At 42.5% G+C, this 57,671-nt stretch carries 53 protein-coding genes (2 of these 53 cut by a window edge); 22 read left to right on the top strand and 31 right to left on the bottom strand.

What is annotated here, in order from left to right; translation table 11 throughout:
* Positions 1-599 carry the 3' end of an RNA polymerase sigma factor gene (locus IEX80_RS24885; protein ID WP_188834495.1) on the top strand. Its footprint begins 628 nt before the window's first position, so only the last 599 of its 1,227 coding nucleotides appear in the window; its start codon lies beyond the left edge, outside the window; its stop codon occupies positions 597-599.
* A gap of 171 nt (positions 600-770) precedes the next feature.
* On the opposite strand, the gene IEX80_RS24890 is transcribed toward IEX80_RS24885, so the two are convergent.
* Positions 771-2,003, bottom strand: coding sequence for a serpin family protein (locus tag IEX80_RS24890; protein WP_188834496.1), 1,233 nt, complete (start codon positions 2,001-2,003; stop codon positions 771-773).
* Between the two features lie 151 nt (positions 2,004-2,154).
* Here IEX80_RS24890 and IEX80_RS24895 point away from each other — a divergent pair, with 151 nt between their 5' ends.
* Complete coding sequence (locus IEX80_RS24895; protein WP_188834497.1) at positions 2,155-3,399, top strand: alkaline phosphatase family protein; 1,245 nt, start codon at positions 2,155-2,157, stop codon at positions 3,397-3,399.
* Positions 3,400-3,457: 58 nt separating this feature from the next.
* Here IEX80_RS24895 and IEX80_RS24900 read toward each other — a convergent pair whose 3' ends face one another.
* The gene (locus IEX80_RS24900) at positions 3,458-3,646 is read right to left on the bottom strand and encodes a hypothetical protein (RefSeq protein ID WP_188834498.1); all 189 of its coding nucleotides are present in this window, start codon (positions 3,644-3,646) and stop codon (positions 3,458-3,460) included.
* A 175-nt stretch (positions 3,647-3,821) separates the two neighbouring features.
* On the opposite strand from IEX80_RS24900, the gene IEX80_RS24905 reads away from it, so the two are divergent.
* Positions 3,822-4,691, top strand: coding sequence for a hypothetical protein (locus IEX80_RS24905; protein ID WP_188834499.1), 870 nt, complete (start codon positions 3,822-3,824; stop codon positions 4,689-4,691).
* Between the two features lie 497 nt (positions 4,692-5,188).
* A complete protein-coding gene (locus IEX80_RS24910; protein ID WP_188834500.1) occupies positions 5,189-6,019 on the top strand; it encodes a DUF6263 family protein in 831 nt (276 codons plus the stop codon).
* Positions 6,020-6,185: 166 nt separating this feature from the next.
* Here the strand turns inward: IEX80_RS24910 and IEX80_RS24915 are convergent, their stop codons facing one another.
* Entirely contained in the window at positions 6,186-7,067 is an 882-nt protein-coding gene (locus IEX80_RS24915; protein WP_188834501.1) for an alpha/beta hydrolase, read from the bottom strand.
* A 198-nt stretch (positions 7,068-7,265) separates the two neighbouring features.
* On the opposite strand from IEX80_RS24915, the gene trxA reads away from it, so the two are divergent.
* From trxA to IEX80_RS24950, 7 genes are all read left to right on the top strand, one after another.
* On the top strand, positions 7,266-7,562 hold the full coding sequence (gene trxA, locus IEX80_RS24920; RefSeq protein WP_090530271.1) for a thioredoxin: 297 nt from the start codon (positions 7,266-7,268) through the stop codon (positions 7,560-7,562).
* Between the two features lie 127 nt (positions 7,563-7,689).
* Positions 7,690-8,343: a TetR family transcriptional regulator C-terminal domain-containing protein gene (locus IEX80_RS24925; protein WP_188834502.1), complete on the top strand. Its 654-nt coding sequence runs from the start codon at positions 7,690-7,692 to the stop codon at positions 8,341-8,343.
* A 6-nt stretch (positions 8,344-8,349) separates the two neighbouring features.
* Positions 8,350-9,708, top strand: a complete 1,359-nt coding sequence (locus IEX80_RS24930) for an ABC1 kinase family protein (protein WP_188834503.1) — start codon at positions 8,350-8,352, stop codon at positions 9,706-9,708.
* A gap of 66 nt (positions 9,709-9,774) precedes the next feature.
* Complete coding sequence (locus IEX80_RS24935; RefSeq protein ID WP_188834504.1) at positions 9,775-10,089, top strand: Dabb family protein; 315 nt, start codon at positions 9,775-9,777, stop codon at positions 10,087-10,089.
* A 79-nt stretch (positions 10,090-10,168) separates the two neighbouring features.
* Positions 10,169-11,635, top strand: a complete 1,467-nt coding sequence (locus tag IEX80_RS24940; protein WP_188834505.1) for an SDR family oxidoreductase — start codon at positions 10,169-10,171, stop codon at positions 11,633-11,635.
* A 44-nt stretch (positions 11,636-11,679) separates the two neighbouring features.
* A complete protein-coding gene (locus tag IEX80_RS24945) occupies positions 11,680-12,588 on the top strand; it encodes a TIGR01777 family oxidoreductase (protein WP_188834506.1) in 909 nt (302 codons plus the stop codon).
* Positions 12,578-13,891 (top strand): cryptochrome/photolyase family protein, encoded by a 1,314-nt coding sequence (locus IEX80_RS24950; RefSeq protein ID WP_188834507.1) that lies wholly within the window; start codon positions 12,578-12,580, stop codon positions 13,889-13,891. Before IEX80_RS24945 ends, IEX80_RS24950 begins: the two co-directional genes overlap by 11 nt.
* A 5-nt stretch (positions 13,892-13,896) precedes the next feature.
* Here the strand turns inward: IEX80_RS24950 and IEX80_RS24955 are convergent, their stop codons facing one another.
* From IEX80_RS24955 to ggt, 4 genes are all read right to left on the bottom strand, one after another.
* Positions 13,897-14,823: an FKBP-type peptidyl-prolyl cis-trans isomerase gene (locus IEX80_RS24955; RefSeq protein WP_188834508.1), complete on the bottom strand. Its 927-nt coding sequence runs from the start codon at positions 14,821-14,823 to the stop codon at positions 13,897-13,899.
* Positions 14,824-14,896: 73 nt separating this feature from the next.
* A complete protein-coding gene (locus IEX80_RS24960) occupies positions 14,897-15,397 on the bottom strand; it encodes an FKBP-type peptidyl-prolyl cis-trans isomerase (RefSeq protein ID WP_176625283.1) in 501 nt (166 codons plus the stop codon).
* Positions 15,398-15,715: 318 nt separating this feature from the next.
* A complete protein-coding gene (locus IEX80_RS24965; protein ID WP_090530294.1) occupies positions 15,716-16,159 on the bottom strand; it encodes a MarR family winged helix-turn-helix transcriptional regulator in 444 nt (147 codons plus the stop codon).
* A gap of 216 nt (positions 16,160-16,375) precedes the next feature.
* Positions 16,376-18,097 carry a gamma-glutamyltransferase gene (gene ggt, locus IEX80_RS24970; protein ID WP_176625285.1) on the bottom strand — a complete coding sequence of 574 codons (1,722 nt, stop codon included), beginning with the start codon at positions 18,095-18,097 and terminating at the stop codon, positions 16,376-16,378.
* A 244-nt stretch (positions 18,098-18,341) separates the two neighbouring features.
* Between ggt and IEX80_RS24975 the strand changes: the two genes are divergently transcribed.
* Entirely contained in the window at positions 18,342-18,836 is a 495-nt protein-coding gene (locus IEX80_RS24975; protein ID WP_112653225.1) for a hypothetical protein, read from the top strand.
* A 27-nt stretch (positions 18,837-18,863) separates the two neighbouring features.
* Here IEX80_RS24975 and IEX80_RS24980 read toward each other — a convergent pair whose 3' ends face one another.
* Both IEX80_RS24980 and IEX80_RS24985 read right to left on the bottom strand, forming a co-directional pair.
* Complete coding sequence (locus tag IEX80_RS24980) at positions 18,864-22,604, bottom strand: S8 family serine peptidase (RefSeq protein WP_188834509.1); 3,741 nt, start codon at positions 22,602-22,604, stop codon at positions 18,864-18,866.
* A 109-nt stretch (positions 22,605-22,713) separates the two neighbouring features.
* Positions 22,714-24,363 carry an NAD+ synthase gene (locus IEX80_RS24985; protein ID WP_188834510.1) on the bottom strand — a complete coding sequence of 550 codons (1,650 nt, stop codon included), beginning with the start codon at positions 24,361-24,363 and terminating at the stop codon, positions 22,714-22,716.
* 145 nt (positions 24,364-24,508) lie between these two features.
* Here IEX80_RS24985 and gldB point away from each other — a divergent pair, with 145 nt between their 5' ends.
* Positions 24,509-25,546, top strand: coding sequence for a gliding motility lipoprotein GldB (gene gldB, locus IEX80_RS24990; RefSeq protein WP_188834511.1), 1,038 nt, complete (start codon positions 24,509-24,511; stop codon positions 25,544-25,546).
* 67 nt (positions 25,547-25,613) lie between these two features.
* Here the strand turns inward: gldB and IEX80_RS24995 are convergent, their stop codons facing one another.
* The 12 genes from IEX80_RS24995 to IEX80_RS25050 all read right to left on the bottom strand — a co-directional run bounded on the left by IEX80_RS24995 (position 25,614) and on the right by IEX80_RS25050 (position 33,312).
* A complete protein-coding gene (locus IEX80_RS24995; protein ID WP_090530314.1) occupies positions 25,614-25,811 on the bottom strand; it encodes a hypothetical protein in 198 nt (65 codons plus the stop codon).
* A 61-nt stretch (positions 25,812-25,872) separates the two neighbouring features.
* The gene (locus tag IEX80_RS25000) at positions 25,873-26,085 is read right to left on the bottom strand and encodes a hypothetical protein (protein ID WP_188834512.1); all 213 of its coding nucleotides are present in this window, start codon (positions 26,083-26,085) and stop codon (positions 25,873-25,875) included.
* 89 nt (positions 26,086-26,174) lie between these two features.
* Positions 26,175-26,726, bottom strand: a complete 552-nt coding sequence (locus IEX80_RS25005) for an REP-associated tyrosine transposase (protein WP_188834513.1) — start codon at positions 26,724-26,726, stop codon at positions 26,175-26,177.
* 109 nt (positions 26,727-26,835) lie between these two features.
* On the bottom strand, positions 26,836-27,312 hold the full coding sequence (locus tag IEX80_RS25010; RefSeq protein ID WP_188834514.1) for an SMI1/KNR4 family protein: 477 nt from the start codon (positions 27,310-27,312) through the stop codon (positions 26,836-26,838).
* A 119-nt stretch (positions 27,313-27,431) separates the two neighbouring features.
* Positions 27,432-28,319 carry an ATP synthase F1 subunit gamma gene (gene atpG / locus IEX80_RS25015; protein ID WP_188834515.1) on the bottom strand — a complete coding sequence of 296 codons (888 nt, stop codon included), beginning with the start codon at positions 28,317-28,319 and terminating at the stop codon, positions 27,432-27,434.
* A 146-nt stretch (positions 28,320-28,465) separates the two neighbouring features.
* Complete coding sequence (atpA, locus tag IEX80_RS25020; protein WP_090530323.1) at positions 28,466-30,040, bottom strand: F0F1 ATP synthase subunit alpha; 1,575 nt, start codon at positions 30,038-30,040, stop codon at positions 28,466-28,468.
* Positions 30,041-30,082: 42 nt separating this feature from the next.
* Complete coding sequence (gene atpH / locus IEX80_RS25025) at positions 30,083-30,625, bottom strand: ATP synthase F1 subunit delta (protein ID WP_090530328.1); 543 nt, start codon at positions 30,623-30,625, stop codon at positions 30,083-30,085.
* 118 nt (positions 30,626-30,743) lie between these two features.
* Positions 30,744-31,235 carry a F0F1 ATP synthase subunit B gene (atpF, locus tag IEX80_RS25030; protein ID WP_090530331.1) on the bottom strand — a complete coding sequence of 164 codons (492 nt, stop codon included), beginning with the start codon at positions 31,233-31,235 and terminating at the stop codon, positions 30,744-30,746.
* 112 nt (positions 31,236-31,347) lie between these two features.
* Complete coding sequence (gene atpE, locus IEX80_RS25035; RefSeq protein ID WP_090530334.1) at positions 31,348-31,557, bottom strand: ATP synthase F0 subunit C; 210 nt, start codon at positions 31,555-31,557, stop codon at positions 31,348-31,350.
* 47 nt (positions 31,558-31,604) lie between these two features.
* Positions 31,605-32,684 carry a F0F1 ATP synthase subunit A gene (gene atpB / locus IEX80_RS25040; protein ID WP_188834516.1) on the bottom strand — a complete coding sequence of 360 codons (1,080 nt, stop codon included), beginning with the start codon at positions 32,682-32,684 and terminating at the stop codon, positions 31,605-31,607.
* Between the two features lie 14 nt (positions 32,685-32,698).
* Entirely contained in the window at positions 32,699-33,085 is a 387-nt protein-coding gene (locus IEX80_RS25045) for a hypothetical protein (RefSeq protein ID WP_188834517.1), read from the bottom strand.
* Positions 33,082-33,312 carry an AtpZ/AtpI family protein gene (locus IEX80_RS25050; RefSeq protein WP_188834518.1) on the bottom strand — a complete coding sequence of 77 codons (231 nt, stop codon included), beginning with the start codon at positions 33,310-33,312 and terminating at the stop codon, positions 33,082-33,084. The genes IEX80_RS25045 and IEX80_RS25050 overlap by 4 nt, the downstream gene beginning before the upstream one ends.
* A gap of 70 nt (positions 33,313-33,382) precedes the next feature.
* Between IEX80_RS25050 and porW the strand changes: the two genes are divergently transcribed.
* From porW to uvrC, 3 genes are all read left to right on the top strand, one after another.
* Positions 33,383-36,349: a type IX secretion system periplasmic lipoprotein PorW/SprE gene (gene porW, locus IEX80_RS25055; protein ID WP_188834519.1), complete on the top strand. Its 2,967-nt coding sequence runs from the start codon at positions 33,383-33,385 to the stop codon at positions 36,347-36,349.
* Between the two features lie 3 nt (positions 36,350-36,352).
* On the top strand, positions 36,353-38,617 hold the full coding sequence (locus IEX80_RS25060) for a transglycosylase domain-containing protein (protein ID WP_188834520.1): 2,265 nt from the start codon (positions 36,353-36,355) through the stop codon (positions 38,615-38,617).
* 182 nt (positions 38,618-38,799) lie between these two features.
* Complete coding sequence (gene uvrC, locus IEX80_RS25065; RefSeq protein ID WP_112653236.1) at positions 38,800-40,623, top strand: excinuclease ABC subunit UvrC; 1,824 nt, start codon at positions 38,800-38,802, stop codon at positions 40,621-40,623.
* A gap of 83 nt (positions 40,624-40,706) precedes the next feature.
* On the opposite strand, the gene IEX80_RS25070 is transcribed toward uvrC, so the two are convergent.
* The 7 genes from IEX80_RS25070 to IEX80_RS25100 form a co-directional block, all read right to left on the bottom strand.
* Positions 40,707-41,102 carry a hypothetical protein gene (locus IEX80_RS25070; RefSeq protein WP_112653237.1) on the bottom strand — a complete coding sequence of 132 codons (396 nt, stop codon included), beginning with the start codon at positions 41,100-41,102 and terminating at the stop codon, positions 40,707-40,709.
* Between the two features lie 411 nt (positions 41,103-41,513).
* A complete protein-coding gene (gene porN / locus IEX80_RS25075; protein ID WP_091171862.1) occupies positions 41,514-42,491 on the bottom strand; it encodes a type IX secretion system ring subunit PorN/GldN in 978 nt (325 codons plus the stop codon).
* Positions 42,492-42,497: 6 nt separating this feature from the next.
* Positions 42,498-44,018, bottom strand: coding sequence for a type IX secretion system motor protein PorM/GldM (porM, locus tag IEX80_RS25080; protein WP_188834521.1), 1,521 nt, complete (start codon positions 44,016-44,018; stop codon positions 42,498-42,500).
* A 44-nt stretch (positions 44,019-44,062) separates the two neighbouring features.
* Positions 44,063-44,863, bottom strand: coding sequence for a type IX secretion system motor protein PorL/GldL (gene porL / locus IEX80_RS25085; protein WP_090530363.1), 801 nt, complete (start codon positions 44,861-44,863; stop codon positions 44,063-44,065).
* 62 nt (positions 44,864-44,925) lie between these two features.
* Positions 44,926-46,242 (bottom strand): T9SS ring complex lipoprotein PorK/GldK, encoded by a 1,317-nt coding sequence (porK, locus tag IEX80_RS25090; protein WP_090530366.1) that lies wholly within the window; start codon positions 46,240-46,242, stop codon positions 44,926-44,928.
* A 252-nt stretch (positions 46,243-46,494) separates the two neighbouring features.
* Positions 46,495-47,253, bottom strand: a complete 759-nt coding sequence (locus tag IEX80_RS25095) for a uroporphyrinogen-III synthase (RefSeq protein ID WP_090530369.1) — start codon at positions 47,251-47,253, stop codon at positions 46,495-46,497.
* 18 nt (positions 47,254-47,271) lie between these two features.
* On the bottom strand, positions 47,272-48,177 hold the full coding sequence (locus IEX80_RS25100; protein WP_188834522.1) for a DUF4271 domain-containing protein: 906 nt from the start codon (positions 48,175-48,177) through the stop codon (positions 47,272-47,274).
* 455 nt (positions 48,178-48,632) lie between these two features.
* Between IEX80_RS25100 and IEX80_RS25105 the strand changes: the two genes are divergently transcribed.
* A complete protein-coding gene (locus IEX80_RS25105; protein WP_188834523.1) occupies positions 48,633-50,510 on the top strand; it encodes a glycoside hydrolase family 97 protein in 1,878 nt (625 codons plus the stop codon).
* A 129-nt stretch (positions 50,511-50,639) separates the two neighbouring features.
* Here the strand turns inward: IEX80_RS25105 and IEX80_RS25110 are convergent, their stop codons facing one another.
* Positions 50,640-51,347, bottom strand: coding sequence for a hypothetical protein (locus IEX80_RS25110; protein WP_188834524.1), 708 nt, complete (start codon positions 51,345-51,347; stop codon positions 50,640-50,642).
* Between the two features lie 107 nt (positions 51,348-51,454).
* On the opposite strand from IEX80_RS25110, the gene hemW reads away from it, so the two are divergent.
* From hemW to IEX80_RS25130, 4 genes are all read left to right on the top strand, one after another.
* On the top strand, positions 51,455-52,576 hold the full coding sequence (gene hemW / locus IEX80_RS25115; RefSeq protein ID WP_188834525.1) for a radical SAM family heme chaperone HemW: 1,122 nt from the start codon (positions 51,455-51,457) through the stop codon (positions 52,574-52,576).
* A gap of 100 nt (positions 52,577-52,676) precedes the next feature.
* Complete coding sequence (locus IEX80_RS25120) at positions 52,677-53,219, top strand: fasciclin domain-containing protein (RefSeq protein WP_188834526.1); 543 nt, start codon at positions 52,677-52,679, stop codon at positions 53,217-53,219.
* Between the two features lie 268 nt (positions 53,220-53,487).
* Entirely contained in the window at positions 53,488-54,366 is an 879-nt protein-coding gene (locus IEX80_RS25125) for a cupin-like domain-containing protein (protein WP_176625303.1), read from the top strand.
* Positions 54,367-54,491: 125 nt separating this feature from the next.
* On the top strand, positions 54,492-55,373 hold the full coding sequence (locus IEX80_RS25130; protein ID WP_091215547.1) for a cupin-like domain-containing protein: 882 nt from the start codon (positions 54,492-54,494) through the stop codon (positions 55,371-55,373).
* A gap of 148 nt (positions 55,374-55,521) precedes the next feature.
* Here IEX80_RS25130 and IEX80_RS25135 read toward each other — a convergent pair whose 3' ends face one another.
* Positions 55,522-56,499, bottom strand: coding sequence for a phytanoyl-CoA dioxygenase family protein (locus IEX80_RS25135; RefSeq protein ID WP_223266092.1), 978 nt, complete (start codon positions 56,497-56,499; stop codon positions 55,522-55,524).
* Positions 56,500-56,623: 124 nt separating this feature from the next.
* On the opposite strand from IEX80_RS25135, the gene IEX80_RS25140 reads away from it, so the two are divergent.
* A complete protein-coding gene (locus IEX80_RS25140; RefSeq protein ID WP_090530392.1) occupies positions 56,624-57,475 on the top strand; it encodes a helix-turn-helix domain-containing protein in 852 nt (283 codons plus the stop codon).
* Positions 57,476-57,514: 39 nt separating this feature from the next.
* Here the strand turns inward: IEX80_RS25140 and IEX80_RS25145 are convergent, their stop codons facing one another.
* On the bottom strand, positions 57,515-57,671 hold the final stretch of the coding sequence (locus tag IEX80_RS25145) for an adenylyltransferase/cytidyltransferase family protein (protein ID WP_090530395.1). The gene runs 326 nt beyond the window's last position; the window shows 157 of its 483 coding nt (coding positions 327-483); the start codon falls outside the window, past its right edge; it ends in the stop codon at positions 57,515-57,517.

The following is a 57,671-nucleotide window of genomic DNA, read 5'->3' on the forward strand; positions in this document are numbered from 1 at the left end:
ATCTTTGCTTTGAGGCCATGCGCCTTTGCCATATGCTTATTGAAAACGAAGGCACCAACAAACCGCCGGTTAACGCATTGCTTTCGCTCATGTATTTTCATGCCTCGAGGTTTGAAGCCCGCACAGATCAAAACGGCCGACTAATTTTATATGAAGATCAGGACACCAACCTCTGGAACTATGACCTGGTAGCCAAAGGTGCCTCTTATTTAAACCTTGCCACTACCGGTACTCAATTATCAAAATATCACATTGAAGCCAGTATAGCCTACTGGCATACTCAAAAAAACGATTCCAAACAAAAATGGGAAAACATATTGCAGCTTTATAATCGCCTGCTGCAAATAGCATACTCCCCTATAGCGGCGCTCAACCGCACCTTTGCGCTTGCCAAAGCCAACAGCCCCGAAGAAGCCATTATTGAGGCTGAAAAATTGAAACTCACCGGAAACCAGTTTTACTATACCTTGCTTGGCGAATTATACACCGGCATTGACAATGAACAGGCAAAACTAAACTTTGAGAAAGCACTAACGCTGATAAAAACACCTGCTGATAACGCCATTATTCAAGGCAAAATAGATAAACTTCAAAATTAACATTAGCCCAGGTCAGCAAAAAACGCCCGATAAACAACAACAAAAAAGCATTAATTACATGACTTATAAGCAAGGCATTACTATGCTTAAAAATAACACCGGATATTTAAAACTGGTATCATGAGTATGTTGAAGCGATTAAAACTATTTTGGGTAAACCCTGCGAGCATTTTACTCACTCAACGCCGGGTTCCTCACTATTCCGGCAAATAGTATCAGCCCGGTTTTCATTTCCCGTATTGCAAAAATGAAAGGTTTATTAAAAACATGAGTTGGTGGGGCTGCCGTGGTCACTATGCCAACAGATGTTACTGCCGCGGCTTCGGTACCGTCTTCATTCACATCAATATAAACTTTGTGTTTCACCTCGGATATACTAAGGCCACCAACCCCGTTAATTCGACTAAAATCAGCCATATCGCTAAAGGCAATGCTCATCCCTAATGATTTTAAAATATCATTCAGCGTAATATCATAGCTAAATTTAAACCTGGGCATGGTAATGTCCGATTTGCCGGCGGTGAGTTTACCCATCAGTAAATTCCATTTACTTGAATCGAGGCCCTGTGCAAAGCTTTTTATATCTCCATCAGGCATCATCAATATCATGCTGTATTTACTGTTGCTATAAGGCAGTTCAACCACATTTGTACCGTTATAATACGCGCTTTTAAGTTCGGCATGGCTATTGGTCATAAAATCAGCTTGTACAGTGCCGCCATTTAACAAATTAAATGGCGCCTTGAAGGTTGCCTTTGTATCAAAACGGGTTTTCCATATGCTTTTAAAATAAATGGCATTGATGAGGTACATACGGGCCCCATCCGAAATTTTATCGATGATCTTTGGAATCTTGCTGTTAGTTTGCTGGCTTACCCAACCATTAATAGTAGTCAGAGATGCTGATTCATTGCTAAAATCGAGGGCTTTCACTTCGGCATTATAAAAATCGGTATTGGTTTTCAGGAATGCCGGCAGCACCGTAAAATTATTAGCGTACCAAATGGAATTGGCTATTTTAAGCGTAGTATTTGGATCGAGATCGGGAAGGTTTGTGATGAGGTTATGATAGTAATTGTTAACCTGTTCTTCGGTAAAACTGCTAAACTCCATGGTTTTGCGGATAGCTGTAAGGGTTTGCCCGCTGGCGCCATTACTGGTCATACCTATAGCAAAGCTTACGCTTAATGGCGAAATGATGAGGTTTTTATCAGCGTCAAGGCTATTAACATTAGCGCTGAAAAGCTTTAAGGTAAAAGCATTACCAGGCCCAATTTGTTGCTGTTCGGTTGCGGAAAGCACCAGGTCTTTACCCGGATCCTTATTAACTGGGCTGATACCTCCCTTTTTACAGGCTGCTATAGCTAAAATCCCAAAACAAAGTAAGGTTAGTTTGCGCGTCATGGCTGATAGGTTTATAATTATATTACGCCTTGTAAATCATTTACGCTACAGCATGTTAAAAATATAACAGCTCAAAAAGCATAACAATTTTTTAACGCCTGCACTTTTAAAACACCGTAATTTAGCCCTTTAAAAACACTTACTTATATCGATGCGAAATCTACTTAAAACCGCAGCTTTTTTCCTCCTGATATCGGCCGGGCTAAATACCACCGCCCAAACCCGCAAAGCAGTCTTTATTATTGCTGACGGCATCCCAGCAGATGTTATTGAAAAATTGAATACCCCTAACCTGAAACTGATAGCTAAGCAGGGCACCTACCTTCGTGCGCATGTTGGCGGCGAAAAAGGTGGTTATTCGCAAACGCCAACCATATCGGCAAATGGCTACAACAGCTTACTTACCGCCACCTGGGTTAACAAACACAACGTTTGGGGCAACGACATCAAAGCACCAAACTATAATTACTGGAATATATTCCGGATGTTTAAAAACGCTTATCCCAACAAAAAGACAGCTGTATTTAGCAGCTGGACAGATAACCGCACCAAGCTAATTGGAGATCGGCTATCCGCAGCTGGTAACATCCACCCTGATTATGCCTATGACGGTTATGAGCTGGACACAGTAAAGTTTCCGCATGATAAAGCCGGGAACTATATGCACCTGATAGATGAGCAGGTAGCAGCAGCGGCAGCGGATTGTATTAAAGATAAAGCTCCTGACCTTTCATGGATATACCTGGAATATACCGACGATATGGGGCATAAATACGGCGATAGCCCGCAATATTATGATGCTATTGAAAAAATGGATGCACAGGTAGGCAAGATCTGGACTGCAATACAATACAGGAAGCAACATTTTAAAGAAGACTGGCTGATTTTTATCACAACAGATCATGGCCGCGACGAAGCAACCGGTAAAAATCACGGTGGTCAAAGCACCCGCCAGCGCTCAACCTGGATGGTTACCAGCTACCGCCCGCTTAATAACTATGCTAAATTCTATACCCCGGGTATTGTTGATATAACACCCTCTATCAATAGTTTTTTAAATGTAAAAGTACCCGAAGCACAACAACGTGAGATGGATGGGACCTCGCTTATCGGTCCGCTATCAGTGGCAGAGCCTGCCGCTAATTATGTGCAGGGCTCATTGGATATCACCTGGAAAGCACTTGACCCCAAAGGCAGTGTTAAGGTGTGGGTAGCAGCCGATAATACCTTTAAAGAAGGTAAGGCCGATGATTATAAGCTGTTAGCTACTGTACCGGTTACTAATGAGCATGTGCTGGTTGATGTTAAAAATATGCCCTCTAAATTTTATAAGGTTGTTATTGAAGGATTGAATAATACAGCGAACAGATGGGTTGTACTTGATGAAAAGAAGTAACCTGGCTCATTATTTAGAAATTTTCATAACGCCTCCCTGCACTAACTGCAAGGAGGCGTTATTGCTTTGTATCTCTTGTAAAAACATCGCGGTTAAGCTTTCCCATCCCAATCAGCTCAAAATACAAACTACTTTGTATTGTGTACCCTCCCAGGGCTCCGTAAACTTGTGATATAAAAACAATCCAAATCACAATGAAAAAGCCACAATCATGTACCTCTGGTGTAACGCCTGCTGCCAGCAGCATGTTAAATTTTATTATGACAAGCCCCGCAGCTCCGTTAATAAACCAGCCGTTCTATCCCAAAAACAAAAAATTACCAGTTGTTTTTTTGCAGGTAAATTGCATACATTAGATCATTGCCTGTTGGCGTTGATCTGTTCATCACAATCATCAAAACACACCTAATCCGTTTACTAAAATGATCTGTAAAACCAAAATATGGGCAATTATTTGCTGTGTTACCGGTGCATTTTGTTTGAGTACACAAGCTGCTTATAGCCAAAACCAGTTTGAAAAAGAACTCACGCAAAAAATAGACAACTTTCTGGCACCTGTCCCTCAAACCAACCAGCAAACAATGTCAACACAAAATGAGCTTTACCCAAGCGATGCCCCCGGCGGCATATTAATTCCATCGGGCTTTGGGGGATATGGCACCTATCTGTTTGGAGGCCTTGGCGCTACCTACCCTGAAGTGTACAGGGACAACAAAGCCGATCTGATTGCCTCGGTGGGTGCATGTGTTGGCAACCCTGTAAAAGCAATAAACTTTGCCGCCAGTTTAAATATAACTGATGTGCACCGGTTCAGGGATTTCTCAGGCAACTTCATTGTAAGCCGCAAATTATTTACCGGAACAAGTATATCGGCCGGCGCATTGCAAATGTTTGCCGATGTAAGACAATCAGACGCATCAGGTTCGACCTTTTATGTGGCTGTAAGCCACGCTGTACAAACTATTAAATCATTAACGCCAGGCTGCTCAAGGCTCAGTTATACAATTGGTATTGGCAGCGGCAGGTTTTATGAAAAAAGCCCGAAAGATATAGCTGCAGGAAGAGGGAAACACGGCACCGCTGTATTTGGCAGTATATCCTATGAGCTTATCCAGCATGTAAACGTAAATGCCGAATGGACCGGCATGAACTTTGGTATTTCGGCAGGCATCAGGCCATTCCCCGTGCCTTTGAGTTTAGCTGTGGGGGTTGCAAACCTTACCCGGTATACCAATGATAAGGCCAATATGGTGTTCTCTATTGGTTATCCGCTCTCCCTAAGCCGACGATAATTCTTTCTCAGCAAAAAATTAATTATTTCATTAAAACATATAAAATCTATGAAAAAGATAATCATAGCAGCATTAGTCGTGTCCGCAACTTTAATTATAAGCACTAAGCGGACTTCTGCCCAAAGCAGAAACAATCAATCGGATTGGAATGTACCACCACCGATACCTCCTTATACGCCACCGCCACCGGTAATTCCGCCACCCACAGTGCCGCCACTGCCTCCACCGCCGTATAAACCGGTAATACCAGTGCCACCGATTAAACCACCTAACATTCCGCCCACTCCGCCGCCACCGGGACCGGGGCCACATATGCCACCGCCAACCCATATGCCACCACCAACTCATATGCCGCCGCCTACTCATATGCCACCCCCAACGCATATGCCACCGCCTACGCACATGCCGCCACCGACCCATATGCCAAACCATTAATAAACAGTGATTTAGATTTAGTTTTTCAAAGCGACAGGGGATAATACAAATCGATTAAAAAAATGAAAACACACCTCTTCAATATAAAAATGGCATTAATGGCTTTATTGCTGTTCACAGCCTGCGTCAGCAAAGCCCAACGCCGCGAACTTACGTTTAAGCAAGGCGATGAGTACAATAAAACAACCTATATAAGTGCGGCAAGTATATTGCAGCGGGGGAAGCAAACATTCAATATCAATACAACATCATCAATATCAAAAACCTATAAGGTTACCGGTATTACCCGTAGCGGGTTTGTTTTAACCGTTACCACAAGTCACATCAACGATACAATGGATGCCTTTGGTAAAAAAATGGAATACAGCTCAGACAGGCCTGCCGATACCAGCTCATACATCCAGATGGCATTGCAAAGTCTTATAGGCAAATCGGTAACGCTCAGCATTGATAAAAATGGGATCATAACCGATGTAAATGATCCTGATGAGCGATACGCCACCGATACGCTGTTATTATTCGCAGGTTTTAAACAGGATCAGTTTATAACCGGCACACGCTTAAACCTGGTTGCCGATAACTCGGAAGCATTAAAAACGGGTGCAAGCTGGGTGAGCGATATATCTTCGGGTAATGAGAGGATAAATACTACTTATACAGTAAGCCAATCAACACAGCCTGACAAGTATACTAACCTGATGCTTACCAGTACATCATCAGCACCTGAACAAAACAGTAATACAAATGGTGTACTTGTGGTTGATAACGCTTCAGACGTGATATTGGTTTCTTCAGTAAAAACAGCTACGCTGAGTTACAAATTTGTTAATGACGTCACTTATTCATTTGTCCGGCGTACCGAAGTAGTGGAAAATTGTATAAAAATGAATTAATACGAACCGGGGAGATTCATTACAAAACGCACAGCTTTACCTAAAGCTGTTACAAGATACATTAGTCCCGAACGTAGGGGTACAATAGGGCTATTGTTAAAAGAAGAGGCTATGCTGTTCAGTCATGCATATGCCTCTCTTTTATAATCCTATTTTTTTACCGTACTTAATGAAGTTTCATCCTTTTGGCTGTTGCCGGGTGCAGGTAATTATTATCACTCAGCCAGTCGGCCATGCGTTGGGGCCAGGTGCTGATGCTTTGCAGCTTTGACCGGTACCCCATATTAAAGCCATGATCGCCCTGGGTATAAATATGTACTTCAACCGGTATTTTCGCTTCCCGGTAACGTTGCAGTAATTTTACTACCGATGGAGAGCAGCAAACATCATCATTGGCGGCTAACAAAAACGCCGGCGGAGCGTCATAAGGTAGTTTATCGGGAATATAAAGGGGTCCCGGATAGATCTGGATCAAAAACGAGGGACGGGCATTTAACCTGTCGACCGGATCAGCAGCTCCAGGGTCACCTTTACTCTCGCCATAAGCAACCATATCAACTACCTCGCCTCCTGCCGAAAAACCCATCATCCCGATGCGGTTTGTATCCAAACCATATTCAGCTGCTTTGCTGCGTACCAGCCGCATCGCCCGGTAGCCGTCCTGTTTGGCATGTACATCAATTTTGTATGGCGATAGTGTATCCCTGCCCAAACGATATTTCAGTACAAAAACGGTAACACCCAAAGTACTAAGGTATTTTGCAGGATCAACGCCTTCGGCAGTGTATACCAGCAAACGATGGCCACCGCCCGGGCATATCACCACCGCGGCGCCATTAGCTTTATCCTTCGGCGGCACAAAAACAGTAAGTGATGGATTGTGAATATTTTTAACCCAATAGTCCTTAGCCTGCTCTGACTCGTTGCGGCGGTTTTCAAAGCCCGGCGCTCCATTTGGCCAAAGCGGTATAACAGTGCCCTGGGCCACACCCGAAAAAGGCAATACAAGGATCGCCAGGAATAGGTAAGTGCTTAGTTTTGTTTGCATAAAGTAAATATACTTCATAGCCGATGCTTTGATATTAAAACACTAAACTTTTACGCGGGTTAATGGTTAAATTTGAATAGTTCATGGTTCATAGATAATAGTTCATGGATTGACAGGTAATAATTTGATATCCTGTCATCTATAAAGCGATTCGTTCTATGATCTATGAACCATGACCCATGAACTAATAAAATACTTATGGCAAATTTCCAGGAAATAATAGCATCAGAAACACCGGTACTGGTCGATTTTTCGGCCGAGTGGTGCGGGCCTTGTAAAATGATGCCACCTATACTGCACGATGTTAAAACAGCGTTAGGTGATAAGGTAAAGATCATCAAAATAGATATCGACAAAAATCCTGCGGCAGCCAGCGCGTACCGTATTCAAAGTGTGCCTACCCTTATGATCTTTCAAAAAGGGCAAAGCAAATGGCGCCAAAGCGGTGTGGTGCAGGCCAGGCAGCTGCAACAGGTGGTGGAGCAGTTTTTATAACTTCACCCCAGCCCTCTTCAAATGGAGAGGGAGTTATATAATTTATGAGGTTTTACAATTTTAACATATCAGCTCAAAAGTCCCCTCCTGTGGAGAGGATTTAGGTGAGGCTTAAATCCCAATCAACATGGCAACTATCGAAAGCATCCAGGCCGCGTATATCGATTATGCATTAACCGAAGGTGAGCAACCTAAGTCGGTTTATATCTTCGCTAAACAAAATGAAATGAGCGAAGCCGAATTTTACCAGTTCTACGGTTCGTTTGAAGCGGTTGAGCAGGGCATTTGGGCTGGTTTTGCCACCAAAACACTGGCCGAGATCCGTGCACAGGAAGTTTGGGAAGGCTATACAGCACGTGAAAAAGCTTTATCATTTTTTTACGGCTTTTTTGAATTGTTGAAAAGCAGCCGCAGCTTCGCGGTTTACAGCATAAAAAAGCAGCCTAAAGGTTTTACAACACCCAGGATATTCAGCCCGCTGAAAGACCTTTTTGAGAGCTTTGCAGATGAGATTTTGAAGGAAGGAATTGAAAGCACCGAACTAAGCGATCGTAAATACTTCTCCAAAAAGTATAAAGACGCGTTATGGATCCAGTTTGTCTTCGTACTTAACTTCTGGATCAACGATAACTCGGCCGGCTTTGAGAAAACCGATGAGGCCATTGAAAAAGGCATTAATGTAACGTTTGATCTTTTTCAACGCTCGCCTATCGACAACCTTTTTGAATATGGTAAGTTTTTGGTGCAAAATGGTGGGATAAAGGATAAGATGGGATTTTAAAATAATATGGAAGATAAAGAGAAAGTCTCCCCTTCAGGGGAAGATTTAGAGGGGGCTCCCGAACAAAATAGCATACCCACTACCAAAGTACAGCGGTCGGCCAAATTTGTAAAAACAGGCATTAAAATTGGCGGCAATTATATTAAGCATTACTCCAAAAAGCTATTCAACCCTGACCTGGATAAATCGGAGTTGAACGAGGATAATGCCGCTGATATCTATCAATCATTAAGTGAGCTTAAAGGCAGCGCGCTCAAGGTAGCGCAAATGCTCAGCATGGATAAAAACCTGCTGCCGCAGGCGTATGTTGATAAGTTTACTCAATCGCAATACAATGCGCCGCCGCTTTCGGGGCCGCTTATTGTGCAAACATTCAGGAAATATTTCGGTAAAAACCCCGATCAGATTTTTGATAAGTTCAATATCCGATCAACCAATGCGGCATCAATAGGCCAGGTTCACCAGGCAGAGCTAAATGGCAAAAAGCTTGCAGTTAAGATCCAGTACCCTGGTGTAGGCGATTCTATCTCGTCTGACCTGAAACTTGTTAAGCCTTTTGCCTTCAGGATGCTGGGCATGAGCGAAAAGGAACTGGATGTTTACATGAAAGAGGTTGAAGAACGCCTGCTGGAAGAAACCGATTACGAGCTTGAAGTTCGCCGGTCTGTTGAGTTTTCCAATGCCTGTGCCAATCTTAATAATGTTGTTTTCCCTAAATATTACCCGGAGCTAAGCAGCAAGCGTATCATTACTATGGACTGGCTGGAAGGCAAACACCTGAAAGAGTTTTTGGCCACCAATCCATCGCAGGATCTTCGCAACCAGATAGGTCAGGCTTTGTGGGATTTTTATAACTTCCAGCAACATGAGCTCCGCGCCGTACATGCCGACCCGCATCCCGGTAATTTTATGATCACGCCAGAAGGCAAACTTGGGGTCATTGACTTTGGCTGCATTAAGGAAATGCCCGAGGATTTTTATTATCCCTTCTTTTCCCTTACATCAGCCAATTTACTGGATAACAAGGAAGAAACCATCAAGGCATTCCGCCAGCTGGATATGATCCATAAAGGAGATACCCCGGCACAGATCGAGTTTTATTATACCCAGTATAAGGAGATGATAAGCCTGTTTGCCCAACCATATATTACCGATACATTTGATTTTGGCCAGACCGAATTTTTTGATCAGTTATACGGTTTTGGCGAGCGCATATCAAAAATGTCGGAATTTAAACAAGCCCGGGGCGTTAAACATTTTATCTACGTAAACCGCACCAATTTTGGGTTGTATAATATTTTACATGAGCTAAAGGCAAAAGTTAAAACGGATACTTTTAAACCGCATGTTGTATTGGAATATTAAAACAGTTTACAGTGAACATTACAAGCAAATTATTCATCTATATTTGATTAAATCCATAATATCCTCATGCCTCTACTCCAAAACACATTCGTCCACCACGTACATTTTTGGCTTAACAACAAAGCCGATAAAGATAAACTGATTGAAGGGCTTAACATCCTCCTTCCTATTCCGCACATCCGCGATATACATATTGGCGTACCGGCCAATACCAACCGCGATGTGATCGACCGTTCATATGATTTATCACTATTGATCTTATTTGATTCGCCCGAAGCCCAGGAAGCTTACCAGGTTGACCCTACCCATATCATCTTTGCCGAAGAATATGCAAAACCGCTATGCAGCAAAGTAGTGGTTGTCGACAGCGTAAACATATAGGCTCTAACTAATTGGTAACATATTATAAGGCAGGCACTGTTGTTTAAAACCGCCTGCCTTTTTTGTTGTTTCACTATGCATGAAGGTTTTACTCGCTGGTGCTAATGGCTATATAGGTACACGGCTTATCCCGGTTTTACTGGAGAACGGTCATGACGTAGTTTGCCTGGTACGTGATAAACGTCGTTTTCATGAGCACAGCGATTTCAGCGGGCAGGTTACCCTCATTTCCGGTGATCTGCTTAAAGAACCAAATATCGAAGCATTTCCTGAAGATCTCGACGCAGCTTATTACCTGGTGCATTCCATGGCGCAAACACAGGATTTTGCAGCGCTCGAGGCCCTCTCGGCGCATAACTTCGTACAGGCACTCGATAAAACCAATTGTAAGCAGGTTATTTTTTTAAGCGGGATTACCAACGACGAAAATCTTTCGCTCCATCTTGAATCCCGGCGGCACGTAGAGGATGTGCTGAAAGAAGGCAAAGCTGCATTAACTGTTTTGCGAGCTGCAATTATCATCGGTTCGGGCAGCGCCTCATTCGAGATCATTCGTGATCTTACCGAAAAGCTTCCTGTTATGACCGTTCCGCGCTGGGTGAACACCAAATGCCAGCCGATTGGCATCCGCGATGTACTGGGTTACCTGGAAGGGGTAATGCTGAACGAAAAATCGCTTAACCGCACTTTCGATATTGGCGGGCCTGATATTCTTTCTTTTAAACAAATGATGCTTACCTATGCCAAAGTACGTAAGTTGAAAAGGTACATGATCACCATACCTTTCCTGTCGCCCAAACTATCATCATACTGGCTTTATTTTGTTACTTCAACAAGCTATACCCTTGCCCAAAACCTGGTGAACAGCATGAAGAACGAAACGATAATGCACGATCATAGCATTGATGATATAGTGCCACGAAAATGCCTGACTTATGAAGAATGCCTGGAGCTCGCTTTTGTGAAGATAGAGCAAAACTCTATTGTTTCCAGCTGGAAAGATGCTTTTAACCAGGGCTACCTTAATCCGGGATTTATGGACCAGATCAAAGTACCCCAAAACGGCACGCAGGAGTATAAAGTAAAAATGCCTTTTGAACGCCCGGCTGCTGAAGTATTTGCCAACGTGCTCTCCATAGGGGGTAACCGTGGCTGGTATTATTGGGACTGGATCTGGGACATCCGCGGGTTCCTGGATAAGATTTTCGGTGGTGTTGGCTTACGCAGGGGGCGCACCAGCAATATTGATATAAGCCCCGGTGATGTCATTGATTTTTGGCGGGTTTTATTAGCAGATCGCGAAAATAAGCGTCTGCTGTTATACGCCGAAATGAAACTACCAGGCGAAGCCTGGCTTGAATTTAAAATAATTGAACGCCACGGTAAGCAAAGTTTAAGCCAGGTAGCTACCTTTAGGCCCAGCGGCTTGTGGGGCCGCTTGTACTGGTATGCCATGTGGCCTTTTCACCTGTTTATATTTAACGGTATGGCAAGGGAGATTGTTAATTATAAAGAAAAAGCCGGGACCATAGTCGATAGACCATAGTCCATAGCAATAGCGTATCAGGTAAAAACACTATAGGCAAGATTATGGACAAAAGTATACTACTAACCGGCGGATCGGGATTACTGGGAACACATCTCACCAAAGCATTATTGACTAAGGGGTATACCGTAAGTCATTTAAGCAGAAACGCCGATAACAATCCGCAGGTAAAGACATTTGTATGGGATATCAACAAAGGTATCATTGATGAGCATTGTATCGACGGGATCGATACCATCGTGCATCTGGCCGGCTCGGGCATTGCTGAAAAGCACTGGACCGATGCCCGTAAAAAAGACCTGATCGATAGTCGCGTAAAATCAATTGAGCTGGTGTATGATCTGCTAAAACGCAAACAGCATCAGGTTACTTCAGTTATCTCCGCATCAGGCATTGGTTATTACAGTGACCGTGGGGATGAACTGATGTATGAAACAAGCGCTCCGGCCAGGGATTTTATATCCCAATGTTGTGTACTATGGGAAGCTGCCGTTGATGAGGGCCAAAAGTTTGGGGTTCGAATTTTGAAATTCCGTACCGGTGTAGTACTGGATAAAGATGGCGGTGCACTACCAACCCTTGCAAAACCTATAAAACTATATATTGGCTCGCCAATTGGCAGCGGTAAACAATGGGTGCCCTGGATCCATTGGCAGGATGTTGTGAATATGTACCTTTTAGGGATCGAAAATAAGAACCTTAGCGGCGTTTACAATATGGTTGCACCAAATCCTGTCACCAATAAGCAATTAACCCAGGCCGTTGCCAAACAATTACATAAACCATTGTGGGCGCCAAATGTGCCGGGCTTTGTGCTCAAACTTTTATTGGGCGAGATGAGCAGTATTGTATTAGGAAGCACCAAAGTATCGGCACAAAAAATTGAGGACGCCGGGTTCAAATTTAAATTTGCTAACCTGGAGGCTGCTTTAAGCGCGATATATGGGTCATAAAATACCGGTAACTTTATTTTGGTTCCGCCGCGATTTGCGGCTTGATGATAATGCGGGATTTTATCATGCCCTCAAAAGCGGGAACCCGGTTTTGCCCGTTTTTATTTTCGATAAAGAAATATTAGAAAAACTTGAAGACAAAGACGACGCACGTGTTACGTTCATTCATCAAACCATAGCAAGCTTAAGTGCCGAACTGCATAAACACGGCAGCAGCCTGATGGTATTGCACCATAAAGCCGCAGATGCCTGGGACAAGCTCATCAAAACATATAATATTGCCGGGGTTTATACCAACCATGACTACGAGCCTTACGCCACTAAACGCGATGATGAGGTACACGCAAAACTTAAAGAACGTGGCATCCCCCTTAAAACCTATAAAGACCAGGTAATTTTTGAAAAGGATGAAGTTATAAAAGACGATGGCAAGCCTTACACCGTTTACACTCCATATCAGCGTAAATGGTACAGTATTCTAAAGCCATTTTATTTAAAGGCCTATCCAACAAAAAAATATCTTAAAAATCTTTATCAAACCGAAGCATTTCCTATCCCATCGTTAAAAGAAATGGGCTTTGAAAAAAGCGGTATGCCCCTGCCTGACAAAAGTTATGAAGATGTAATTAAAGATTATAAAGACCAGCGCAATTTCCCGGCCATTAAAGGCACCTCACATATTGGCATGCATTTACGCTTTGGTACCGTAAGCATCCGTGAACTGGCAGGTACGGCCTACAGTCATGATGATAAAACCTGGCTTAATGAGCTTATCTGGCGCGAATTTTATATGATGATATTACATCATTTTCCTGATACGATGGATCATGCTTTCAGGCCGGAATATGATCGCATCCATTGGCTAAACGATGAAAAACAGTTTGATGCCTGGTGCAAAGGCGAAACCGGTTTCCCAATCATTGATGCAGGGATGCGCGAACTGAATACAACCGGCTTTATACATAACCGCGTACGCATGATAGTGGCCAGCTTTTTAAGCAAAGACCTGCTGATTGACTGGCGCTGGGGTGAACGCTATTTTGCCCGTAAGCTGCTGGATTACGAAATGGCCAGCAATGTAGGCGGCTGGCAATGGGCTGCTGGCTCAGGTACCGACGCGGCGCCGTACTTCAGGATCTTTAACCCCGATGCCCAGACCAAAAAGTTTGACCCGGAACTTAAATACATAAAAAAATGGGTTCCGGAATATGCCGACTTCAGCAAATATCCAAAACCCATTGTTGATCACGGCAAAGCCCGTGACCGTTGTTTAGCAGCGTTTAAAAAGGCGCTGGCTAAATAATTACATCAATTAGTAACCGTGGCTACCGTAAAGTCAAAATACAACACCACATTTGCAGCTATTGATGAACCACTGCCAGTGTTGCCGTAACCAAATCTCGAAGGTATTATAATAGATACTGCAGACCCGGCTGTTTGCCCGGTTAAACCCTCCTGGGCACCTTTAACCAAACCGCTAACTGTAAAAGATGAAGAGGTTGTCCCTTGCAGGGAGGTACTGTCAAACACTGTATCATTTAAATATTTGCCCGAATAGGTGCAAGTTATGTATGAATCGAGGTCTATTAAATCAGAACCGGTACCAGGTGTAGCTACTTTTATATATACTCCGTCAGCCGTTTTGGTAAACCCGGTAAGCCCTTTAGTTTTGATATAATTTTTAATGATAGCATCATCATACAGCTCCTGGTTTGAAACCACATTAATATAATAATCCAAACTTTGGTTACCACCGATATGAGTATTTGCATTACTTGAGCTGCCCGATCCGTAACCATTAACGCCATAAGCCAAATGCGATGGGATGATCACCCTTGCAGCCGTACCTTTATATTTTATCAGGTTGTGGATAGCTGTCTGTAAACCTTTGGGCAGTGAGTTGCTAACATGTCCCAGGTAACCATAAAAATGGTTTGTATTAAGCGAGTCAACGGATACAAACTTACCATCGAGCGTGCGGACGGTGAATACAAATGAGATCTGATCTGAATAATCCATCGGTGCACCGCGGCCTTGTGAAAGGATCTTGTAGTAAATACCGGTTGTATCGCCGTCGGTGGTATCACGTAACATGCCTGTGATGCTGTTTGCCGCTATATAATTCTTGATCTGGGTTTCGTCATATTGCTTAATGTCCGGATCGTTCCTGTCTTTCCGGCATGATATAAGGCCTATAGAGATAAGTACTAAGAGCGTAAAAATAGTTTGTTTCATTTATTATAATTTGTCTTTTTTAACCGCCTAAGCTTTTGCTCGCCGGCCTATATTGTCCTTTTATCTGGCTTTATTAATTGGTTACATTATACAGCTGAATTTGAAAATCAAGCACTGAATTAGCCGGCAAATGTATCGAATCCTGCGCATATGGCCCATAGGCATAACGCGATGGGATCAGCAACCGAACTTTACCTCCCGGTTTGATCTGCGGGATGCCTAATTGCCAGCCTTTTATTACACTCCCCAATACATAGGTGGGATGAAACTTATCCGTTTGGGCAAATACAACGCCCGATGTTAGTATTTTGCCGGTATAACCAACTGTAACCTGTGTCGAACTGGTATAAAGCACATTACCTGTTCCCCCTTCTCCATCGTTTACTATGTAATAAACGCCTGTTGTATCCACCCGCTTCGCATTTAACGATGTATTGGCAGCCAGGTAGTCGCTTATGATCTTATCGTCAATTTCCTTTTGCTTGTTGTATTGAACTAAGGGACTGACGGATGATTTTACGCAACCACCTGCAATAACGCCTAAAAGCAATAAAACTATCAGTATCCTGTTCATCAATTCAAAAGGCAAATTTATTCTTTTAAAAGAGAAAAACGGCAGCTTAACACTTTTTAACAATTAATAAAAAGCAGGCGCCGTTTAAAACACCCCATAAAGGATATTTCGAAGGTAAAACGTTCAATTTTAAGTAAAAGTGTATTAATGTCATTTTGCTGCACAGTCATTTATTTAATGTCATTAAGTCATTGTTGCTCGCCCCATAACATAAGGCAAATCCCCCAATAACGCGAAGTAAATGACTTAATGACTACACAGTGCAATGACACGGAGTAAATGACAGCGCAGCGCAATGACACGGAGCAAAATTACCAATCAGGGTTTATAGTTAACAGTAAGCTTGTTCAGCTTTTTAAGCGTTTCGATGAGGTGTTGTTTATCGGCTTCGCTGATGTTAGCATCAAGATAATTATTGAACTGGCGTACTATTACACGGGCCTGATGTCGTTTTTCTTTACCTAATGCAGTAAGGTAAATTTTAACCGAACGCTTATCGCCCTCGTTGCTTTCTCGATATATCAGCCCGGTGGTTTCCAGCTGACTAAGCATGCGCGACAAGCTGGTTGATTTAAGCCCCAGCAAGGCAGCAGCCTGCGATACGGTAGTACCTTCCTTTTCGTCGATATTAATGAGCAGGTAACCTATTGATTGTGTAAAGCCAAACTCCGTAACCAACTGGTTATAACGGTTAGCCATGGTTTGCCACACTATCTTTATAAAATAGTCAATAGTTTCCTGGTGTTTTACATTATTATGCATGCATACCAAACGTAAGAAATGCTTATTGATTACGCAAATTTAGTTGCAGTAGCACTGGCAGTAGCAGCGATAGTTGCAGCGTCACTAATAGTTGCAGTGACAGTAATAGTTGAGACTTCTTACTATAGGCTTCGATTATGCTTTTGGATATTTATCCTTCAACTAAAAATTGCTGCTGCCGCCTATTATACCTGCCACTAAAAACTGCTATTGCTACTAAAAACCCATCTTGGTATCATCCCCTCTCGGGTCGGCCCCGCCTTCGTAGTAGCCCCATTTGGTTTTGAGGATAGCATCAACACGGCCAATGGATTTGGCGGTTACAATCTTATATCCTTTGCTTTGTAGCTTACCAACTGTAGTACTGTCAACACCGTCCTTTTCAATAGTTACTTCGTCGGGCAGCCACTGGCTGTGGAAACGTTTTGAAGCAACGGCCTGCTGCATGCTCTGATTAAATTCAATTACATTGAGTATGGTTTGGAAAACAGAAGTAATAATAGTTGAACCGCCGGGGGTTCCTACTACCATAAACAGTTTACCGCCCTTTTCAACAATGGTGGGTGTCATGGATGATAACATCCGCTTGCCAGGCTGGATGCTGTTAGCCTTGCCGCCAACCAACCCGTACATGTTTGGCACACCGGGCTTGGAACTAAAATCATCCATTTCATTATTCAGCAAAAAGCCTGCCCCTCCAACAAAGATCTTTGAGCCAAAACTATCATTCAATGTGGTGGTAACAGATACCGCGTTGCCCTCTCTGTCCACAATGGAATAATGCGTGGTTTGGTCGCTTTCATAACCAACAAATGAGCCTGGTTGAATACTGGCACTTGGCGTAGCAGCGCCCCAGTTAAAGCTTTTCATGCGCGATGTAATATAAGCCGCCTGGAGCAGGCTATCAACCGGTACTTTATAAAAGTCCGGGTCGCCAAGATATTTGGAACGGTCTGCGTATACCCGGCGCTCGGCTTCCACAATAAGCCTGATGGTAGAATCCTGATTGTAGCCCCATCTTTTCAGCGGATAAGGCTCAACCGATTTCAGCAATTGCAACAAAGCAATCCCCCCGCTTGAAGGCGGCGGCATGGTAATAATCTTGTAATCCTTGTATTTACCAACAAGTGCATCACGCCAAACAGCATGATAGTTTTTGAGATCGGCTTTTGTGATTAGGCCATTACCAAGTTTCATTTCATCAACAATCAAATCCGCAACAGGCCCGTCATAAAAACCGTCACGGCCTTTATCCCGGATCTGTTCAAATGTTTTGGCCAGATCTTCCTGTATCAATAAATCGCCTTCCTTCCATTCCCCTTCCTTTACCAAATAATTTTTACCTGGATTTAATTTTTTAAATTGTTGGGCGGTACGGTTAAGGTCGCTGGCCAAATGTTTGGTTATTTTAAAACCATTGCGGGCAAGTTTAATGGCCGGTTCAATCAAATCGGCCCATTTCAGTTTGCCGTACTTATGATGAGCCTCAATCATTCCATCAACTGATCCCGGCACGCCCGATGCTTTGTGAGTGTACAAACTCATATTGGGGATTACATTACCGGCCGAATCAAGATACATATTAACATTAGCTGCACCCGGGCCCTTTTCCCTAAAATCGAGTGTGCTTGTTTTACCGTTACCTGCACGGTAAACCATGAAACCGCCACCACCTATGTTCCCGGCTTCGGGCAAAGTGACTGCCAAAGCAAATTGCACCGCTACCGCGGCATCAACTGCATTACCTCCTCGCTTCAATATATCAAGCCCCACCTGTGCGGCATCGGGATATGCGCAAACTACCATTCCGTTACGGTACTGACCGCTGTTATTGAGCCCGAGCTGCCCCGGTGCACATCCCGACAAAACAAAAAATATTACAGATAAAAACAGGATCTGGCATTTCGGATTATTTATTTTAAGGCGATTTATAGTCATTACAGCAATTTAATTTTCACTAAAATAACTCATTTGGATACTTAATTTAACAATTCGGAGCCATTCTTTTCTATTGAAAACCAATTCAATACCAATCAAAGCACGATGTTTTTTAAGCACCAATAGCATAAAAAAGCAATTCTGACGTTTATTTGCATGAAATAAAAAAGCTCAAAATTGAGCTAAACAAGCTGGTCACTTTTTTGTTACAGCTACATTATTGTCAATCATTAAATTCATCTGCATGAAAAAACTAACGTACCTTTTATTATTTTCCGTATCCTTTTTATTGATCAGCAAAAACTCACAGGCCCAAGACTATAAAACAGCAGTAGGTTTAAAATTTGGCGCATACGAGGTTGGCCCCTCTGTTAAATACTTTATGGATAAAGGCACCGCGCTTGAAGGCATCCTGGGTATCCGCGATCACGGCGTGGTATTAACCGGCTTGTATGAATTAAACCAGCAAGCTTTTAATGTTGATAAACTGAGCTTTTATTATGGCTTCGGCGGCCACCTTGGTTCGGTAGGCAATGGCTACTACAAACGTTTTGGCGGCGACGACGAATACTACAACGGCAAACACATCCTGATAGGTGCCGATGCTGTTATCGGTTTGGAATATGTTATCCCTAATGCGCCAATTGCGATCAGCCTTGACCTTAATCCGCGACTTGAACTGGCAAGAGGACCATTTTTTGATATCGCACCCGGACTGGGATTGAAGTATACCTTCTAAAAAATAAAAGAGATTATCATCACCTGCCTAACGGGTGATGATAACTTTTTGCGAATAGACCTTCTGTCCAAGCAATACCCTAAGCACATATACCCCCGGCGTTTGCCTGCTCACATTCAAAATAGTGCTGTAATTACCCTGATCAATGTTTTGCTGCCCACCCTGGTAAACCGCTTCACCTAAAGCATTAATGAGGGATAATTTCATGGTGGTGGCTTCTTTGGCCGCAAATACCACGTTTAAATCAGTACTTACCGGTACCGGGAACACGCTCAACCCAATTTCATTTTTATTTCCGGCCTTGCCTTCGTGTGCGTAAACATAATTATCTGATTGAGCCAGGCAGCCATTGGCCAGTGTAACCTGCACCTGGTATTTTCCACTTTGTACAGGGTTGTAAGTTGCAGCGGTGGCCCCGCTTATTACATTGCCATTTAACAGCCACTGGTTACCATCGGTAAAGTTTGAGTTAAGCGTGTTATTGGTTTGGCTAATAAGCGGCTTGCTCAACGTTACCGCCTTACGTGCGGCCGATGCGCAGCCCAGGCTTTGCACCTTCATATCGTAAAAATAATAGTAGTACCCTTTGTAGGCGGTAGTATCGCCATTGGTTGCAGTGGCGCTGTTACCGGTAATGCTAAATATATTACCAATCTTAAACGGATAACCTGTTACCCCTCCGTTATTACGATATATGGTAGCTTGATCAGCAAAATCAACCGAAATCTGGTAATTGCCGGCACCTGGTAACGACAGGTTTAAATCATATACCTGTCCCTGATCGTTAGGGTCATCGGGCTGTGCGCCTGCCAGGGGGGTGGTACGGGTTGCAACAGCATTTATGGTAACCGACGATACAATTTGCCCGTTAGCATTAGATACATTAAATGTTATTTTACCCGAATTACCGATGTAAAGACGCGCGCTCTTAATTAATACCGGCACCTTAGTGTTTACGGTTATATAAGGGGTAAACTGATTATAACCACCAGCCGTAAACACACTTTTAGTAGCCGGACCGATTGTTCCGCTAAAATCATTAACGCCTGCATAGTAAGTATTATTAACCGGTGCCTGAGTTGTTAACGCTTCGCTTCCGGCGGCTATGGGCAATTCATCAGTTGCATTCTGATACCATAGTACAGTACCGTCACCGGTGCCAAATAACTCGTATTGATTGGTAGTGGTACAATAATAAGCACTCAGATCGCCAATAGTTGCCGGCGAATTAATGGTGATATTGGCTGTAACCGAATTATTGCTACTAACCGGATCGCCGGTGAGTTTACTGGTAGCGGTAATAGTATAGGATGCCCCTGCAACCGCATTAAACTCCTGGCTAAAGGTAAAGTTATCCTCGGCCAATGCGGGCAATGATGCCTTGTAGATCTCGTTGTAAGTAGTTGTAACATTATTGGCATTGGTAATGGTAACTGTTACCGGGATATTGTTTATGGCCGCGTTGCCAAAATTTTTAAGCCTCACCGTAACAGGTGTACTCGCCGAGCACGAACCACTGCTACCAGGGCTAACAATGGAAATAACGCCCGCGTCAATACTGGTTTGCAGAAATTGCACCCGGTAATCCTGGGTTTCGCCTTTGGTATAGCTGCCGCAAGCTTTAATGCTTGATGCATCGCCGGTTTCAGTAAGCACAACCCGCATCAGGCTATAAGCCCCGGCAGTTACTGTTCCCGGCACGGTAATGTTGGTATTATAGGTACCGGTTCCATTAATGATCCCGGTTGTTGCTGCCAGTTCATTATCTTCAAACACACCGTTAGCATTCCAGTCTATAAACACTTTTGCAGCTTTATTAAAATTGTTGCCGCAAGTACCAAGGGTGATGCTCAAAGGATACGTTTTAGCCTGCTCAAGCTGTACGGTAAGGTTGGTATAGTCCGAATAGCCTGTGCAGCCTGCAGCCGCGGTATTATCAATATTAGCGAGTTTTAAATTATCAACCTTTGAGTCGGCATTTGAGAGCGGAGCCGAAGCGCAGTAAGCAGTTCCCCCAACCCCGGTAACAATAAGCGAGTATGCCTGCGACCCGGATGACAAGCTTCCTTTATGCGATACCGTAATAGTATAAGCCCTGCCGGGAACCGAGTTAGGGATATATACCTGTTCAATATTATCCCTGATATTGTCCCCTTTAGTTGCAGCAAATCCAGGCTTATTAGGGTCAAGCACCCAGGGGGTAAAAGTTGTTGTACCGTCGCTCACCCTGATATCGAGGTCATTCACCAATTTAGGAGTTCGGCTGTTGATTACGCCTTCGGTGGTTGGCGTACCTTGCAGATCGGTCCATGATATGGTTGCGGCCAGTAAGCGGTTACCGGATGCTATTACGTTATAGGTTTGTGTTTGTCCCTGTTTAAGCGTTTTTTCGCTTACTATGCTTTTACCACCATTATTGGTTATGGCTTGTGCAGCCTCGGTCATGTTAAGCAATCCCCAGCCATAAATATAATCAGGCCCCACATTACCGGCATCAAAGGCAGTATGGCAAACCAACCCTTTCAATGTGGCCGACCGCATAAATGTTCCTCCATTTTGTTTAGCATAGTATTCCTGCAACAAATAAAGCGAGCCCGTAACATTAGGGGCAGCCATTGAGGTACCTGATAAAGTAGCGTATGAGGTAGTGTTATCAACCCCTACCGAAAGTACGTTAACACCATCGCCCACAATATCGGGTTTGATACGGCCATCATCCGTTGGCCCCCAGCTGCTAAAAGGTGCGATGGCTACATCGCTCCGGTTTTTTGGCCCATACAACAGCGGGTAAACTGCACCTACAGTAAGTATGTTTTTGGCATTGCCGCTGGTGCTGATAATATCATAACTATCATTATTGCTGATCCCGGCAGGGCGGGCGCCTTTGTTCACAAAAGTTTGATCGGTTTTACTTTTGTAACCATAGTAGGTTTCGCCTACCGCGGGGCCGTTACTTGTGCGCTCGTTACCTGCCGATTCAACAATGAGGTAATATGGGGCAGTATAAGCTATCTTATCCCAGTTGGCTGTTTTTGAGTCGTAGAAGCCAAAGTTATAATCTACCGTGTCGCCTGGTAAACCATTCCATTCCCAGCGGCCGGCCGAATCATTATAATCCCATCCCGTTACTACCCCGTATGAGTGATTGGAAAGTAGAAGATTGGCAGCAGCGGCACTCATGGTGGTTTCATCATTATTAAAATCGTATGACTGAAGCGTAGTTGCTCCAAACGACATGCCCTTAGCCGGTGCATAAATACCTTTGGCAATCATGGTACCTGCCACGTGTGATGAATGGTCATTTACCGGTTCGGTTGTTTTTAGTGTGATGGTTTTGCCTGCAAATTCCTGGTGGGCTTTGTAAACCGCGCCGCCATCCCATATGGCCAGTTTATTGGTTAAAAAGTCTGATGAGCCGGATAAATTTAAGCCCAACGAACCGCCGGGCTGCAGGGTATTAGTACCTGTGGTGGCTGCCGCGGTTGTATTGTTATGCGTAATAAGATATATAGGGAACCCTAATTTATTAACTCCCTGTAAGGTAACCAGGTTGCCGTTTTTTGTACGGCGGGATAATGTCCATCCATGCGTGGACGCTAATGACACTGCCTTGTCGTGAGATGCTTTATAGTTTGTGAGCGATTGCTGTGAAATATCGTTAAGCTGAAGCCTGTTCTTTTCGCTGATCAAAGGCTGTTGGGCCATAGCGTCGCTTACTGCAAACAACAGCAAAAAGCAAAAAGAAATAATTGTGTAAAGTTTGATCATTGGTTTGAAAGATAGGCAATTTTAAGAAAAATCAACCTCAACTAAAACAAAACAACCAACGCTTTACAATATTCGTAAACTTGACAATTAAAGAGTGAAATTTTAGCTGTTACGACAGGTATTTACCCACAATAGGCATCCTGCGGCCCATACCAAATGCTTTTGGTGATACCCTTAAAATAGGTGGTGTTTGATAACGCTTATGCTCGGCCGAATTAGTAAGTTTGATAACCCGGCGAACGGTTGCCTCGTCATATCCCATCCTGATGATCTCGGCCGATGAGCAGCGATTTTCGATATACTCGGCCAGAATCTTGTCAAGCACATCGTATTCGGGCAGCGAATCGGTATCTTTTTGGTCTGGCCTTAACTCGGCCGATGGCGGTTTAACGATGGAATTGATCGGTATGATCTTCTTATCGCGATTAATGTATCGGGCAAGCTCAAACACCTGGGTTTTGTAAACATCGCCAATAACAGAGATACCGCCGCACATATCACCATATAAAGTGCCATAGCCTACAGCGGCCTCGCTCTTGTTACTGGTGTTCAACAAAATGTACCCGAATTTATTGCACATCGCCATTAATAAAACAGCCCTACTGCGCGATTGGATATTTTCCTCCGCGATATTAAAAGGCAAGCCATCGAACTGCGGATTTAACGCTGTTTCAAACGCTTCTGTAATGTTTTTAATGGGCACTATTTCGTGCTTGCAACCAAGGTTATCAACCAAATCCTGAGCATCTTTCAATGAATGGTCCGTTGAAAAGCGTGAAGGCAGTAATACAGCCATCACATTTTGAGGCCCCAGCGCCTCTGCCGCCAAAGCGCATACCACGGCCGAATCAATACCGCCCGACAAACCTAAAATTGCTTGTTTAAAGCCCGATTTATAAAAATAATCGCGGATGCCAAGTATAACGGCCTGATGGATCTGCTCAATATCGCCCGGACGCTCGGTTTTTATCGTTGTTGGATGATCAAAGCTTAGCGTGTTATCTTCAGTTAAGGTATAATAAGCCATGCTTTCCTCAAAATAAGGCATCTCATCAATTAGCTTACCTGTATTATCAAACACCAACGAACCTCCGTCAAATATCAGTTCCGTTTGGGCGCCAACGTGATTAACATACAACAATGGCAACTTATACCGGCTGGCGTTATCACTCAATATCTCAATACGCTCCTCATCGTGATTATAAGCGAACGGTGACGCAGCTATATTGATCATTAGGTGCGGGTTTTGATGAATGAGGGTATCCATCGGTCGGGTAACGTATAGCGGGTTTTCGATGGTATTCCACAGATCCTCGCAAATAGTAAGCGCTATTCGCTTGCCTTTAAACTCAATACAATTAAACTCGGTTGAGGGCTCAAAGTAACGGTATTCGTCAAATACATCGTAATTAGGCAGCAAGGCTTTGTTTACCACTGCTTTCACCTCGCCATTCTCAATAAAATAAGCAGAATTGCTCAGATCTTTACCCTCTGTTTTATGGTTGGGTGTTGGTAAGCCTATGATGCAGGCTATATCAACACATACTTCAGCTATCTTTTTAGCAGCTTCATCGCACAGGCCTATAAATTCGTCAAACTCTAAAAAATCGCGCGAAGGATAACCGCAAACACATAGCTCGGCAAATACAACCAGGTCGGCCCCGTTATTTTTCGCCTTGATAATATGATCAATGATTTTATTGGTATTCGATTCAAAATTACCTACGTGATAGTTGAGCTGGGCTAACGCGATTTTCATAGTATATGTATATTTTAGTCTTAAGTCGCAAGTCTTTAGTACAAAGTCAAAAAATAAGACTTTCGATTTAGGACTACCGACTATTGACTTAACAATAGTAGCAACATTAATGCAAATAAATTTACTTTTGCCTTAAAGGATAAAGATGAACCCTACCCGGCATATAGCAAAGCAAATTTACTTAATTTTTTCCATCGGCCTGATATTAAGCAGCTGTACCCGCAACAAAAAAATTGATGTAAGCAATATCAACGTTAATTTCAAAATTGAACGGTTTGACCACGATTTTGATGCCATGCGCAGCAAACCCATGGCCTTACAGGCTGCTTACCTGCAAAAACAATACGGCAGTTTTTACCCTGATTTTATCGAACGCATTTTACAGGTTGGCAGTACCAAGGATACCACCTATTTTAAACCACTTCGGCAGGTATTCGCGGGCAAAGCCTATAACGACCTCAAGCACGACGCCGATGCCGCCTTCCCTAATATGGACCGGCAGAACGCCAGCCTTACCGAGGCTTTTAAATACATTAAATATTATTACCCTCAAAAACCGCTCCCGCGGGTATATGCTTATATTTCCGGTTTCCAGGCACAAACTACCATTGGCGATGGCTACTTCGGCGTCGGAATAGATTTGTTTCTGGGTACGGATTCACGTTTTTATCCTTCGCTTACCAATGCTTTTCCGCATTATCTTTCCAGGTGGTTTACGCCTGATAATATTACGCCCCGCGTTGTTGAAGGTATAGCACGTGAGGACATGTTTCCAGAAGATGACAATGACAAAGCACTCTTGAATAAAATGATCTATAACGGCAAGATCATGTACTTTATGGACAAGATACTGCCCGATGTGGCTGATAGCACCAAGATCCGGTACACTACCGAACAACTAAAATGGTGCCATGAATTTGAAAGTAAAATCTGGGGATACTTTTTAGAACAAAACCTGCTGTACGAAACTGATTATCAAAAAATCCAAAAATATCTTACAGAAGCCCCCTTCACTCCCGGCCTTGGCGAAAAGAATGAATCGGCACCGAAACTTGCTGTGTGGACGGGCTGGCAGATAGTAAGGAAATATATGGATAAGCACCCTGATGTAACGCTACCCCAGCTGATGGCCGATAAAGATGCCCAAAAGCTCCTGAACGAATCGGGGTATCACCCCAAATAAAAGGCACAAAAAAAGCGTCTTCAAAATGAAGGCGCTTTTTTTATATCATTTCCCTTTTACAGGTTTATTACTTCATAATTGCGAAAACGCATTTCAAAGCGATCAGGATACCAATGATCAAAATAATATTTGATATAGAAGTAAACATGAAGCCTGTGTTGGCATCGCCGGCAAAACGCAGGAACACGCCTACTATACCGATAACAATAGCTACAGTTAATAATTTGTAATGACCTTCTGCGTTAGCATTTTCCATTGATTCCATGGTACCTATTTTTAATGTTTGCGCAAAAATAGAAATGTTTACCGAAAAAGCGACAAAGTTTTTATGATTTTATGCTGCTGGCAAACCAGGTTGGGTGTTTACGCTTGTAATAGCGGTACAGCACCCATAAAACTACCGACAGCACGACAAATACCCAAATGTTTGCCAGGCCTAACAGCAATTCAACAAACAAGTGCCAGCCATTGCTCAAAGCTATCATCAGCCTGTTAAAAAATGGCAACTGATAGGCAGAAGGATCGTCGTTGGCTATCATTTCCTGGTTGATAAAATTGCTTTGGTAAAAGCCAAGTACTGGTCGAAGTTTAGCGATAGCGTAACTTCGTCCTAAAATGTGTTAAGCTTTCAGCTTAACTTAATAATGGGTAACAATCCATCTTCATCCAAATAATAATCCTTTGCACTGCTGTATAAATAGTTTGGCGGATAATCCACAGCACCGGATTCAACCGGGTTACTATGCAGATAATCCAATCTCTGTATAAGCATCTGATGTGTTGATAATTCAATAGGATGGTTATTTTGCTGCCAAAACTGATATTGCTCATTGTTGACATTCCGTTTTCCTGCACGCTCAAACATCCATAACAGCCATTCACGCCTACTCTCCTGAATATTTTCGGCAATGGCTCTTAAAATTGCTTTAGATGTATGTCTTTTTAAATCACGCAAAATATCTGATAAGTTACCTTTTTCTGTACTGATGATCAAATGCACATGACTCGACATAATACACCATGCATACAACTCCAATCCCTTATTTTCTATACAATATTTAAGACTATCAATTATAATATCACAATAAATTCGTCTTACAAAAACATCAATCCAATTTACGGTGGCAAAGCTTACAAAATAAAGTTGATCATGTTCGTGAAAGATATATTTACGGCCCATTGATACGAATATAGATTTTGCGGTTTGGTTTCGCAAGCAGAATGCTTGCTTGATTTTAGGACGAAGTTACGCTGTCGCTAAACTTCGACCAGCTTTCGAGACATCCTTTCTAAAATGGATTGTACCCCTTAAGCACAATCTTAACACTCGATTCTATATATTCTGAAAGTGTCGAACCAAGCTCGTGAATCCAAGGATCTTTATCCAATAAAGCTTGATATACAAATGGATCGCCATCTTCATCCAAATAAACAAATAGAAACTTCTCTCCATAATTATACACATCAATTATAAAGAAGGGCCGGGTTATGCTAAGATTTCGATCATCATCGATCAACCAACTACGCGCTTCTTGCTGCATATCTTCTAAAGAATCAAATGCACCGTATTCCAAAACATAACAGCTTTCACCAGCTATCGATAATAACTCCTTTAATGAAGCTGGAAAATCCCGCCCGTTATTGTATGAACTTTCAAGACTCTTAATTTCAGCATTCGAAAGAGGTTCGTTTCTCAAGAAGTATTCAGAACCCTGCGCTCTTACAATAGGATTTCTATTCAATAGCTTTAAATATTTTATCCTCATTTTCTTTATTCATTTGTGGCCTTAATAAAGGTCAAAATTTAGTAATAAAATAGTAATCCACATCCAACAAAAAAGGCTCTCCTTCCGGAAAGCCTTTTCTATATAAAAGTATTTTAAACTTAGTTACCGCCTGAAAGGGCTGCAGCACCACTTACGATCTCGGTAAGCTCGGTAGTGATGGCTGCCTGACGTGCCTGGTTGTACGAAAGTTTCAATGATTTCAAAAGCTCACCGGCATTTTCGGTTGCTTTATCCATCGCTGTCATACGGGCACCGTGTTCAGATGCGTTTGAATCCAATACCGCACGGTAAAGTTGGATTTTGATATTTTTAGGGATCAATTGCTCAACAATTTCCTGTTGTGATGGCTCAAGGATGTAATCAACATTAGCAGCTTTTACTTCTTCCTTTTTCTCTGCTTTTGGCACCGGCAGCAATTGTTCTGTAACAAGGTACTGAACAGCCGCATTACGGAAGTGGTTGTACACCAGCTCCACGCGGTCATAATCGCCGTTAACAAAGCCTTTCATGATAGCTTCGGTAATTTTTGAAGCATTCTCGAAGTTAAGGTCCGAGTACAGGTCATTATTATTACCAATTACGTTGTACTTACGCCTTTGGTAAAACTCCTGGGCTTTTTTACCGATAGCTACGATAGATACGTTACCGGCAGAAAGCTGTTTAGAATATTTTTCGGCTATAAGGTTATTGGCTGTTTTAATAACGTTGGCGTTAAAAGCACCAGCCAAACCACGGTTTGATGATACCACAACTACCAATACACGTACCGGCTCACGCTCCTGAAGATAAGGAGAAGTGTTATCCTCCAAACTTGCAGACAGGTTAGCCAGCAGGTCCTTCAACTTACTTGCGTAAGGGCGCAGCTGAATAATAGCGTTGGTAGCACGTTTCAACTTAGCAGCCGAAACCATTTTCATAGCCTTGGTGATCTGCTGGGTTGATGATACAGATTTGATCCTGTTTCTTACTTCTTTTAAATTAGCCATTCTTTATTGAGATGTGAGATTTGAGATATGAGATTTGAGATAGCCTCACATCTGCACTTTCAATCTGTTTATCTAATTTATATAAAGATGGCAGATGTGGAAGAGACCAGTCTCATATCTCACATCTAACATCTCCAATCTAAAAATTAATACCTTGCTGAGAGTTCTTTAGCTACTGTTTCCAGTACGCCGGTAAGCTGGTCGTCAAATTTACCTGCTTTAAGGGCCGCTAAAACTTCAGGGTGACGAACTTCTAACTGATCGGTAAATTCGGTTTCGAACTCCCTTACTTTATTTACCGGTACGTTACGCATTAAGTTTTTAGTACCAAGGTAAATGATAGCAACTTGTTTTTCTACAGTTACCGGAGAGTACTGACCTTGTTTCAGTATCTCTACGTTACGGATACCTTTATCCAACACGTTTTTGGTTGAAGCATCAAGGTCAGATCCGAATTTTGAGAAAGCCTCAAGCTCACGGAACTGAGCCTGGTCAAGTTTCAAAGTACCGGCAACTTTCTTCATTGATTTGATCTGCGCGTTACCACCTACACGTGATACAGAGATACCTACGTTGATAGCCGGACGAACACCTGCGTTGAACAAGTTAGATTCAAGGAAGATCTGACCGTCGGTGATAGAGATTACGTTGGTTGGGATGTATGCAGATACGTCACCAGCTTGTGTTTCAATGATTGGAAGAGCTGTTAATGAACCACCACCTTTAACGATGCCTTTGATAGACTCAGGAAGGTCGTTCATTTGCTGAGCGATAGAATCATTTGAGTTGATTTTAGCGGCACGCTCTAATAAACGGCTGTGCAGGTAAAATACGTCACCCGGATAAGCCTCACGGCCCGGTGGACGACGTAACAACAATGAAACCTCACGGTAAGCAACAGCTTGTTTTGACAAGTCATCATAGATGATCAAAGCCGGACGGCCTGTATCACGGAAGTACTCGCCGATAGCTGCACCTGCAAACGGAGCAAAGAACTGCATGGTAGCAGAGTCTGAAGCGTTAGCAGCAACTACGATTGAGTAAGGCATAGCGCCGTTCTCTTCAAGCGTACGAACGATATTAGCAACAGTTGATGCTTTTTGTCCGCAAGCTACATATATACAGATTACAGGTTTACCTGCATCATAAAATTCTTTTTGGTTGATGATGGTATCTATACAAACCGCAGTTTTACCTGTTTGACGGTCACCGATAACCAACTCACGCTGGCCACGACCGATAGGGATCATCGCATCGATAGCTTTGATACCGGTTTGTAATGGCTCGGTTACCGGCTGACGATAGATTACACCTGGCGCTTTACGCTCAAGCGGCATTTCGTAAGTTTCGCCGGTGATTGGGCCTTTACCATCAATAGGAGCACCCAAGGTATCAACAACACGGCCAAGCATGCCTTCGCCTACGTTAATTGACGCGATCCTGTTGGTACGTTTAACGGTATCACCTTCCTTGATATCATCAGATTTGCCTAACAATACCACACCTACGTTATCTTCTTCAAGGTTAAGTACGATGCCTTGCAATCCAGTGCCAAATTCAACCAACTCGCCCGACTGTACTTTAGTTAATCCATAAACGCGTGCGATACCGTCACCCACCTGGAGTACAGTACCCACTTCTTCTAATTCAGATTCTGACTTGAAGCCGGCCAACTGCTGACGCAAAATTGCTGATACTTCGTCTGGTCTTACCTCTACCATTGTTTAAAATTTATTTAGAGTTTTACTTTTAATACTTACTTATTATGCCTTTACAGCAAATTCTTTTTTCATTTTCCTCAGGCTTGCGGCAATACTGGTATCAACCTGCCTGTCACCTATAGTTAACACAAAACCGCCTATCAAAGCCGGGTCAACTTTAGTTTCCAGCACTACTGTACCGCCAACTGATTGTTGCAATTCGGCAACCAATGTTTTCTTATTAGCTTCAGAAAGCGCAGTAGCTGATGTTACCTTAGCTTTGGTGATATGGTTTTTAACATTGTACAGGTTAATGTACTCGCCGGCGGTAAAATATAATACTTCGCCGCGGCCTTTGTTAACCATCAGCTTAAAGAAAGCGATAGTAGTTTTGCTAACCTTATTTAAAAATATCTCGTCAAGGATCTTGATCTTTTTTGAGTGAGATATAATAGGATTAGCCAATACTGCCACCAGTTCGGGGCTGCCCTTCAGGGTTTTTAAGAAAAGGTCCATATCGGCTTTGACCTCTGCAACAATTCCTTGTTCCTGTGCAAGATCAATGATCGATTTGGCGTACCTGGTTGCTACCGTGATTTCTGACATGTTTTTTTATTTCGGATTTCGAATTTTCGATTTCGGAATTTTCAATTTGAATTTCGGTTTTTAATTGGTCAGCGAGTACGGGAATAAATCCGAAATCCCACGTCCCAAATCCGAAATTTTATAACTTCACTTCTTTCAATAATTGGCTAACCAATTCGTCTTGTTGCTGCTGATCTTCAAATTGCTTGCGAAGGATCTTCTCAGCAATCTCTAAAGATAAAGTAGCTACCTGGTTTTTTACATCGGCCAAAGCAATAGCTTTTTGGTTGTTGATTTCAACACGGGCAAGCTCAATCATACGTGCACCTTCTTTATGTGCAGCTTCTTTAGCATCAGATACGATTTGCTCTTTAGCTTTGCGCGCTTCAGACAGGATCAGGTCGCGCTCGGCACGGGCTTGTTTAATCAATGATTCGTTTTCATTGGTTAAACGGCTCATTTCCTCTTTGGCAGCTTCTGCTTTCAATAATGCATCTTCAATTGAACGCTCACGATCGCCAATGGCGGCCATGATCGGTTTCCAGGCAAATGCCCTCAGTAAAATAAGTAAGAATAAAAAGGTTACGGATGTCCATACAACCAAACCCCAATCAGGCATTACTAATTCCATTTTTTATATATAACTGTGTGACTATAGTTCCAAATTAACTCATTCATTCAATTAAAAACCGGTGTGCAACCAACCGTTACACGGCCCGGTTCTTATTTTTTGCGGGTAATAATTAGTGGTTACCCAAAAGTGCAACGATCACACCGAAAAGAGCAACACCTTCAACAAGTGCCGCAGCGATGATCATGGCAGTCTGAATTTTTGAAGCAGCTTCCGGCTGACGAGAAATACCTTCCATCGCTTTACCACCGATTTGACCGATACCAATACCAGCACCGATAACTGCTAAACCTGCACCTAATGCAGCAATACTTCCAACCATTGTTTTTAAATTTAAATGAATATAGTGTTATTATTAATTACAAATTATTAATGATGATGCTCTTCAACAGCGCTGCCAATAAACAACGCGGTAAGCATTGTAAAGATGAAGGCCTGTAAGAAAGCTACCAGCAACTCAAGCACATCGATAAACAAAGCGAAAGCTATTGATACCGGCGATACCCAAAGTGTCTGGAATATAAAGATTAATGAAATCAATGCCAATACGATAACGTGGCCCGCCATGATGTTTGCGAACAAACGCACCATTAACGCAAAAGGCTTTGAAATGATACCGGCAAGCTCAACTATCCACATGATAGGGTAAAGCCAAAACGGAACGTCAGGTGCAAAAATGTGTTTCCAATAGTATTTGTTACCATTAAAATTAACTACGATAAGGGTAATAACAGCAAGCACCATGGTTACCGCTATATTACCGGTAAGGTTTGAACCTCCGGGAAAAAACGGCACCATACCAATCAGGTTATTGATCAGGATAAAGAAGAACATGGTTAACAGCAACGGCATAAACTTGGCGTATTTGTAACCAATGTTTGGCAACGCAACCTCATCGCGGATAAACAGGATAAGCGGCTCCAGCAATGACTGTAAACCTTTAGGTGCTTTACCTACACGCTTTTTATATGAAGCGGCAACGCTAACAAATATGATGATCAGCAATATTACCGACATCCACATGGAAAACACGTTGCGGGTAATTGACAAATCAAAAATCTTTGCGGTTTCATCAACGGTTGTACCATCGGCGCCAACAACTTTAATTTTGTCTTTAATTAAAGCATAATTGTGGTATTTACCCTGGTGGGCTTTCTCACCATGCTCGAATTCAGAAGCCGAAAATACTTCCAGTCCGCCGTCTGTATAAAGTATAACAGGCAAACCAATAGCAACCTTACCACCTATGTGAAAATAGTGCGAATCGGCAATGTGTTCAAGAATGGCTTCATTAGGGTCAAATTTTTCCTTTTCTTTACTTTCAACAGTTGTTGATGACTCATTTTTTTCTTGTACAGCGTTAGCATTTAACGTTACAAATAGCGAAAAAACGCCTAAAATGATGCTTAAGGTAATTTTTTTTGAGTTCAAAATATGGCTAAAATCCATTAGCAGAGAGATTTTTACTTTAATTTTTGGTTGCGCAAGGTACGTAACAAACCGTAAATTTCAAAGGCGAGGTTAAAGAAATATACGTAAAAAAAATTAGCAACAAATATCACCCCATTTACTTTGATTTTAACTAAAAAAAACAGGCAAAAAAACATGCAGGTCAAAAGCTTGATCATGGTTGCCCCAAGGAAGGTTTGAGCATATATTTCCTTGTTAATTTTGGTTACCATCAATATGGAAACAATGGTGATAAATGTGAGCCCGGTTACAAAAGCATATATCATCCAGAAATGAGGATCGAGCCAGGCGGCATGGGTTGATTTGCTTAACAGTAATGGCGGCACAGCCATGATAACCGCAAACAGCAGGAATGATAAAATAACAGTGCGCAGTTTCAATTTTTAACAGATCTGATAACGATAAACAAAGCAATGAATACCCCGATAAGGGCAAGTATGGCAGTCGCCCATTTTACATGATGTTTGCCGGCTTCATCAATTTTATAACCGGCAAATGTAAAAATGCCGATGATAACCACCATCTGAAAACCGATGCTGCTGTATTTAGCATAAGCGCTTAAAGGCTTGCCTACCTCATCTTCGTTATTTTGTTCATTTTCGGACATGCGCAAATTTATTAAACCTATTGCATAATCTTTAGTATTTTAGCAATGCTTTTTTAACTACCATATAGCATTGAAGCGATTATCATCATCCTATAAACCAAACACCAGCATTTTTTTTCTGTTTGCAGTTGTATTGATAGCGGCCGGTTGCTCGCTTGAAAAACAAAGCGGGTTTAACCGCACCGTGCAAAACCTCACTGCCCACTACAACATATTATTTAATGCTAACGAAATTTTAAGGCTCAAGCAGGAAAGCTATGCAGCATCCTTTCCCGATGCTTATAGCGAGCTATTAAATGTATATCCCGATACCACCGTACAAACAGGTACACCTGATAAGGACCTGGAAGAAGCTATTGTAAAAGCCAACAAGATCATCAGCATTAAAGAGCAGAGCCATTATTTAGGTGATGCCTATTTGGTGTTGGGAAAAGCAAGATATTTAGAAGCTAATTATTTTGATGCGGTAGAATACTTCAACTACGTAACCCGTTCGTTCGGCAAGCAAGCTAATTTAAAACAGGAGGCTTTGGTATGGAAAGCCCGCGGGCTTATGTACCTTAACCAGTTACCTTTAGCTAAACTGGTAATTGATTCGGCCATACAGGATATCAACCCTAAAAAAAATATTACTGCTGATGTTTACGCCACCAAGCTGCAATATGATATCTTAACCCAAAACTATGCCGAAGCCGAAGAGATGGCTAAACTGGCCATTAAATACAGTTATGTCAGCAATCTCAAACTCCGCTGGATATTTATCCTGGGCCAATTACAGGAACTCAACCTCAAGCCGGCCGATGCCTATGAAAGCTATACCCGCATAGTTAAAAGCAACGCCAGTTTTGAAATGGCATTTAATGCTAACCTTAACAGGATCCGCATCCGCGACAATCAAAACGGTGTTAAAGCCAGTAAGATCGATCTGCTACGTGCCCTGCTTAAGAATGAAGACAATACCGATTTTTACGACCAGATCTATTACCAGATTGGTGAACAACAGTTCAAAGCCGGCGAAATCGACAACGCCCTGAAAAGTTACAAGAAATCGGTGCGGGTTAGCACCAAAAATCAAAACCAAAAAGGGCTTTCGTATTTACGTATTGCCGATATCAACTTTAAAAACAAGGCCGATTACGTAAGTGCCAGGCTTTATTATGACAGTACGCTCAATAACCTGTCGATAAATTACCCGGGATACCGGATCATCCGCAAAAAGGCCGATAACCTGCAGATCCTTACCCGCCTGCTTGAAACCATCTCGCGCGAGGATACCCTGCAAATGCTTGCTGCTTTGGATGATAAAACCCGCGATGCCCGTATAGATGAAATGGTAGCCCGCAAAACACGTCAGCAGCAACAGGCCGCTTTGGAAGCCACCGGTGCCGCTGCCAATGTCAATAACGGCACTATGCCAAATACCTTCGACAGGAACAGTAATTCACCTTCCTCCAATAAAAACAGCGGTAGTACATTTTACTTTTACAACAACAGCGCCGTAAGCCAGGGCTATAACGACTTTAAGCGTTTATGGGGCAACCGAAAGCTTGAAGATAACTGGCGCCGCAGCCGGCGTTCAAATACTGGTATTCCTACAGCCAATACCGGCATTGGCTCACAGGTTAATGATCCGGATGCTCCGGTTGGTAGCGTAGCGTACAATAGCACAAATGTATCGGCCGGTACTTTCAGGCAGGACTTGGTTAAAAACCTGCCTCTCACCCCTGCCCTTTTGCAGCAATCCAATTTCAAGATCTACAACGCTTATTTTGAAATGGCCAATTTTTATCGTGATGTATTGGAAGATAAAAAGGAAGCCATTGCCACTTACGAAACTTTGCTTAGCCGCTTTCCTCAAAGCAGCGATAAACCTTCTATCTATTATAACCTTTACAGACTTTATGCCGATATCGATGCGACAAAATCAAACGATTACAAGAACAGGCTGCTTAAAGAGTATCCGGAAAGTGTATTTGCTAAAGTAATTCTCGATCCGGATTATGCACGCAAGCTGGCAGATGTAGATGCTGTATTTAACGGCTTTTATAACGAAGTGTACGATCAGTATGCTCAAAAGCAATACGCAAAAGTGATTGAGAAAGCAAATGATTTGCTTAACAAATATCCTGACAACCGGTATGCAGCGCAGTTATACTATCTGAAAGCTATTGCTGCCGGGCATATGGAAAAGTTGCCGCCATTTCAGGCCGATCTGCAGTTAATCGCCGCAACATATCCGCAGGATAAGCTCATCGCCCCACTGGTAAACCAACACCTGGCCTATATCGATTCGAACAAGGTCGAAATAGCTGCGCGTCCGGTGGTATTATTTAATGATGATCCTAACGAGGTCCCTTTTACCCCACCGGTAGCATATCAAAAACAAACAGAATACCGTCCGCCATATACCCCATCGGCACAAAATGTAACTCCCCAGGAGCGCCTGCCCGAACGGGACACGCATATAATAGCCGGGGCTAAAACATCGGCACCACAAATTCAGCAGGCTGCAATTCAACAACCAAAACAACTTGCCGTAGGCCAGATCCCTTTACCGCAACACCAAATGCCGGATACTTCAAGGGATATAGCCACGCAGCCGGCACCTAAACAAAAAGATACTGTGGCTACGGTTCACCCGGCCGCCATTAACAATACACCAGCGGTAAACTACATATTCAGCAAGCGCGACAGCAGCAACTATTACTTTGTGATAAATGTATCCAGTGGTACAACTAATCTGGCTTCTACACGTTTTGGAGTAGGGCAGTTTAACCGTACACGATACACCCGTAGCGAAGTAATCCACCACGTTAAAAGCGTTGGCGAAAATAACCAGCTGATATACGTTGGCCGTTTTTACAGCCTTGCCGATGCTAAAGATTATGCACGTACCATTGTACCTCTGCTACCCGATATTATGAAGGTTCCAAAGGATAAATACAGCATTTTTATCATTACCAAAGAAAATCTGGATAAATTAGCAACCCAAAGTATATTGGATAGTTATTTTGACTACTATCAGAAATTTTATTAGAAAATGAGAACCACTAACACAAGGTTTAACTCGAAAAATCAACTCCAGCCTGCAGATATAAGAAGATACAACTGGTACATATGGCGAATTGTGCTTGGCCTTTTTGCTTTTGTTGTTATGATGATAACACTCACTATTTTTGATGTGTTTGGTCAGCTGCCTTCGTTCCGCGACCTGGAAAACCCCAAGAGCAACCAGGCTACAGAGATCATTTCGTCCGACAAACAGATATTGGGGACTTACTATATTCAAAACCGTTCCAACGTTACTTACCGCGAACTGTCACCAAACGTAATTAACGCTTTGGTTGCTACCGAAGATAAACGATTTTATGACCATTCAGGTATTGATTTTGGCCGAAGCTTTACCATTTTCGCGCATTTGCTCATTGGGCAAAAGCAGGGCGGCAGTACCATAACACAACAGCTGGCGCTTAACCTTTTTTCAGAACGATCTGCCAATCCATTTAAGCGGATTATTCAAAAACTACAGGAGTGGGTTACAGCTGTTAAGCTTGAACGTCATTACACCAAAGAAGAGATCCTCACCATGTACCTCAACACGGTCGACTTTGGTGCTTATAACACTTATGGCATCAAATCGGCCGCGCGCACTTATTTTAACACTACGCCAGATAAACTAACACCCGATCAGGCTGCCCTGTTAATAGGCATGGTTAACGGCCCGGGCATTTATTCGCCTATCCGTCACCCGGATAATGCACTTAAAAGGCGCAACCTGGTACTAAACCGTATGGCCGAACAAAATTACCTGAGTGAAGGCCAGGTTGAAGAATATAAACGCAAGCCACTTGGCCTTGATTTTCACCAAAACAATCATTTTGACGGACTGGCTCCATACTTCCGTTCGGTATTGAAGAAAGAGCTTCAAAAGATCTTTAAAGAACAGAATATTAACCGCCCTGATGGCACCCCTTACGATCTTGACCGCGACGGCTTAAAAATATATACCACCATTGATGCCACCATGCAGCAATATGCGGAGGATGCGCAGCGTGATTATATGAAAGATTTGCAGGCACAGTTCAATGACCACTGGCGCGGCCGTAACCTTTACAAAAGCATCCACAACTTCAAATTTTTGCTTGACCAGGGCATGCAAAAATCTGACAGGTACAAACAACTGAAACAACAGGAAAAATCTGACGAGGAAATTGAAGAAAACTTCAAGACCAAAACCATGCTTAACCTGTTTACCTGGCACGGCAATATCGATACCATGATGCGGCCAATTGACAGTATTATCTACTGTAAAATGCTTTTGCGTAATGCTCTCATGAGTATGGATCCCACAACCGGCTATGTTAAGGCATGGGTTGGCGGCACCAACTTTGAACATTTTAAATACGACCAGGTAAAGAATGGCACCCGCCAGGTAGGTTCAACAGCCAAACCATTTACTTATGCTGTGGCTATCGACAACGGCTACTCTCCATGTATGAAAATCAATAACGTGCCTGATACTATCCGTGGTTATGGCGCGCCGTGGTGCCCGCGCTCGTCGCCATCCGAAACTTTGCCGGGCTTTATTACTTTAAGGCAGGCACTGGCGCACTCACAAAACTGGGTTACGGCCCACGTTATGGGCGAGGTTAAACCAGAACCTGTTGTTGATCTGATCAAAAAGATGGGTATTACAACCAATGTTCCGCCTTATCCTTCAATTTGCCTGGGTACGTTTGATGCTTCTGTGTTTGAGATGACCGCCGCTTACTCCGCTTTTGCCAACCACGGCCTGTGGACAGAGCCTACTTATATTTTACGCATTGAAGATAAAAACGGCAACGTATTGTATACCCATACTCCGCGCGTGGTGCAAGCCATGAACCCGCAAACGGCTTATGTGATGACCTATATGCTTAAAGGTGTTATTGAAGATGGTACCGGTTCAAGGTTAACCTATAAATACGGGTTACGCAACCCAATAGGTGGTAAAACCGGTACAACCCAAAACAATTCAGACGGTTGGTTTATAGGTATAACTCCACAGTTGGTTACCGGCTTATGGACAGGTTGTGAAGATCGTGACATCGCCTTCCAGAGCACCCGTTTGGGCGAAGGTGCCAACAGTGCCCTGCCGATATTTGCCATGTATATGAAAAAGGTATACGCCAATGCAGCCTTAGGTATTAAAAAGAATGTTGATTTTGATGCTCCTGCAAACGGTGTAAGCATCATATTGGATTGCGGAGCCTATAACCAGCAGCAGCAGGGAACTACTGAGGTGGATAAGAAATTGGGATTTTAATTATTTTTGTTCGGGTAATCCCCATCGTCATTGTCAATTTAAAATATGTCATTGCGAGCGATAGCGTGGCAATCGCGAACTAAGCAGGTCGGCCCTGTATAGCATGCGATTGCTTCGTCGTTCCTCCTCGCAATGACATATTTTAGATTAGTAATGACATTTTCATTAAAACCAATAATTCAGTGAGTGAGAAATTTGATTATAGGGCAGCTTTAAAAAACATTCCTCACAAACCCGGGGTTTACCAATACTGGGATAGTGAGCAGGAACTGATATATATTGGTAAGGCCAAGGACCTGCGCAATCGGGTTGGGTCGTACTTTAACCAGGATATTCATATCAATGCCAAAACACGGGTACTGGTATCCAAAATCCGTGCTATAACTTTTACTATCGTTGACACCGAGGTTGATGCCTGGCTGCTGGAAAACAGCATGATCAAGAAGCATCAGCCTCGCTACAACGTCATGCTTAAGGATGATAAAACCTATCCATGGATCATCATTAAAAACGAAAATTACCCACGCATCTTCTGGACCCGCCGTATAATCAAAGACGGCTCCAAATACCTTGGCCCTTATGCATCGATAAGCATGATGCATAACATTTTAGGGCTTATTAAGGAAACTTATCCTCTACGTACCTGCAACCTGCAGCTTACCCGCGAAAATATTGATAAGGGCAAGTTTAAAGTTTGTTTGGAATACCAATTGGGTAATTGCAAAGGCCCCTGCCAAAACTATCAAACCGAAGAAGACTATGATAACAGCATCGAAGAAATTAAGGATATTCTGAACGGGAAGATTGGTGCAGTTCTTCGTCGCTTAAAAAATGAGATGGAAGCGGCTGCTATGGAAATGAATTTTGAGCTGGCCCACCGGCTTAAACGTAAGTTTGAACTCCTTGAAAACTACCAAAGCAAATCAACCGTTGTTAACTCATCTATAACCGACGTGGATGTGTTCAGCATTGCGTCAGAGGAAAAACTGGCATTCGTAAACTTCCTGAAGGTGATGAATGGTACCATCATCCAAACACAAACCATCGAACTAAAAAAGCGACTGGATGAAAGTGACGAAGAGTTGCTTACACTGGCCATATCCGAGTTCAGGAGCCGTTATAACAGCGACAGCAAGGAAATCATCGTACCGTTTGATATCGATCTTGAGGACCATCCAAACATCAAATTCACGGTACCAAAACTGGGCGAAAAACGCAAATTGCTTGACCTTTCGCAAAAGAATGTACAGTTCTTTAAGAAGGAAAAGATTGACCAGTACGAGAAACTGAACCCCGAGATCCGCACCGAACGGTTGCTCACGCAGATGATGAAAGATCTGCGCATGAACCAGCTGCCACGCCATATTGAATGTTTCGATAACTCTAACTTCCAGGGCAAATACCCGGTATCGGCCATTGTAGTGTTCAAGGATGGAAAGCCCTCCAAAAAAGATTACCGGCATTTTAACGTAAAAACCGTTGAAGGTCCTAACGACTTTGCCACTATGGAAGAAGCTGTACACCGCCGTTACCGCCGCATGCTGGATGAAGGAACAGAATTACCGCAGCTGATCGTGATTGATGGAGGTAAGGGCCAGTTATCATCGGCCATGCATAGCCTTAAGTTATTGGGTATAGATAAAAAGGTAACCGTGATAGGCATTGCCAAACGCCTGGAGGAGCTTTATTATCCCAACGATCAGTACCCCATGTATCTCGACAAAAAATCGGAAACACTTAAAGTGATCCAGCACCTGCGTGATGAGGCACACCGTTTTGGGATCACCTTCCACCGTAAAAAGCGCGATAAGGGCACATTGGTAACAGAACTTGAGCTGATAGAGGGCATAGGCAAAACCACAGCCGAAAAGCTGCTTAAATACTTTAAATCGGTAAAGAAGATTCGCGAAGCTAACGAGGAAATGCTACTCGAAGTAGTAAATCTTAAACAGGCCAAAGCCATATTGACGTATTTTAATACAGGAGCAGAAATTAAGCAAGGATAGCTCCCAGATTACTACGCCTAAAATAACAAAGGCCTGGTTCAATCAACCAGGCCTTCTTTATATATTGATGTTTGTGATTTTTATTACTGGGCGATGTAAAATGATTTTTGATCGCCATCCTGATAAACATGGATTGATTTTTTAACTACCTGTTTGTCGGTAGTGATCTCCATAGTGTATTCACCATCTTCTAAACCGGTTAACACATAACCTTTGCTTACATCGGTTTTGCTTGGCACAATGTCTTTCAATAAAAGCTCATTTTCTTTATTGTAAACTTTTACTACTGACTTTCCATTTTCAGTTTTTGCAAAGTTCACTTTCAGACCGCGATCATGATCAAGGGCTTTAAAGCTTACAACTTCTTTGGCTTTAGGGGTAACATCGATTTTGTCTTCGTCGGCTTTGGCTGCTGTAGTAGCAAATACACCTGCAGTTAATAATACAAATAAGGCTGATAATTTTATTGAGGTTTTCATGATCGTAAGGTTTTAATGTTTTAAATATGTTGTGTTGTTGTTTTCAATGATCAAATGAACAATATATATTTTGATCGCTAAAAAGTGTTATACCAGCTGTAGATATAAATAGACAAAGCCTCAAAAACACTCGGCAAACCCTAAAAAGCCCTTGTTTACTATTATTTCAGGCGTTGGTCGGAATTTTGGGGGAGTTGGTAGAAAGGAGTAAGCGATTGGTCATGCGTGGGGTGAAAATCGCATATGAAAAGAGATAAGCAATTGTTATCCTGTTAAATGTTTACCGGCTAAATAAGCACGGCAGCAGGTGCGATGAAAAATCTTAGCCGCCTTCCCGATAAAACAGATCTTAAAACAAAACAGGCGATGAAAATTCATCGCCTGTTTTATAATCTTGTTAATCTTAATGTATTAGTACTGCCAAAGATTAAGCTCCCAGTCAAGAAGGGACTTTTTAACCCTTTCTGATTCGTAAAGCTTATCAATACCCTGAGCATAATCTTTTATACGCTCATCTTTGTCGTTACTTTCTTTTACGATATAACTGGTAAAGATGCGTTTTATAAACACGTCGTCAAAGCTTAAGCCGGTGGCATCACTGTTACGGCTAACCACTTCTTTGGTTGCAAGTACCGCGCGTGCTTCAGGAAAATAAATCCAAAAAGCGGGCTGAAAATCGATGTCGAGTGTACCTGTACCTTTAGGTTTAACCAAAGGAGCAATACCTATAATCCGGGGCTCAAATACCGAGCGCTGTTTATCAAAGATCCAATCTTCTTTAATGCGGAATTTAAGCACGCTATCAGGGTTAAACTCACCTGCAACAAGCGTAGATGATATAACGTTATTATCCTTATCGCGCTTTTCAACCACGCTGCTGTCAGATGCTAACCGGCCACGGGCCTGTGCACCTGTTAAAGGAGTAGTAAAACCATCGCCATTGGGGTCATCCTTTTTACCCGGGGTAGGGTCATATGCGGTAAGCTCGCCTTTGGCTATGGCATCAAGCAATACATCAATTAAACGGCCCTTGGGTGAAGCCAGGTACTGGTTCATCTTTTCGCGTACATCAATTTCGCGCCAAACGCGTTTGGCAAATGCCACATCATTTTCACGCAAATTAGGATACGGTGTAACCTTGGCGTTTAAAATATTGTTCTTTTTGTAATAGCCATCAAGCGGTCTGTCAAAAGGTTTTGCAGCAATTTTACTCGCAGTATCAAGGGGCTGCTGGCTGGTAACATTATCCGGCTGAACCTGTACAGGTTTCTGAGTTGTTTGCCTGGCGGTGGTGGTCTTTTTTGCCGGCGGCCTCTTGGTGCGCTTTTTTTGCGCATAAGCGCTTACACAAGCCAGGCACAGGATAACAACTAAAATTCTCTTTTTCATACGCGTTTAATTTGCGGATAATACAATCGGGTCAAGTGACCTCGGTGAATGGTCAGGACCTACCGCAACGATATCCTTAAATATAACAGTAGTTCCTGGTGTAACTGTATTTAAAGCACTACGCATAGTGCCGGTTAATTCCCCGCCTGAGCCTGATAAAATAATGGCATCCTGGCGCGGTTTTACAACCAGCATAGTAAAGTGCGTTACGTTAAATTTAGCATCAAAGTCAAAGTTATCCAGCTGAGCAAAAAGCCTGTCCTGTGCTCTGATATTAGCCGAACTGGTGTTACCTCCACTTTTACCTGCAAACTGTGGCTTAGGGTCAGGGATCCTTTTGATACGGAACTGTGTTGAACCCAATACCGCTCCTTTTGCACCACTAACAGAAATTGTAGCTTTGCCTATGCTGTTTACAATTGCTGTGTAATGCCCGCCCGAACCACTAAGAGAACCGGCACCACTAAAATGCACGTTTAAGTCGCTGGCTGCTACGCCAGGCGCAGATACCGAAATAGGATTCGGTACACCGATATAAAGTACATTCATTTTATCAGGAGAAATAACTGCCGAAGGCCTTGCAACTGTATATTCCTGCTTGAAAGGATAAGAGTCATTTTTACCGGTTGTATTGTTTTTAACCGTGATAAAACCTTCTACGGTATGTTTTCCTTCGCCGCTCGCGGTAATGGTATAATTACCCTTACCGTCTGTAACAGATACCCTGCTACCGTTAACAGTGATATCAGGGTTTGATTTTGAATCATATGCTGTCAAAAAGATCTGGGCAGTATATGGCTGTCCTGCTATCACATAGCTGCTTGGAGCTACCACTACTGCGCTAAACTTATCGAGCGTAACCTGAGCCTGGTCAATTTTACCTAATAATTTCTTAACTACTTCGTTTTCGGCGTTTTTGCTATCAGCTTCAATTTTGGCTAAAGTAGTGAGGGCCGCGCCTAAAGGTATGCCATCCCCAAAGTTAGCTTCCTGCCATGATTTTCTAACATCCCCATGCGGTTTAGGCGCTACGGTATTTAGTGAAAACTGTACGCCTACACTGTCCTTACCTAAAGCTACCATTAACCTTTGGCGGGTTTCATCAATTTTAGCTTTCAGTTTCTCCCCATTTTTTTGATTGATCATGATACGGGGCGATATATCCAGGTTATCCCGTGCGTCAACGTCATCAATCTCCGGGTTAATGCCGCCGCCTTCCTGAATCAGCTTTGCTTTCAGCTGTTCAACGTAGGTATTTAATTCTGCAGCTATAGCACTTGCCTGTTTAGCCTTATCATAAATTGGTTTCGCCCGTTCAGCCTGTTCTTTCAATTTTGTAGCCTCAAAAGCGCTGTATGTGTTTTGCAAACCAGTATTAACATTCCTGGTTGATGCATCCAAACTATTCGTAATATTCTTAAACGCGTCCAACAGGCTATCCGGTACGTTAAGGGCAATGAGGCCCAATAGTACCAGGTATAGTATACCTATCATTCGCTGTCTTGGGGTTTCCTTACCTCCGGCCATCTATTATAAATCTTTTCTGGTAATCAATCAATTAATTAATTATATTAAACACGCGGCTGGTTCATAGCTGTAAGCATGTTACCATAAATGGCGTTTAATGATGCCAGGTTCTTAGCCAATCGACCTACCTCTTCCTTAAACTGTTTTGAATCATCCATTGATTCATTAAAGTTGTTCATGGTAAGCGAAAGGTTCTGGTAAAATTTATTCATTGATTTTAAGTGCGCGCTTGAATCCTGTAATTCCAGCTCGTAAACCGCATTAAGTGCCGACAGATTTTTAGCTAATTGGGTAACCTGGTCATGGTAAGCTTTTGAATCAACATTTGAGTTAGCCATTTCAGTTAAATTAGCCGACGCCTTTTCAAAAGAAACACTTAGTTTTTCATAACTTGCGGTTGCATCTTTAACTTTGCTTGTAAAAGCAATAGTAGCTTCTCCCGCATCGGTAACACGTGATATAGCGGCTACCTTATCGCCAAATGTACGTAAACCATCACCAAGACTGCGCACCAGCTCAGGGCCAATTTTTGCATCTTCCATCATTTTATCCAGCGCAGCAGTTGTTGAGGGGCCTGTATTACCGACGCTCCTTACAGTTGCTTTTGGAAGCTCTCCCTGAAAGTCTTCATTTAATTCAGGATACACACGTGCCCAGTTAATTTCTTTATCTTCTCTCTGAAATCCTAATATAAAAAACAGTATAGCCTCAGTTATAAGTCCCCCTGCTATCCAGTAAGTGGCACCAGGCCAATGCAAAATCTTAAACATTAACCCTATAATCACCACAGTAGCACCCCATGATACGATGTTGCCTATTCCGTAAGGTTTTTTTTTTCCAGCCATAATAATTCAGAAGTAAACTTTTATTTTTTAATTTGATTTGCTTGCGTTTAACTAACTCTTGATTAGCGTTTATCTGTAATGTCGCGCCCTAAGTATTTGGTGACGCAGCGGAAACCGATATACGATTTAGCGGTGTCCTGGTATTCGTAGGTCCGGGTTGAGTTTTGAAGAAAATATCCAATATCTTTCCATGAGCCCCCGCGTACAACTTTACGCTTCAATATTTCGGGGTCGGTAGACTTAGCTTCGTAATTGAATGTTGGTGCAAGATCATGTACAAATGTTGACGCTGATTCGTCAAAAGCAGATAATGTCCATTCGGCTACGTTACCCGCCATATTGTATAAACCATAATCATTAGGGAAATATGAACGTACCGGCACAGTATACGCGCCGCCGTCATCGGTATAATTACCACGCCCCGGCTTAAAGTTAGCCAATAAACAACCTTTTGCATTTTTAATGTAAGGCCCTCCCCATGGATAATCGGTACCTATCCTGCCGCCACGTGCCGCGTACTCAAACTCGGCTTCCGTAGGCAAACTATAAGGTGCACGGTGCGGTAAATGGCGCTTATCTTTATAAGCGTCATTATAGCGCGTACGCCATACACTGTAAGCTCTGGCCTGCCTCCAGGTTACCCCTACAACAGGGTAATTACGGAATGCAGGATGTGAAAAATAACTTTCAACCATAGGCTCGTTGGCGGCATATGAAAAATCGCTTAACCAAACAAGCGTATCAGGGTATACCGCTACGGTATCACGAACAATGAAGTCGGAACGGTGTTTTGTTTTATCGTTATGATGATCTGCAGCATCGCGCAGGGTAAACAAAGCGTAGTTATATTTAAGTAAGCGCACGTCAACCTCATTACGGTCAAACACACGGTCATCACCCTGGTAGTACATACCCTGCAATTTTTGAGCATTGTTTGCCTGGTTGCCTTTACTGCTCCAGATAGGGTTTTTCTTTACAAACTCCCAGTTGATGAATTTTTTACCGCCATTATTATTACCGGCGCCAGCTTTGGGCTGAATGAAATACTTATTATCGTTGATATAATTGGTAATGGCTATTGAATCGCGCACCCAGTTCACAAACATTTTGTATTGACTGTTGCTGGTTTCGGTTTGATCCATAAAAAACGGAGAAACAGTAACCTGTTTAGTTTGGGCTATCTGGGCAAAGGTTACATCCTGATCAGTTTGCCCCATAAGGAAACTACCACCCGGAATATAAACCATTCCGTAAGGCACCTCGGCCCTGAATGATCTTGCAGGAACCCCTACAACTTCCCCCCGGTCACCGCCTCCGCGGCCACAACCACTTAATACACCACCTGCTAAAACAATTATTAAAAAGTAGATCTGCTTCATTTTACAATCAAAATCAGTTATATAACTATAACACAATGCAACGTCCGAATATATTACATTTTACGCAATGTAAGCTATAAAAAACGATAATTTGGCTTCTTGAACCGATAAACTGTGTACTTATCTTCCCAATACCGCACAAAACGCTATATAATTAACAAACCGCTAACCAATTGTTAACATGACAATTAGTTAGCGGTTATACGGGTAAATATGGTAAAAAGTTGCAGTCTGGTTAAATAAATTTCTAATTTATTTATTTACAAGCTTAACATACTGCTCAATAGCCATTGTCATTGACGGCGCGCCGGGGGTTGGAGCTGGTATATCCAAAATTAAGCCAGCCTCAAGCACTGCCTTATGAGTAGTCGCCCCAAAAGCGGCGATGCGTGTATTGTTTTGCTTAAAATCGGGAAAGTTTTTATACAGCGATTGTATACTCGACGGGCTAAAAAATGCTATAACATCGTAAAACACATCGGCCAGATCGGAAAGATCACTGCAAACAGTACGGAAAAGCACTGCAGGAGTAAAGTTATAACCGTTTTCCAGCAAAAAACGCTGCGTTTCTTCGGCAGCAACATCCGAGCATGGGTAAAGGAATTTTTCCGACGAATGCTTTTTCAAAACTTCTGCCAGGTCAGCAGCGGTTTGCTTGCCAAAAAAGATCTTACGTTTACGGTACTGAATGTACTTTTGAAGGTAAAGCGCTATGGTTTCCGAAAGGCAAAAGTATTTCATTTCAACAGGCACCTCAAAGCGCATCTCCTCGCATATGCGAAAAAAATGATCGGCCGAATTACGACTGGTAAAGATCACAGCGCTAAAATCAGCTAAGTTGATCTTCTCTTTTCTGAAATCCTTTGCGGGCACACCCTCAACATGAATAAATGATCTGAAATCAATTTTCAGGTTAAGCTTTTTAGCCAGCTCGGCATAAGGATTTTTATCATTTTCGGGCTTAGGCAAAGTAACCAGTATGCTTTTAACCTTTTTCTTTCTATCTTCCAATTCAGTGCTTTTAATAACCTAAATTTTAATATTCAATGCCTTTATTAAAATCAAAACAGGGCAAATTTCGAGGGCACAAAGATACGTAAATAAATAAAACTTATGAAATCGAAAGGTAGAAATTATATTTACGCTGCTCCTGATGTATTGCCATATAAAAATTATAATGATGATAATGAGCGTAACTGTAAGTAGTACAGGAATGTATTGTGCACCAAGAAGGCTAAAACAAATAACCACCGGCAAAAAAACAAACGCGATATTAAAATAGGTAAGATGCAGAATATTAAGGTATTCGCTCACCAGCTTATTAATATCAAACACAAACCCTAAAAACTTGAGTATTAGAAACTTGAGCGAAAATAATACAATAATGACTATGGTAAGAAAAGTAAACAGGCCGCTTCCCGCTATTTTATAATAAACGCCTTTGTACGCAGCCAGTTGATATAAAAACAAACCGAACGTAGCACAAAATAACAAAAACAAACCCAGGAAAGCCCACGAACTAACCGGACTCTCTTCTTTACCGGCTATCGAAAGTACGCGTTTGCTGTAAAAAGAGGCAAATACATTGCTTACATCTTTGCCCAGGGCAAGGTTAAGAATAGCTGTATACAACAGCATGGCAATAATGAGCACAATAACCCAGGGATCACGCGAAGGGCGGTTATGCCCCTCCATTACCCTGCTCTTTGACCTGGAATGGAGATCAAGAAAGCCGTAACCATGATATAATTCGTGGGCAAAAACGCTATCGGCATATTGGGCACGCATGGCCGCGTCAGGCACCCTGAGGTAACGCATAGCAATAGAGTCTGCAATAAATTTATCTCTGTTTTGCATGGCATAAGCTACCGAATCAAGCACCGAATTACCGGGACGAAAAGCGCGTGTTGGTGATTTTAAAGGCGTATCAGCCACTATTGAATCCTGTTGCGCAAAAGCAGCAGTACAATTCAATAAAAACAGCAGGCAGCACCAAATAACCAAACAGATCCTCAAAGCTTAAAAAGGGCTTATTATTTTTTGCAAAAGTAGGGTAATTATCTGAACCAGAATTTTATCAATTAATATTTTTTTGAATTTATTTGGACCTTAATCGCTTGCTATTCATTAAAAAGTCGGATTCTTATTAAGAAAAGTCTAATTAATACAATCAGAGTACAAATTGACAAAATATATTTGTTGTGAGATAAGCTGCGATAACTAACGTCCAAACGGCTGATAGGAAATTTAAGCTAAACTTAAAGATTATTAACAGCCTAATGGTCAAATAATCAGTGTTGAGATCGAGGCCAATTAAACAGTTAACCTAAATACCCAATATCGAACATTTAAACTGTATAAGCTAAATTTAAATGGGAATAGTATAAATTATGAGAATAAATATTCGGTTATTATTATTGATCCTATGTTTATCCTACAAAGGATATGCCCAACAAAAAACCATTGCTGTTAATAGTCCAAATGGGCAAATTAATGTCAACGTATTCATTGCCAAAGGCAAATTATCATACAACGCGGCAGTTAACAATACGATGTTGATAGCACCATCGCGCCTGGGTTTAACTGTTGATGGTATCGATCTTGGAGTTGAAACCAAATTTGCAGGTGCCCCTTCAAATAAAAAGATAAAAGAAACCTATACTATCAACGGCGCTCACAAAACGGCACGTAACGAAGCGAATGAAACTACAATTCCTTTGCTAACAGCAGAGAAGAAATTCAACTTAATTGTGCGCGCTTACAATGATGGTATAGCTGTACGTTACACATTACCTTATAATACAAAACACATCAATGCCGACTCAACCTCCTGGGAATTCTCCGGAAAAGTAACGCAGGTTGCCTGGTCGGATTATAATGAAGGTTATGAGGGCCTAAGCCATGTAACTCCATTACCATCAGTTCCACAAAATACACCAATAATGGGGCCCTTAACTTTTAATGTAAACGGGATTTTTGCCTCGGTTTCAGAAGCTGATTGCGAAGACTTTTCAGACATGTCTTTTATACACCATGAAAATTCTTTTAAAGCAAATTTCCCCTTTGCCCCTAACGGCTGGGATGTACAACCGGATAGCAATGCTGGACATGCTGTACTTAAAGGTGCTTATGAAAACCAAAAAGTATCTCCCTGGCGAACAATTATCATAGCCAAAAATTTAACTGAATTAGTAAACTCAGACCTGCTCACGAATCTGTGCCCGGCACCACAAAAAGGCAATGACTTTAGTTGGGTAATGCCAGGCCGTTGTTTATGGCAATGGTGGAGCGTTGGGGCTCCCCGGTTTGCCGAACAAAGAAGTTGGTATGATGCGGCAGCTAAATTAAAATGGGAATATTATTTAGTAGATGATGGATGGCGAAATTGGAGCGAGCCGGGTAAAGATCAGTGGCAGCTTTTGGGAGATGTGATAGCATACGGAAAAAGTATTGGCGTAAAATCAATTGTTTGGGTTGACTCTAAAGAAATGCGATCGGCAGCAGCCCGTTATTCGTATCTGAAGCGAATCAAAGATCTGGGAGCAGCGGGCATTAAAATAGATTTCATCCCCCCTGCAACGTCATCTATTATGCAATGGTACATGGGTACCATGCAAGATTGTGCAGACCTCAAACTAATGCTTAATTTTCATGGAAGCGTAAAACCAACGGGATTGACAAGAACCTATCCCATGGATATTACGAGGGAGGCAGTTAGGGGGAATGAATATCATATGACCCGGTATAAAAGAGTGGCACCGTTAGACCATGACGTATCTGTACCGTTTACGCGTTTTACCGCCGGTGCTGCAGATTTTACTCCTGTAATACTGAACCCGGAGCAACTTACATCGCAAAAATTCACCTGGGCCCATGAGTTTGCTCAATCCATCGTATATCTTTCTCCTATTACGCATTTCGCGGACGAATATAAATTTTACCTGGAGAGCCCGATGTTTGATTTATTTCAACAGGTACCTACAACCTGGGACGAGACAAAAGTTTTAAGCTGTACCCAAATGGGTGAAATTGTTGCTTATGCACGCCGAAAAGGAAACACCTGGTGGGTTGGCGTAATGAATGGTGCCGATGCACGTGAAATTAAAATTCCTTTAAACTTTCTACAGCACGCAACAAAAGGGGTACTGATATATGATGGAGAAGATACCAATGCATCTATCCACCGTGAAGAAAGATTAGTCAATCCCAAAGACACGCTTACTATAAAATTATCGCCGGGTGGTGGCTTTGTAGCTATGCTACATTAAAAGCAAGGCGTTATATGGCATGTGGCGTGCATAGCGCATGAGCACATGCCAGGCCATGTTAAACGCTTGTTTTGTATAAGAATGCAGAATCGACACAAAACAAAAGACATGTTCAATTTAGTAAATACGTTATTCCGTAACGCCTGTAGCAGCCCAAAAAACAAGGTATCCGGCTTTATCTTTACTTACAGTAACTTTTTTTAGAATGCGCCCGGGATCAGGATGAATATTCAATACATCGATATTATGATGATCATTTTCTGTTATCTTATTTCCCTGCCCCCATTTAGCCAGATCATGTACTAAGTAGCTCAGGTTTGAGTTACCTTCAGGTATATCATCATAATAATCGGGCAATTTAAAATCTTTAAACTCGCTACCATCGCTATAAGTTAGTGTAATATATAGTTGCGAAGGCCCTTCGGAACTGGTAAGGCTCAGATACAAACCAGAATATTTTTTGTGAGGAACATCGAAGCTAAAACTATCAATGCCGGCAACATTTAGGCTTTGGTTACCGTTGTCACCGTTTTTATAATGAAGCAAGATGGTTGGGTGAAACGAATTAGCGGGGATCAATGGATTATCCGGCAAAGTGTGCGCATCATGATTGCCATTAAGTTTTGCTGCATTTGCGGTAAGATAACCATCCTCTTTGCCCCCGCCATCAATACCGGTTACCCAGGTTTGCAACTTACCATCGGTAACTGTAGTTACAGGGCGGGCATTTAACAGCTTTTGGATATTTATTTGAATGGTGTTATTGCTGTGCTGGCTATTGGCAGCTCTGCCGGCCAGCAAACACACAGATAAGAAAACAAAGTATTTAAAGGTCATGGTTGTTATAATTGGGAACTAAAGATAAACAAAGCTTAAATGTCCCTTAACCCTTATTGCACAAATACCGGCTTTAGTCAAAAAAATAATTACATTACCTTTGCCGCATGGCAGGCATCTATATACATATTCCCTTTTGCAAGCAGGCTTGCCATTATTGCGACTTCCATTTCAGTACATCATTAAAGTACAAAGATGAAATACTGCATGCGTTAATCAGTGAAGTCAAACTGCAAAAAGGCTATCTTAACGGCGAAACCATCGAAACCATTTATTTTGGAGGAGGCACTCCTTCTGTTTTAAGCGGCGATGAAATCAGCAAGATCATTAATGCAATTACTGAACTACACACGGTATCATCTACAGCCGAAATTACTTTGGAGGCTAACCCCGATGATTTGAAACCTGATAAGCTCAAAGCATTGAGGCAAACACCGGTAAATCGCCTCAGTATAGGGATTCAATCGTTTTTTGACGAGGATTTGGTTTGGATGAACCGCGTACACCGCGGGCAGGAAGCCGAATCATCAGTAAAACGGGCACAGGATGCCGGTTTTGAAAACATTACTGTCGACCTGATTTACGGCTATCCTATGCTTAGCGATACCAAATGGAAGCAAAATCTCGATAAGGTATTTGAGCTTAATGTTCCGCATGTGTCTACTTATTCGATGACGGTTGAACCGCAAACTGCACTGGCAGCCTTTATCAGCAAAAAAAAACAGCCCCCCATGAATGAGCAACAAAGCGCAGAGCAATTTATAGTGCTGATGGATGCCATGCAGGCACATGGGTTTGAACATTACGAAATCTCCAACTTTTGTAAGCCCGGCCAATACTCCCGTCATAATTCGAATTACTGGAAAGGGGTAAAATATTTAGGAATTGGCCCCTCGGCGCATTCTTACAATGGAGAGACCCGCCAATGGAACATAGCTAACAACGCAAAATATATGCAGGCGCTTGAAACCGGAAAACTACAGGCCGAAACCGAGGAGCTAACCGAAGAGAACCGCCTGAACGAATATATCATGACCTCGTTACGCACAATCTGGGGGCTTGATTTAGCCAGGCTCAACCAGATAGCCAAAGGAGCATCAGCCGAATTACTCAAAGCTGCCGCCGAATATTTCGATAGGGAATGGATCATACAAAAAGATAATGTTATTTATCTTAGCGCAACAGGTAAACTGTATGCTGATCATATTGCAGCCGGATTATTTTTCTAAACCTTTGAGGTTTTTTACAGTCAGTACTTTGTTACAAAGCAAAATGGTTTTAAAAACTGTTTATATTTATCAAATCGTATTGTGTTATATACCTGCAATTATGAAAAAAGTACTCATTATCGCTTTATCGTTTATAGCTATTATAGCCCCAAAAGCTTTCGCCCAAAAAACTGTGGGCGGGACTGTTATGTCGCCTGCTAAAAATATTGTACAAAACGCATCCGGCTCAAAAGACCATACTACGCTCGTAAACGCTATTAAATCTGCCGGCTTGGCGCCTACCCTATCAGCGACCGGTCCGTATACTGTTTTTGCACCTACTAATGAAGCTTTTGCCCAGCTTCCTGCAGGCACGGTTGACAACCTGATGAAACCTGCAAGCAAGGCCAATCTTATTAAACTGCTTACTTATCATGTGGTGCCCGGCAAATTAACCTCGGCCGATCTGTTAACCAAAGTAAAAGAGGGCAAAGGCAAGTTGGAGCTTAATACATTGAGCGGCGGTACACTTATAGTGATGTCGCAGGGGGCAAAACTTTACCTTGTTGACGAAAAAGGGGGCAAATCATTCATCACCATAGCCGATGTTGCCCAAAGCAACGGTGTTATTCAGGTAGTTAATTCAGTTTTGAAACCTAATTAAGCCAGTTGCAGTTTGTAATGGCAGAAGCAGTTGGCAGCGGTAGTTGTACAAGCGGTACACTGATTAGAGGAAGATAGGCAAAATATACTCTTTTTATTACACTCCATGAAACTGCACCGGCAACTTTATACTGCCTGCAGTTACGTATTGCCACTGCAACTTTATACTGCAACTAAAATACAACTGTCAGCACAATTTCAAAATCGGCTCAAATCGTTTACATATTATTTACAAAGAATTAATTTTGCTCGTTAATTAATTTGTGAAAATGAGTATAACGCTTACACCTATTGATAGTGTAGACAATATAAGCAAGGAGGATTTTGTTAACAATTACTTAAATCCGCGTAAACCGCTTATTATCCGCAAAGCCACTGAAAGCTGGCCCGCACTGCAAAAATGGACTTTTGAATACCTGAAAGAGGTAGTTGGAGATAAAACCGTTCCGCTTTATAACAGCTCAAAGGCCGATCCTTCCAAAGCTATCAATGCATCTGCAACTGAAATGAAGTTTGGCGATTATATCGATCTTATTCAAAAACAGCCTACTGATTTAAGAATTTTCCTCTTCGACCCAATTAAACATGCCCCAAAACTGCTGGAAGATTATCGTTCGCCATCTGATTTAATGGGTGGTTTCCTGGATAAATACCCCAATATGTTTTTCGGCGGCGCCGGTTCTGTAACATTTTTACATTACGACATCGATCTTGCGCACATTTTCCATACACATTTTAATGGCCGCAAACATGTAATGCTGTTCGATCAGAAATGGACCGAACGTCTGTACTGCATCCCCTTTGCTACCTACGCCCTGGAAGATTATGATATCGAAAACCCCGATTTTACCAAATTTCCGGCCCTTGACGGCATTGAAGGACAAGAGGCCATTTTAGAGCATGGCGATACCCTGTTTATGCCAACCGGTTACTGGCACTGGATGAAATACCTCACCGGTTCATTTTCGATATCGTTACGCGCCTGGGATAAATCATGGGCCATTAAAGCCAAAAGCTTGTATAACTTAACAGTGCAGCGCAAGTTTGACAACCTGATGAAAGCTCGCTTTAAAAAGGATTATATGGACTGGAAGGAGAGCCTGGCTATCAAACGCGCTAACAACGCCCTTGTATCAGGCAGGCCATAATATTAAGATATATTTATACTACTTTGGGGTTTATTTCGTTATTTTGAATGCTTTTAAACGAGTAAGAAACAATATTGTAACTTTATTTTAAAATAAGCGTAATCCCCCTAAAGTAATAAACTATTATGTGCTTCATTCTTAACCCGATCGATACGGTTGAAAATATTTCTCCCGAAGACTTCAAGAAGAATTATTTAGACCCTCGTCGCCCGCTGGTTATCAAAGGGCTTACCAAAAGCTGGCCTGCCCGCGAAAAATGGACACCCGAATATTTAAAGCAGGTTGTTGGCAATAAAGTAGTGCCATTGTACGATAATTCAAAGGCCGATCCGTCAAAACCCATCAATTCGTCGGCAACTGAAATGCCCTTTGATGAATATATCGACCTTATCCGCAGTAAACCAACCGAGTTAAGGATTTTTTTCTTTAACATATTTAAGCAAGCGCCACAACTTTTGGATGATATTGTATTACCTAAGGACCTGATGGGGGGCTTTTTGGAAAGCATGCCCGCCATGTTTTTCGGAGGTTCAAACTCGGTTACTTTTTTACACTACGATATTGATCTTCCGCATATTTTCCATACCCATTTTGGAGGGCGTAAGCATGTGATCCTATTTGAAAACAAGTGGAAGCGCCGCCTGTACTGTATCCCCAATGCCACGTATGCACTGGAGGACTATGATGTACTAAATCCTGATGTCAAAAAATTCCCGGCACTTGACGGTGTAGAAGGTATTGAAGTTTTCCTTGAACATGGCGATACCCTGTTTATGCCAACCGGCTACTGGCACTGGATGAAATATGTGGATGGTTCATACTCACTCAGCCTTCGCGCATGGGATGCCAGCATAAGCCGTAAAGCGGCAAGCCTATACAACCTGGCCGTTAAAGGTGGTGTTGATAGCGCTCTAAAAATGATGTTCAAAGGCAAATATGCTAAATACCGCGAAGGACTGGCCGTTAAATGGGCTAATAGAGAGCTTGCCGCAGGGAAACCTTTTTAAAGTCGAAAGTCTTACGTTTTTAGTCTTAAGGCATGATATTGAGTAGCGATGGATTTGTCCATCGCTATTTTGTTTTATACCCACGACCGTGTCTTCACAACTAGCTTGTTTATCAAATGCTCCCGAAAACGTGTATATGAGATACAATCTACCAACGCTCCAAGCCCAAAAGTTTTTTACCCAGATCGCTAAGCTCAGCTACCGGATTTTGCTTTTCCCGTTCCAGCGGATCGCCCGGAAAAGCGTAGCCCTGCATGGCTTCGCGGCTTTGCCAACTGTTAATGCGCCATTGTCTTAGCTCTTCATTGTCTTCCTGGGCGGGCATCATGGATATATACTGCGCTATACGCACTTTATCTGCACTGGTATTAGGTCTTATGCCATGCGGCTGCAAACTGTTAAATATCAGCAGATCACCTGCTTCCAGTTTCACTTTCACAGTCTCAAAACCGGTGGTATCAGGTTTATAATGATCCCTATCTTCGGGTTGGGTTAATTTCCAGGTATCGTATGTACGATATAGTTCCGGGATACATTGAAAACCACCCATGTTTTCATCAGTCTGATCGGCAAGGGCCAGTACGCCCTGCACATTTTGAGGTTTGGTTTCCGGGTCATAATCCCAATGAATAAAACCTTTATATTCAAAGCCAGGCCTTAGCGGAAAATTCAGATTGGCCCGGTCAATAGTTACCCATAGCTTTTCGGTACCCCAGATATCTGTAAAAGCCGCATGTACTTTAGGATATTGCCGGTTATCCCACATAAACTGCTGATTATAAATTTCAACCATGCCCGTATTGTTCAACTCGCTCATTTGCATTTGGGCATTGGGCTTTTTATACCAGGTAGTGATATCATTGGCATCCTTATCTTCATATTGCCACAGATAATCAGCCAGCTTTTTCACCTGCTCTTTAGGTACTGCATTTTTGATGATCACATAACCATTCTCTATCCAAAATTGCCAATCGGCCTCGCTAAGCACTTTCAGCGGTGCATTGTTTTTACGTTCATTCAGGCGGATCTGGCTTGATTTAGCGGTTGACGGATTACCAGGGATCTCTTTATGTGCATTCGCCGGCGTGGTTGCCATGGTCATGGTTGCGTTTTCGGTCTTCATCATTTTTTTTTGATTTATAACTCAAATTTAGGTTGGCATGGAAGATGGATTATCCTGTACAATGACCAAAATTTGCTCTATATTGATCATTTGTTTACCTTTACTAAAACTTAATGCTCAATATAGCATGGATAAGATCCAGTTAGAGAAGATTAATTTTGAACCTGGCAAATCGTTCAAACTCTTTTCACCCCGGCTTCGCAACACTTTTCTGTGGCATTATCACCCCGAATACGAATTGGTTTATGTTGAGGCAGATGCAGGGATAAGGCACGTAGGTTCACACATTTCCGGCTACACCCAGCATGACCTGGTGCTTATTGGCAGTAACCTCCCCCACCTCAACTTTGATTACCGGCTGCGGAGCGAATACCATCAGATAGTGGTGCAGCTAAAAGAAGATTTCATGGGAACGGCAATAGGCATCACTCCCGAATTTTCGACCATCGGGCAGCTTTTCAAAAAAGCCGCCAACGGTATTGCTTTTTATGGAGATACCAGGACTACAGCAGTGCGAAAACTGAAACTTTTACCGGGGATGGATTCTTTTCAGCAGTTAATGGGGTTAATGGAGATCTTTAACATACTGGCTGGTTCAAAAGAATTTACGATTTTAAACAACGACGAGCCGAACCTGCAGTTTTTTTTAAAAGATAAGATCAGGATGGGGGCTATTTATGAATATATCGGCAGTAATTACAATCTTAAACCCGATGTAAATGTAGTGGCGGCTAAAGTGAACTTTACTACAGCGGCTTTTTGCCGCTATTTTAAAAAACAAACTAAAATGACCTTCACCGATTTCGTGAACCAATACCGTGTTGATGTAGCCAAAAACCTGCTCATGCAGGATAAAAACGTTACTGAAACCTGTTACGCCGTGGGATTTGAAAGCTTATCATATTTTAATAAACTCTTTAATAAGATAGTTGGAAAGAATCCCTCCGATTTTAAGCGGAACTGGTTTGCTAAGGATTGATCGGGAATAACGCCTGTAAAATATTGCCGCCAGAATTATTCAGCCTGATTTTTTATAGTAATCCTTAACCACATCGGGTAAAAGATGCAGGTATAAGTCAGGCTCTTCCCTGATGTTTGCCGCTGGCACCGGTACAATTTTACAGGGTTCTTCATAAATAACGCTTTCACAATCCAGGAACCGCCCCATATAAGCG

The organism is Mucilaginibacter rubeus, assembly GCF_014643835.1.
In the GTDB taxonomy this organism is placed as follows: Bacteria; Bacteroidota; Bacteroidia; order Sphingobacteriales; family Sphingobacteriaceae; genus Mucilaginibacter; species Mucilaginibacter rubeus.

Excerpts from the sequence above, each read along its gene's own strand:
- porL (WP_090530363.1), bottom strand. The coding sequence starts at position 44,863 with ATGGCTGGAAAAAAAAAACCTTACGGAATAGGCAACATCGTATCATGG.
- IEX80_RS25070 (WP_112653237.1), bottom strand. The coding sequence starts at position 41,102 with ATGAAAACCTCAATAAAATTATCAGCCTTATTTGTATTATTAACTGCA.
- atpH (WP_090530328.1), bottom strand. The coding sequence starts at position 30,625 with ATGTCAGAAATCACGGTAGCAACCAGGTACGCCAAATCGATCATTGAT.
- IEX80_RS24945 (WP_188834506.1), top strand. The coding sequence starts at position 11,680 with ATGGACAAAAGTATACTACTAACCGGCGGATCGGGATTACTGGGAACA.
- IEX80_RS24935 (WP_188834504.1), top strand. The coding sequence starts at position 9,775 with ATGCCTCTACTCCAAAACACATTCGTCCACCACGTACATTTTTGGCTT.
- IEX80_RS25105 (WP_188834523.1), top strand. The coding sequence starts at position 48,633 with ATGAGAATAAATATTCGGTTATTATTATTGATCCTATGTTTATCCTAC.
- trxA (WP_090530271.1), top strand. The coding sequence starts at position 7,266 with ATGGCAAATTTCCAGGAAATAATAGCATCAGAAACACCGGTACTGGTC.
- IEX80_RS25050 (WP_188834518.1), bottom strand. The coding sequence starts at position 33,312 with ATGTCCGAAAATGAACAAAATAACGAAGATGAGGTAGGCAAGCCTTTA.
- atpF (WP_090530331.1), bottom strand. The coding sequence starts at position 31,235 with ATGGAATTAGTAATGCCTGATTGGGGTTTGGTTGTATGGACATCCGTA.
- IEX80_RS24900 (WP_188834498.1), bottom strand. The coding sequence starts at position 3,646 with ATGCTGCTGGCAGCAGGCGTTACACCAGAGGTACATGATTGTGGCTTT.
- IEX80_RS25125 (WP_176625303.1), top strand. The coding sequence starts at position 53,488 with ATGAGTATAACGCTTACACCTATTGATAGTGTAGACAATATAAGCAAG.
- atpG (WP_188834515.1), bottom strand. The coding sequence starts at position 28,319 with ATGGCTAATTTAAAAGAAGTAAGAAACAGGATCAAATCTGTATCATCA.
- IEX80_RS24890 (WP_188834496.1), bottom strand. The coding sequence starts at position 2,003 with ATGACGCGCAAACTAACCTTACTTTGTTTTGGGATTTTAGCTATAGCA.
- hemW (WP_188834525.1), top strand. The coding sequence starts at position 51,455 with ATGGCAGGCATCTATATACATATTCCCTTTTGCAAGCAGGCTTGCCAT.
- IEX80_RS25120 (WP_188834526.1), top strand. The coding sequence starts at position 52,677 with ATGAAAAAAGTACTCATTATCGCTTTATCGTTTATAGCTATTATAGCC.
- atpE (WP_090530334.1), bottom strand. The coding sequence starts at position 31,557 with ATGGTTGGAAGTATTGCTGCATTAGGTGCAGGTTTAGCAGTTATCGGT.
- IEX80_RS24940 (WP_188834505.1), top strand. The coding sequence starts at position 10,169 with ATGAAGGTTTTACTCGCTGGTGCTAATGGCTATATAGGTACACGGCTT.
- IEX80_RS24955 (WP_188834508.1), bottom strand. The coding sequence starts at position 14,823 with ATGAAACAAACTATTTTTACGCTCTTAGTACTTATCTCTATAGGCCTT.
- IEX80_RS24915 (WP_188834501.1), bottom strand. The coding sequence starts at position 7,067 with ATGCAAACAAAACTAAGCACTTACCTATTCCTGGCGATCCTTGTATTG.
- IEX80_RS25135 (WP_223266092.1), bottom strand. The coding sequence starts at position 56,499 with ATGATGAAGACCGAAAACGCAACCATGACCATGGCAACCACGCCGGCG.
- porN (WP_091171862.1), bottom strand. The coding sequence starts at position 42,491 with ATGAAAAAGAGAATTTTAGTTGTTATCCTGTGCCTGGCTTGTGTAAGC.
- IEX80_RS24910 (WP_188834500.1), top strand. The coding sequence starts at position 5,189 with ATGAAAACACACCTCTTCAATATAAAAATGGCATTAATGGCTTTATTG.
- IEX80_RS24965 (WP_090530294.1), bottom strand. The coding sequence starts at position 16,159 with ATGCATAATAATGTAAAACACCAGGAAACTATTGACTATTTTATAAAG.
- IEX80_RS24895 (WP_188834497.1), top strand. The coding sequence starts at position 2,155 with ATGCGAAATCTACTTAAAACCGCAGCTTTTTTCCTCCTGATATCGGCC.
- IEX80_RS24930 (WP_188834503.1), top strand. The coding sequence starts at position 8,350 with ATGGAAGATAAAGAGAAAGTCTCCCCTTCAGGGGAAGATTTAGAGGGG.
- IEX80_RS25110 (WP_188834524.1), bottom strand. The coding sequence starts at position 51,347 with ATGACCTTTAAATACTTTGTTTTCTTATCTGTGTGTTTGCTGGCCGGC.
- ggt (WP_176625285.1), bottom strand. The coding sequence starts at position 18,097 with ATGACTATAAATCGCCTTAAAATAAATAATCCGAAATGCCAGATCCTG.
- atpB (WP_188834516.1), bottom strand. The coding sequence starts at position 32,684 with ATGGATTTTAGCCATATTTTGAACTCAAAAAAAATTACCTTAAGCATC.
- IEX80_RS25000 (WP_188834512.1), bottom strand. The coding sequence starts at position 26,085 with ATGATAGCCAACGACGATCCTTCTGCCTATCAGTTGCCATTTTTTAAC.
- atpA (WP_090530323.1), bottom strand. The coding sequence starts at position 30,040 with ATGGTAGAGGTAAGACCAGACGAAGTATCAGCAATTTTGCGTCAGCAG.
- IEX80_RS24905 (WP_188834499.1), top strand. The coding sequence starts at position 3,822 with ATGATCTGTAAAACCAAAATATGGGCAATTATTTGCTGTGTTACCGGT.
- IEX80_RS24975 (WP_112653225.1), top strand. The coding sequence starts at position 18,342 with ATGAAAAAACTAACGTACCTTTTATTATTTTCCGTATCCTTTTTATTG.
- IEX80_RS24995 (WP_090530314.1), bottom strand. The coding sequence starts at position 25,811 with ATGGAATCAATGGAAAATGCTAACGCAGAAGGTCATTACAAATTATTA.
- IEX80_RS24925 (WP_188834502.1), top strand. The coding sequence starts at position 7,690 with ATGGCAACTATCGAAAGCATCCAGGCCGCGTATATCGATTATGCATTA.
- IEX80_RS25010 (WP_188834514.1), bottom strand. The coding sequence starts at position 27,312 with ATGAGGATAAAATATTTAAAGCTATTGAATAGAAATCCTATTGTAAGA.
- gldB (WP_188834511.1), top strand. The coding sequence starts at position 24,509 with ATGAACCCTACCCGGCATATAGCAAAGCAAATTTACTTAATTTTTTCC.
- IEX80_RS25130 (WP_091215547.1), top strand. The coding sequence starts at position 54,492 with ATGTGCTTCATTCTTAACCCGATCGATACGGTTGAAAATATTTCTCCC.
- IEX80_RS25060 (WP_188834520.1), top strand. The coding sequence starts at position 36,353 with ATGAGAACCACTAACACAAGGTTTAACTCGAAAAATCAACTCCAGCCT.
- IEX80_RS25140 (WP_090530392.1), top strand. The coding sequence starts at position 56,624 with ATGGATAAGATCCAGTTAGAGAAGATTAATTTTGAACCTGGCAAATCG.
- IEX80_RS24960 (WP_176625283.1), bottom strand. The coding sequence starts at position 15,397 with ATGAACAGGATACTGATAGTTTTATTGCTTTTAGGCGTTATTGCAGGT.
- IEX80_RS24985 (WP_188834510.1), bottom strand. The coding sequence starts at position 24,363 with ATGAAAATCGCGTTAGCCCAGCTCAACTATCACGTAGGTAATTTTGAA.
- IEX80_RS24980 (WP_188834509.1), bottom strand. The coding sequence starts at position 22,604 with ATGATCAAACTTTACACAATTATTTCTTTTTGCTTTTTGCTGTTGTTT.
- IEX80_RS24950 (WP_188834507.1), top strand. The coding sequence starts at position 12,578 with ATGGGTCATAAAATACCGGTAACTTTATTTTGGTTCCGCCGCGATTTG.
- IEX80_RS25005 (WP_188834513.1), bottom strand. The coding sequence starts at position 26,726 with ATGGGCCGTAAATATATCTTTCACGAACATGATCAACTTTATTTTGTA.
- porK (WP_090530366.1), bottom strand. The coding sequence starts at position 46,242 with ATGAAGCAGATCTACTTTTTAATAATTGTTTTAGCAGGTGGTGTATTA.
- porM (WP_188834521.1), bottom strand. The coding sequence starts at position 44,018 with ATGGCCGGAGGTAAGGAAACCCCAAGACAGCGAATGATAGGTATACTA.